This is a genomic window from Mucilaginibacter pankratovii, assembly GCF_014773265.1.
GTDB classification, from domain to species: domain Bacteria; phylum Bacteroidota; class Bacteroidia; order Sphingobacteriales; family Sphingobacteriaceae; genus Mucilaginibacter; species Mucilaginibacter pankratovii.
The window spans coordinates 57672-115342 of the sequence record NZ_JACWMY010000009.1 but is presented as its reverse complement, the minus strand read 5'-3'; the positions used below and the strand labels follow the sequence as shown (position 1 = coordinate 115342).

Genomic DNA, 57671 nt, shown 5'->3' with positions numbered 1-57671 from the left:
TTTTCCTCCATCGCGCCTATCGAGATAATCTTTTCGTAAGTAAAATCATCGTCGAGCTTACCAATAAGGGCGAGATCTGTATTGAGCGACCCCGCAACCTGATCGAGAATGTTTTTCAACAGAGAGGTAAGCTGCAGGCGGTTCAACCCAATTGAAGAGATAGATTCTATCAGTTGCTCCAGGTTGCGCAGCTTATTATAATCGCTTACTGCTTTGGTTGCCAATTGTATAATTTCTTCGGGCGCGTATGGCTTGCAGTGGTATCCTACATTTTGGCCGGCTTCTTCTACAATCTCGTTAATAGACCGGTCGCTGTAAGCCGTAATAAAAATGATCTCGGCCTTTAAATCATATTTCCTTATTTCTTTCGCGGTTTCCAGCCCGCTCCAGCCGGGCATACGCATATCCAGAAAAATAACTGCATAAGGTTTACCCCGTTCGAGAGCCTTACGCACCATTTTGAGGCCCTCCATCCCGTTTGCCGCTTTTTCAACAGTAAACTCAGGAATCCCCGGAGTGCGAACGGCCAATAGTGGTTTTGGCACATCAAAAAGAACGTTAACGGCCTCATTCATGCTCTCAAACTCGTATTGATCAGTAGGCGGCATTAAAATGTCCTGTATATTGTCCCGCACAAATTCCTCGTCATCTATAACAAGTACGGAGGTGTTGGGTTTAATCATATCTAAACTATTAGGGTTATATTATATCTGTTTACGTTATAATATATTTTTTGTTCCGTTCATTTTATAAGGATTTGTTGATACAAGCAAAACAATTAAGCCTGGTCCATAAATAATTATGGTACAAGAAAGATGTAACCCCGGAAAACCACCTGTTCTTTCATGAAGCAGCCACAATTCGGCCGGTTAAGCGGGGGGGGGGGGTACAGCATCACTTGCCAAACACCCCGGGGACGAGCCGCTAATCAGGATCACCGAACTATCCAAATCGAAACCATAAAGCATGGCCACACCCATGATAGGCGAACTTGTGCGCCTCAGCGATACCTCGCAAACTTTTAAACAGTGGTGGAAAGGCGTTGAATAAACAACCTGCAAAGCTAAGAGGCCCTGCGATACGCAGGGCCTCTTAGCTTTATTCGGGTTATCTTACCCCGAGCGAAATTTTTAACACCACCGGCGTAGCACCAAGCCTTGGCCCGCCCCAGTCGGTTTCGTCGCCGTTAAGTATCCGGAGGGATTTAAACTTTCCTTTTTCGTATTGCCCTTCTTCTACTTTCAGGTACTGCCACACCCTACCCTGGTTATTGCCAAGCGGTTTAAAGGTAATATGGCAAAGAGCACCGATCACAACAAATTCATTTTCGGCGAGCTTTATAACCATAGCCCTGCCGGTTGGCTTTTCATTCTTTGTCACGTCATTGCCCCGCCAGCTGCTGCCGAACGATACCATTGCCTGCCATGCGCCCAGGTCTATCGTTTGCGGGGCATTGTCCTCGCGCTCTACAACTGCTTTTATCTTTCCGTCGAAGCCCCATTGCGCCAGCTCGCGCATCATCGGGCTAAACACTTTATAGTCTTGTGCAAACGAGGCAAGGCGCTCTATCGTTTCCGCCTTCTTTCCGTCGGGCCGGTTGCTGTCTATCCCGAAGGGAGAGAAACCGATACCGCCACGGGCTATCACATCATACATATACCTGGCCATATGCGGTGCCAGGCTTGCCTCAGGTACAAAAAGCGCATTATCGGGCCTGTCGTAAAGCTCAATTACCTTCAATATCCGTTCGCTTCCGTCCAGGTAAATATCGGGGCTCAGCACATCAATGGACGGCGCAGCCGCTTTGTATATGGGTATTACGTTATCGGTAGGCCCGCCGCTTTCGTAGCTGTTGGCCATAGGGTTGGTTAGTGGATCGCGCAGGGCGGCGTTTACGTATAGGGGTAATGCATATTCTGCTTTACCTGCAGCAGCCACTTTCCCGATGAACCGCGCAACCGACCATGCGTGGAAGTATTCGTCCGCCCTTTCGCCAAATACCTTTTGCCAGGTGCCTTCTGCATCTGCGGGGCGGTTTAAAGCTTTAAGCACTTCGGGCTTCAGCAGTTCGGCGGGCACGGGGCCATCAAAAAGTTTCTGAGCAAGGGGCGAATAATCGCGAATGGTATCCCAGGCACCGGGCTCATTTTCTACCTGTACCATTATTACGGTATGCTGCGGGTCGGCTTTCTTCAGGTATCGCATTACTGCTGCAAAGGCTTTAGTATCGGCTTCCAGCGTAGCTTCTACATTCGGTGAGGGCGAATCAATTGGTTTACCGCTCTTGCCCGTTATATTAGGATATTTTGCAGCATTGTTTTTCATCCAGCCGGGCATGTAGTGGTTGCTGCCGTTTTTCCAGGTGGCAAACCAGAGCAGTACAAGCCTTGTTTTGTGCGTACGGGCCTGTGCCAGCAAGGTGTCTACCACCGAGAAATCGAACTTCCCCTGTGTTGCTTCTATCTGTTCCCAATAAATGGGCACCTCCAGCGTATTAGCGTGCATTGTTTCCACAGCATGCCAAACCTGCGGCAGCATACCAGGCCACGCGCTGGAATTATGCGCCTGACCGCCCAGCATTAAAAATGGCTTACCATCAACCAAAAGCGCATGGTGGCCATTTTTCTCGATCACCCGGGGCATCAGATAAGTGATTTGCTGGCCCAGGGCATTGTTGGCTGCCAATAGCAGCAGTACAAACCAAAGCGAAATATTCTTCTTCATATTATAGGTTTCGGTATTTATTAAATCAATTTATAAATGTAGGGGGCAAGGTGGCAGGCAAAGCAACGCTAATGTTTAAGTTGATACAATAAATGTTGCAAAACGGCGGGAATAAAAAATGCGTTCTGTATCTCACGCAGAACGCATCGTTACCGAATAAATCAATAACTCAACTAAATCAATCTCAGGTTTACCAGCCCCGGATGATGAAGCAAAAGACAAAAAAATATTTTAGCAATAAAAACAGGATAGACGGACACCCGCTTTGTATAGACGAGCGGCCATTATTAACAGATGGGAAATTACAATTAAACGCGCCCGGTAAATTAGCTTTGGAAAAGCAACAGCGTTTCTTTAGTGTCTTCAGCAACAAAAGGGCCTTTGTTTTTTAGCCCCAGTTTTGCTAAAAGTTTAATGGAACTGGCATTAACAGGCAGTGTTATGGCACAAACGGAGGGCAGTTTCAGCTCCTGTAGCGCATAGTTTAATACGGCGTTTGCCATTTCATAAGCGTAACCCATGCCTGCAAAGGCGGGTAAAAGGGCATAGCCGATATCAGGGTTATCTAAAGTGGCGCGTTTAAGAATGCCGCACATCCCAATGGGGATATCATCTGCTTTGGTTGCTACCAGGTACAAACCGAAACCATTTTCGGCGTAGCTTTTCAGCGGGCCGTTTGTGAGGTAGCTTATTGCTTCTTCGGTAGTACGTACGTTGCGGTCGCCGATGAATTGTAGCCAGCCGGGGGTATTGAGCAGCTCAATAATAAAAGCAGTATCACCGGTGGTTAATTGGCGAATAGTCAGGCGGTTTGTTTGAAGGATGGGGTTCATTTGCGGATGTAAGATTTAATCCACGCTGACTGTCAGCCCTTCCTGCTGCAGTATTTTGCGGTAGATTTCCATCTCGGTGTAGGAGCCCTCGAGCACAGCGCATTTACCCTCGTTGTGCACTTTCCAGGCTATTTTTTCTGATTGCGGTTCGGAGTAATCCAAATATTTCATCATACAATGAATAACGTGGTCGAACGTATTATGGTCATCGTTCCACAAAATAAGGCGGTGCATCTCTTTCAGCCCGGCCAGTATTTCTTCGAGGGTGAGCGTTTCTTCCTGTACTTCAGTTGGCATATCTACCGGCAAATTTACTCAAAAAAGTTCAAAACTACAGGGTTAGCGGCAATTACTCCCGTGAAATCGCTTTTAAAACAACACCGGTAACCGTACGGATCCTGGCAATAATTTCAATTGCTTTCAGGCTTGTTCGCGTTCGGCATGGAGCGCGAACAGCCCGAACAAGCCCGAACATCGTAATTTTAAACGAATCACTACTGAATAAGCCCGTAAAAATTCTAAAAGCGATTCCACTGCCAATTACTCCACTTTGTAGCGGTACACCTGCCGGCCCAGGTTGCCCTCATCATCTATCCCCTCTATTACCACGCGGTAGGTTCCTTTTGTATCGGCATTAAAATAATCAAACGTTGCTTTACCATCCTTCCCGGTAAGCACATCCGGTTTCCAGTAAATACCCGAGCGCAGATCAAGCACGCCGCCATTTTTATTGGCCGTAGTGTATTTTGGTGTATAGTAAGTACGGGCTTTATAAAAGCCTTTAAACGGATAGGTGATCAACCCTGTTGGCGATTCGCTGGTTACAAACTTGCGTTCGCTGCCTTGTTTCATGGTGATAATTAGCAAACCACCGCCAATATCGCTGCCGTAAATAGATTTTGAAAAAGTGCTACGCAAAACTTCTATGCTGTTAATATCATTAGCGTTAATGTTATTTAGTTCACTGCCGGGCATTCGGTTCCCATCAACTTCAATTAACATATCGCCACCACGAGAGTTTACGGGCGTGCCGTCCTGTTTAAAAGTCACACCAAATATTTTATTCCGCAGGCAATCAGAAACATTAACGCAATTGGCTCCTATCTGATCACCCATCAGCACCTGGTCGGCATTGCCGGCACCATGGAGGTTTGATGAGCGGGTTACCACGTTTTTCTTTGCTTTTTTTGCGGTAATCGTTACCTGCTTTAAAACAGTGGTATCGGTACCTGCCCGGCGTTTGGTGGTTATTACGATATAGGCTTTCTGTATTTGAGCCTCCTGCACATCACCAACATCACCGGTTTTAAAGCTCTCTATTTCCGATGGTAGATAAGCGTACAAATTGTCAACGCTTACAAGACTTCCGTCGAGAAATATATCAGTCGGACCACCTGTTTTACCTGCTTTGATAAGGACATCGCCTACCATTTTATAACCAATGAGGGCATTTAGTATAACTTCGCGCATGGATGGGAAGCCAAGGTATTGCTTCATATTGTAAGTACGCCCGGCTACGTTCCGTTTAGCACCATAAGGGTCGCCTTTATCCAGTTTTTTTTCGGTGATATTTACCTGGCTCAACTGCTTGCCATACTTCAAAGAGTCATTGTGCAATTGGTTCTGATAGGCTGCATAACTGTTCCGCAGCGCCTCTGCCGAAAGGTCGTTATTTGCTGCTTCCTGCGCATTACTTTTAATGATGTTGGGATATTCTGGCTCTTTAACATAAATGGCTACCCGTTTGCCATCGTTCTGCTTGCGGGCTTGCAGCACTATCTTGGCTGTATCCGACAATTGCAGGTTGGTGAATTTGAAATTTCCGGTGGCATCGGTAACGGTATCCAGCACGGTGTTTTCGCGCGTGGCGGTGAGCATTAATTTACCATTGGGCACTATGCCGCCCCCGGTTGTTTTAATAGTGCCCTCCAGCGTAAGGCTTTGCTCGGGCTGGTTAACTATACGGGTATCGGGGGCAGTCAGTATTTGCTTCCACTCAAAACGTCGGTACCCCTGGGTTAGCATCAGGATATCCAATTCGGCCCGTTTGGCATCTGTAGTGTTTGTAAAATAATAGTTTGGCTTTTCGATATAGCCCTTCAGATCGGAGGTGAGCAGCAGATGGCTGAATATGGAGCCCTCTACGTTTTCATCAGCCCCAACCCTGCTCTCGTTAATAACCGCGACCGAAAAACTACCGGCAACCGGCTCATTCGCGTCGTTTTTGGCAACAAAATCGAGCTTTACAGGGCTTCTCGCTGCATAAGTTTTCACGGATGACGACAAGGTCATTTTCAGCGTATCGTCGCTTTGCACAAAAACAATACGCCCATTTACGGGCTGCCCGTCGGCAAACAAGGTAAACTGCACAATACCCGAGGGGAAGCGCCTTTTATCGATTCCTGCGCCGAATACCGGTGTTTTTAAAGTACCCGCAGCTGTATAATACACCTCGCCCCCACTTTGGCCAACCAGGTAAAAAGCAGTATTTTGCTTCGCCTGGAATTGCTGGCCGTTGGTTGCCACCTTTATAAAAAGGCTATCCTTGCGCGTGTTGTTTACCGTTAATACATAACCCGCATCCAATGCCTTTGGTAAGGGCGCGGTAAACGCGCGGCCATCGGCAAGGGTTATTTTTGCCGAATAAGCTTTGCCTGCCTGTGGCAACAATGCAAATATACCCATACCGGCATGTGCGCTTTCAAACTCGGCCACCGCGGTGCCTTCGTTATCAATAATGCTGCCTTTTATATTTTCGCCCGAGCCATTTTGACTTACAGCTTTAAACGCGATCTTGGAACGCACACCGTTAACCATCTCGCCACCCTCGGGAAAGAACTGCACATCGGGGTTTAGTTTGGCGGCCGGCGCCGCGAGTTCGCCCGGGCTTATCCCGCCTATATTTACGCGCTGGTTGTAAAAGTAATCGGGGCCGGCGTTGCGCATCCAGGCGGTATATGCCCTGATGTTGTAGTTGCCCGGCGTTAGCTTGCCCGAAAGGGCAAAATCGCCTAAGGCAATCCCCGAGGTTAATCTAAGTACTATACGTTTTACTATCGAATCGCGGGGGCTTATCAGTTCAACATATAATACACCGCTAAGGGCCGATAGCGCATGTGTTTTGCCTACAACGGTATATGACTTAAACCAAAGGGTATCGCCCGGGATGTAATTGGGTTTATCTAAATGGAGGTATACCTTTTCTACCGGTTTTGCGCCATAGGTGGCTTTTAGGTTGCCGACGGTCTTTGTTAAAAAACTACTATCGGTTTGCGCAAGGGCAGCGGTAGAACATAAAATGCATAATAAAAATAACAGGCGGTGGAATATTTTCATGGGGCTTAAAAATGATGCGGTTTAGATGAGCTAATATATCAAACGTTCGATTAACAGAAAATTAAACTGTTACTTATTTGCAGCGAAAAATTACTCTACTTTGTATTTATAAATCTGCCTGCCCAAATTGCCTTCCTCGTCAATACCCTCCACTACAACGCGGTAGGTGCCTCTGGTATCGTTATTTAAATACTCAATTGTAGCTTTGCCGTCCTTATCAGTAATAATATTGGGGTTCCAGTAAACGGTTCCGCGCAGATCGGGCAATGGCGTGGCTGCCGAGTATTTTGGCATATAGAAGGAGCGCGTTGGTGTAAAGCCTTTGGCGGTAAAACCCATCAAACCGGCAGGTGGGTCGTTAGTTATATATTTATTGCTATCAGGCATTGTTACCTCCTTTTGATGGCTCCGTGAGGCTGGGTTCCGCGTGCCGGCATGCATTTTTGTGGTGATGATGATGAGGTCCCCTCCTATCTCGGGTGTATCCTGCACGCTGTACAAAAGTTTATCAAATTTATTAGCGCTCATCTTTACATTGTCTATATCTGCTATATCGTACATTTTTATCTGATCAGGTTCAACCTCTGTACCATCTATAATAATATGATGCTGCGCAAAGGGTGGCCCTATCTGTCTAAACTTACCATCTTTATAACTAACAAATGGCAAATTTAACTGCAGCCCCATGCTAAGGTTTGAGGTCCCTAATTTTTTCCCGTCGATCTTAAAATCTGCTACAGACGCGCCATAATTATTCTCCCTGCCCGGCGGCTCTGCTTTGCGTGTACTTGCTTTTATATCAACCTGCTTTAACAATATTCCGTGTTTTATTTGTTCCTGTTTTTGTTTAGCTACATATAGCCGGCCGGTTTTTAACAGTGACTGTGCTGCGGGTGGCGATACATTAGCCTGCCCATACGCGCTATCCGCCAGGGCTCTTTTTACAATAGGCGCAACCGTTGGCAACTTTAAAAATACGTTTATATTATAACCTTTATTGCCGTTACGCGCCCTCAGCACAACCTTTGATGTATCAGACAGATTTAAACCGGTAAACTTAAACTCCCCGGCTGAATTTGCTACCGTATCAACTGCCAAATTATCGCGGGTGCTTATAAGGCTCACCCTCCCCTTGGCAATAAGCTTATTGCCGCTGGTTTTTAGCAGCCCCTCAACCTCTAACCCACTCTCCGCGTTGTATGCTATTGCAGTTGCATCCGTAGTTAATATTTTTTTCCACTCAATTTTGCGATAGCCCTGGGTTATCATAAGCAGATCCAGGTCTGCCTTTGTTGTAGGGCTGTTGCCGAAGTAATAACCAGGGCACTCAATATTTCCCTGCAGATCTGAAGAAAGCAGGAGGGTGTTGGCAATGGTACTTTCGGTGTCACCATCCACCCCTACCGTATCCTGGTTAATAACCGCTATCGAAAAGGTGCCATTAGCGGGCTGCGCCTTTGCAAAAGCATTTAGGTTAATCTTCACCGGCTGCCTTAACTTATAAACTTTCGCATCAGCATTTATAGTTAAACTTAGGCTATCGTTGTTCCGAATAAAGGCGATCCGTTCTGCCACAGGCAGGTTATCGTAACCGAACAACGTGAATTGCACTATACCCGATGGGAAACGGGCCTTATCTATCCCTGCCATGTAAACGGGCCCACTAAGATTACTCTTTGCTGAATAATATACTTTGCCGGCAGATTGTGCCACCAGGTGAAAAGCGCTTCCGCGTTTGGCTGTTAAAAACTTATCGTTTACGGCCACTTTTATAAAAATGCTGTCGGCTCGGCTGTTGTTTACTGCAAGCGTGTACCCCTCATCTTTTGCCTGCGGCAGATCTATCGTATAAACTGCTTCTCCCGCCCCGTTAATTTTGGCCTTATACGTTTTGCCGCTTTGCGGGATGATGGCAAAAACGCCCATACCTAAATGCTGCGTGGCAAAATCGGCTACGATGTTACCGTCGTTATCTTCTATAACGCCTTTTACATCCGCTCCAAAGCCTTTCCCGTTGATGGCTTTGATAGCAACCCTGCAACGGATGCCGTTTACCATCTCGCCGCCCTCGGGGAAAAATTGGACATCGGGTTTTTGAACTATTGGTTTAGCGCTTGCATTCAAAGCGAGTCCGCCTATTCTAATTTTCTGATCATAAAAATAACCGGCACCTGCATTACGCATCCATTTGGTATAGGCACGCAGGCGGTAAACGCCTTGTTGTAATGTTGCCGCCAGGGGGATATCGCCCCAGGCAACGCCCGATGTAAGTTTTAAAGTTTGGCGGGTTACCAGGGTATCGTTAGGGCTGATCAGCTCCACATACAAAACGCCGCTTAAAGCCGAGAGCTGGTGGTGCTGCCCAACAACTGTGTAAGCTTTGTACCAGATGGTATCGCTAAAATTGTATGATGGTTTATTTAGGTGAAGGTATACTTTTTCGATGGGGGGCTGTTTAGCAGCAACGGCGTTTGCACGGCTTATAAACGAGGTATCGGTTTGCGCGCCGGCAACCGTAACATACAACACAGGCAGAAAGAAAAACAGTAACCGTATCGCTTTCATGGTAAAGGCTTAAGCAAATGCAATATACTAAAGGCCGTTTAATTAATACTTAATTTGGCTTATTTATTGAACATTGTACCGGTAAACCTGCCTTCCAATGTTCCCATCGGCATCCAAACCTTCTATCAAAACCCTATAGGTGCCTTTACTACCGGCATTAAAGTATTCTATTACGGCTTTACCATCGGTGCCGGTTACTACATCCGGCTTCCAAAAAATGGTGCTGCGCAGATCGGCCAGTTGCTTATTTGTTTTCGGAGAATCGTATTGGGGCGAATAGAAAGTACGCGCCTTAAAGTATCCTTTTGGATAATAGGGTTTTATGCCGCGCCCGGCTGTTGGCCCATTGTAAGTGTTATCATTATCATCGCCACGTTTGGTGGTTATCAATATTACCCCGTTACCGCCACGCCCACCGTAAATGCCGGTATTGGCGCCGTTGCGCAACACTTCTATAGCAGCAACGTCGTTATAATTTATCGAGTTTAAAAAACTGCCCTCTACGTAAACCCCATCAACAATTAGCTGCATTGGCCGATACCCCCGGGTGGTATACGGGATGCCATTGTTAAAAATAACGCCCAGTAACCGCCCCTGCAGGCAATCGGATAAATTCGCACAGCCAAAGTTCCTGAAATCGCGCGCCAGCAGTACCTGATCGGCATTGCCGGGGCCATTTAAATTGGCCGAGTGCTTAAGCGCTACCTTCTTCTCGCGGATGACTACCTCCCGCAAGGTGATAACGTGGTTACCTACACCGTACCGCCGCTGCATATCGTAAAGCTGTTTGCTGCTTTTAGCATAAACCGAAAGGCTATCGCTGATACTTACCTGCATGGCCACGGCATTTTTGTTGCCCCCGGAAATAGGCGGCGCAATAGAATCTAACCGGATAATTACATCTCTTTTATTTTTCACAGTGCGGGCCTGTATAATCAGGCGTATGCTGTCCTCAAAGGCAAGCCCTGTAAAGGCAAAGCGGCCCTTTGCATCTGTAAGCGTATCAATTTGGTAAGCGGCATTATCAATATCTATCAACTGCACCTTTGCGTTTGCTACGGGTTTCCCGCCGGGCGTAGTAATGGTGCCCGATACCTGCAAAGCCTTTTCGGGCTGGAAAACTACCGGGGCAAACTTATCCTGCATAATTTCCTTCCACTCAAAACGGCGGTAGCCCTGGGTAAGCATCAATACATCTAAATCGGCACGGGTTTTATCGCTTGCATTATTAAAATAATAAGCCGGTTTTTCGATGTAGCCGCGCAAATCGGACGTGAGCAGCAGGCTGGCAAAAATATTATTTTCGCTGTCCTCGTCTACCGGTACTTTGCTTTCGTTGATCACGGCAACAGAAAAACTGCCGGCTGCGGGCTTATCGCCATTAAGCGCGCTTATATTTATCTTCATTTTTTGCTGCGGCGAAGAACCTGATTTGTCAGCTGTAAGATTTAATTTTAGCTGATCGGGGTGCCGGATAAAAACGATACGCTCATTTAAAGGCTCGCCCGAATCTGAAAAAAGGGTAAACTGTACTATCCCTTCCGGGAATTTGCTTTTTGGGATAACGGCGGTAAACTCTCTGCTGCCGGGCTTGCTTTTGCCCGCGTAATATATCTTGCCCGCGCTCTGCGCCACCAGGCTTACCAGCCGGTCGGGGTTTTGCTGTAGCATAGCGCTGGCGGTGGTTATTCTTACCCGTAAATTATCTTCATCGGCATCCACTATATTTAGCGCGTAGCCCGTATCTGAAGCTTGCGGAAGGTTAACTACACTTTGGTTGCCGTTGGCATAGGTTACTTTAGCAGTATAGGTGTTGCCGGGCATCGGTACAAAGCTGAATACGCCCATGCCTAAATGCATGCTTTTAAATGTTGCTATTTGCTGCCCGCTGTTATTGGTAACTACTCCGCTAACGTTTAGGCCGAGCCCATTTGCACCAATAGCTTTAAAGGCTATTGCAGACTGAACGCCCGCTATTAACGAGCCGCCCTCCGGGAAAAATTGCAAAGAGGCCTTATTGTTTACCGGGCCCGCCGGCGCGGTGTTTACCGGCACGCTATTATTGGTTGTTTTTGAACCGGCAGTACTTATGCTATTAATAATACTGATAGCCGCGTCGAAAAAATATTCGCTGCCGGCATTGCGCATGTAATTGGTATAAGCGCGCAACCTGTAATTGCCCGCTTGCAGGGTATCGGGCAAGGCAAAATCGCCGGCGGCCGTGCCGTTGTCCAATTGTAATTTAATAGCCTGGTTTACGGCCCCGCGGGCATCTATCAGCTCCACGTTCAATATGCCGCTTAGCATTGATAATTCATGGTAACTGCCGCTGGTAACATAGGCTTTAAACCAAATGTCATCCCCGGCGGCATAATAGGGCTTATCTAAGTGCAGGTACACTTTCTCGGCCGGGTTGTTATCCGCCCACTTAGCCAGTTGCTGCTGTATTTTATCGATAGGCTCGTCAAAAGCCACAAAACCAAAAAAGCCTGTAATGCAGGCTGCTGTTAGTAACGCCCGAAAAAAACGTTTAGATGCCATAACTGATATAGGTAAACCGTATAAGTATTACAACGCCAATTAGCTGCAATACTTATAGATATGACCAATATACGTTAAAACTTATTCTTCCACATCATGCTTTCTACCGGGCGGGTGGTAGGCTTGTTGTATTTGGCGTTGCTTTTGGTATTGTAAAAGGTTTCTATCTCACCCTCCACTACAAAATAGATGAGCTGGCCAATAGGCATACCGGCGTAAATTTTCACCGGTTGCGCGCAGGAGATCTCCAGCGTCCAGGTGTTGCAAAAGCCTACATCGCCCTTGCCCGCAGTGGCATGGATATCTATACCCAAACGCCCCGTGCTCGATTTTCCTTCCAAAAAAGGCACATGCTGGTGTGTTTCGGTATACTCTACCGTAACGCCTAAGTACAGGGTATTGGGTTGCAGTATAAAACCATCTTTGGGAATTTCGAAACCAATAATTTCGTTGTGAAGCTTGGCATCCAGTACACGGTCTTTATAGGTAGCAAGGTGCTTCCCCAGGTGTACGTCGTAAGAATTAGTGCCCAGGCAATCGCGGTCGAAAGGTTCTATGATGATAGAGCCTTTTTCAATTTCTTCGAGGATGCGTTTGTCTGATAATATCATGTACAGGTAATGAGGCAACTAAATTATTGTTTATTGCCTTACCCGGCAAGCCTATATTCTGCACATTTAATTAACAATTGGCAAAGCAATAGCCCGAAAGCCGTAAAATAACTACGCTAAACCCAAAGGCGGGCTTTTTAATAAATAAAGGGGGTGGCGGGAGCCTTATTTTTTAAGGTCCCTTTTGATGTATTTATGGTATAAATAGTCGGCATACCCCACACTGATGTAATCCGGGAATTTCCAGTTGGGATAATACTGCCTTTTTATATACTTAAGGATACTGAAGAATATAATTCCAAATATCAGCAAAGCGGCAAGCGATAGCACTATAATGCCAAATATTACAATCGGGGTCATTAATCTATAATTTATATGCAGTTACTAATACGAAACTAATGGCATACAAGTTACAAATTACTGCATAATTAAATAACTGATTATCAATATTTATCAAATTGTTAATACAGGCAAGTAAATAGCCGCCAATTTTAAATATCAAGCGCACAACTCTAACAAATTCTCAAATGGAGAGCATTCCGGTTAATTCCCAACCTTTTCCTGGCCGGTTCTTGCGGCTTCTATTTGCTGCTTGCGGCAGCTTTCTGTTAAAGCAACGGCTATTAAAATGGCGGCGGCTATATATATTTTTTTCATTGCGATGCTTGCTAAAATATTGTTTAGTACTGGTATGACGTAAGTTACCCCGCAGGTGTTACAACCCACGGCCTTAAAAACGAATTATTATTTATCTTATCGCCTCATCCCAACCCTTCTCCAAAGGAGAAGGGCTTAATTTGAATTATAAAAGTAAGTCCTCTCCTTTGGAGAGGATATAGGTGAGGCTAAAACGAATTATTATCTTTGCCTGATATAAGTTTGTTATCCTTTTTGCAATTTTACCTTTATGGCAATAGCGTACCGACACCAGATAGACGATGATACAGAGTTTGCGCTATGGCGAATAGAGGAAGAAGCAGATGAACTGTACAAGCAACTGCAGCTGGATGAGCACGAAAAAGCTTTTACCAAACAGTTGAGCAAAAGCAAGCGCTACCTGCACTGGCTGGGTACCCGGGTATTGCTCCGCAAAATGCTGCGCACCGAAGAATATATCGATTGCAAGGTAGATAGCCACGGCAAGCCTTATTTGGTTACACTCCCTTATCATATTTCGCTGAGCCATTCGTTTGATTATGCCGCCGTAATGATCAGCAAAACCAGCCCGGTGGGGATTGATATTGAACAGATAAAACAAAAGGTGGAGCGCATTGCCAGTAAATTTATGAGCCAGGACGAACTGGCGTTTATCAGCAAAAAAAACACCATCGACCACCTGTATGTTTGCTGGTGCGCCAAGGAGTCTATTTACAAATGCTACGGGCAAAAAGAGGTGTCGTTTTTAGATAATATTTTGCTGCAGCCCTTCGCGTTTGAGGGGCATGGTATAGTAGACGCCAAACTGCAAAAGGGTGCGGTAGATATTGCCTACGAGGTAAACTACGTGAAGTACGAAGATTATATGATAGGCTACGTGAAGGGATAAGACGATGAAGAATAAAAAGGTGATACTACAGGATTGGGGCCTAACCGATTATAAAGTTGCCTGGGAGCGGCAGGAACAACTCTTTGGCGAAACGGTGAAGCTGAAAACCGAGATCCGCAATCGCCAACAGTTAGCCAATGTTGGGGTTCTGGGTTCGGATCCCAGCGGGACCGCAATTAGCAATGATTCTTTCGAAGAAACGCTCACGCCCAATTACCTGGTTTTTTGCGAACACCCGCACGTTTACACCCTCGGCAAAAGCGGCAAGGCCGAACACCTGCTGCTGGACGAAGCCGGCCTGAAAGAAAAGAACGCCGTTTATTACTCCATTAACCGGGGCGGCGACATCACCTACCACGGCCCCGGGCAACTGGTTAGCTACCCTATTTTAGACCTGGATAACTTTTTTACCGATATACACCTGTACCTGCGCACGCTGGAAGAAGCCGTTATACTTACCCTTGCCCATTATGGGCTTACCGCCGGCCGTTACCCCGGCTATACCGGCGTTTGGTTTGATGGCGATAATGATAAAGCCCGTAAGATCTGCGCTATGGGTGTGCGTTGCAGCCGCTGGGTTACCATGCACGGCCTGGCATTGAATGTAAATGCCGACCTAAACTACTTTAAAAACATAGTGCCCTGCGGCATAGACGATAAGGCGGTGACCAGTATGCAGCAGGAACTGGGGCATGAAGTAAATTTAAATGAGGTTCAAAAAATCCTTACCCAACATATTTCCGTATTGTTTGGTATGGAGATAGCATGAAGAAGATCTTAGCAACAATATTAGTAACCACTGGCCTGTTTGGTTGTAGTAAAGAAATACAATCGCCTGTAATGCCCATTAGTAACCCGATAAAACCAGCGCCTGTGTATACCGATAACATTACCTACCTAGCCCTGGGCGATAGTTATACTATTGGCGAAGCGGTAGAACTGTCGAAGTCGTACCCATACCAACTGGCTGCGCAGCTGAAACAGGCGGGCCATAACACCGCTAACCCGGATATTATTGCCCGTACCGGGTGGACCACCGGCGATCTGATCAGCGCCATTAATGCCAGCGGCACCGCAAGCAAAAAATACGACATCGTAACCCTGCTTATTGGCGTAAACAACCAGTACAGGGGCAACGGCAAAGATGTTTACCGCACCGAATTTATCCAGCTTTTAAATACAGCCATCAACTATGCCAATGGCGATAAAAAGCATGTGTTTGTAATTTCCATACCCGATTGGGGCGCAACACCTTTCGCCAACGGGTACGACCGCAATAAAATTGCAATGGATATAGATGCCTTTAACGCCATTAACAAGGCAGAAACCGATAAACAGGGTGTGGCTTATGTAGATATCACCCCCATATCTAAAAAAGCGGCAACCGATGCCAGCCTGAATGCCAGCGATGGGCTGCACCCTTCCGCGGCAATGTATAGTTTATGGGTGAATGCCATTGCGCCGGTAGTACTGAGCCAGCTGTAAAGGAACTAACGTATCAATCCGAAATCGAAAATCCGAAATGGCATAGCCCTCTTGAGCACCTAATAAAAAGAACAATAGCGAAAAATCCGAAATTTACTTCCCCTTACCCGCTATCTCCGTTAGCGCACGCACAAATTTATCCAGATCGGCGGTGGTGGTATATACATGCGGTGTTACACGCACGCAGCTGAGGTTTTGCCAAACGATGCCCACCACGTGTATTTTATAGTTGTTCCAAAGCGCGGCATCAAGCTCGCCGGGGGTCATACCATCTACACTTACGCCGCAAATGGCGCAGGAATATTGGTCTTTTAACGAGGTGTGGATCTTTACCTTAGGGATAGCCTTCGCTTTTTCGGCCCAGTAGTTTTTGAGGTAACGGATGCGCTCTTCCTTCCGTTTTGGCCCAATACCGTTGTGAAAGTTGATGGCTTCGCCAATGGCCTGCTCTATGGCAAAGCTGCGGGTACCCAGCTGTTCAAACTTGCGGATATCGGGGCTTTGCGGTTTATCGGCACAGGTAAGCGGCCAGGTTTTCTCAATATGATCTTTCCTTATCCACATCATCCCGCTGCCAATGGGCGCCGAAAGGAATTTGTGCAGGCTGGTACCAAAATAATCGCAATGCAGATCGGGGATCTTAAAATCCATCAGTCCAAAGGAATGCGCGCCATCTACCACTACCTCGATGCCTTTAGCATGCGCCATGTCGCAGATCTTGCGCACCGGCATCAGCTGCCCTACCCAGTTTACCATGTGGGTAACGTGGATGAGTTTTGTTTTTGGGGTGATGGCATCGGCGTAGGCCTTTACAATTTCCTCGTCGTTCTCTATCGGGAAGTTAAAACTGAGCTGCTTGTAAACAATGCCGTCGCGCAGGGCACGTTGCTCGTAGGCGTGCATCATGTTGGGGTAGTCGAAAATGGACCCAATAACTTCATCGCCACTTTTTAGGGTGATGCCGTAAATAATGGTATTCAGCGCTTCGGTAGCGTTGCGGTTAATGGCAATTTCTTCGGGCAGGCAACCGGCAAGTGCGGCCAGTTTCTCGCGCAGCGGCTCGCGACCCATATCCAATATGCGCCACATAAAATACGATGGGCCCTCGTTGCAAAGCGCGTTGTACCTGTCCAGCGCTTTCTGCACCACCGCAGGCGCGGGCGAAACACCGCCGTTATTCAGGTTAATAATGCTGGGGTTTACGGTGTAGGCCTGTTGTATAGTTGCCCAATAATCCTCGTCGGCGGCCACCTGCTGCGGCGTTAAATGCGCCACGCGTGCCGATGCTTTTGCAAAATTTTCGGCGTGGGCGTGGTTAAACATACTGGCGGCACCAAAGGCACCCGCCAGGGCAGTGGCTTGCTTTAAAAAAACGCGGCGGTTATTGTGGCTCATGATGAGGTGAATTTAGGGAATTAGGGCTTGAATTGCAAACACTCGCCACTATCTCACCTACAACAATATCCCACCCAAATCCGCCGGCGAGTAATTGATGGATTTCAGGGTTTTATTATCGTTGCTACGGTAAACCAAAAACAGCCCATCTTCTTCTTTGTGGTACGATTCGCTGCCGTCTTTTGCCTGGTAATGTGCAATGGTTTGCTCGGCTTCTTCTATGGTTTTGCAGGCCTTGCTCATGTTGGAGCGGTGCACCTCGTCGAACAGTGTTTTGAATTTTTCGCCCAGGCCAAACTCTAATATGGCACCTGCCAATACGTATTGGATATCGCAAAGGGCATCGGCAATTTCTACTAAATTATTATCGGCAATGGCATCCTGCAGCTCCTGTACCTCTTCGGCCAGCAGCGAAACGCGTAAAGCGCAGCGCTCTTTTGATGGGATGGCCGGGCCGCTTACCACGGGGTGTTTAAAGGTTTTATGAAATTCGGCTACCTGGTTTAAGGCGTTGGGTTCTTGCATGGGCTGGTGTTTTATTTAGGTCGGCAAGATAATAAATAAGGCTAAAATACCGAGTATCGCTCCCTTAACTTCGGCGCTCGATATTCGACATTCGTCATCCGATATTATTCTTATAGGCCTATATCGCCCTGATCACCCTGCATGGGTTACCCGCCGCGAACACACCAGCCGGGATATCTTTGGTTACCACGCTGCCCGCACCAATGGTGGTGTTGCTGCCAATGGTTACACCCGGACAAATAATGGCGCCGCCGCCCAGCCAGACATTATCGCCAATGGTGATGGGCGCGGCCAGTTCCGGTCCTTTAATGCGTTCTTCAGCAACTATGGGATGGTAAGCCGTATAAATTTGCACATAGGGGCCGCACATTACATTATCGCCGATGGTTACCATGGCGCAATCCAGTATCACGCAATTAAAATTCATGAAGAAGTTTTCGCCAACCTGTATGTGGGTGCCGTAATCGCAATAAAAGGGTGGCTGGATATCCAGCGTACTGCATTTGCCCAGCAACTGCTTCAGCACGGCAACACGCGGTTCCAGTGGCTCCGCTATCATTTGGTTGTATTGGCTCATCAGTTTGCGGGCATTATCACGCATCTCAACAAGCTGCTGGTCGCCGGCAACGTAGAGTTCGCCGTCGAGCATTTTTTGGAGTTCGGTTTTCATGGGATGGGTTTATAGTTGGAAGGTAGGAAAAAGTTTGGTTACCAAAGAAAGACAACTCACCGCTCTCCACTCACCACCCTACCCCTTCCCCTCTTTCTTCTTCTTCAAGGCTTCCTTAAACTTTTTGTCCTCTGCCTCTTTCTTCTTTTTGGCGTCCTTCAGCAGGTCTTCCTGTTCTTTTTTGGCATCGTCGGCACTTTGCTTTTTGAATTTTTCTTCCTGGGCTTTGCCTACGCCGGCGCAGGGCTTTATACCGCTGAGGATAGTTTGCCATACCGTTTTAAAGAAGGGGAAATTTGCGGGCCGGATGAACGCCACCTTTGCCGAGCGCGGCGCGTTGCTGCCATCGTCCGGGTTATCGTGCTTAATGATAAAGGCGTTTGCCAGCGTAGTGATGACGGATTTTTTGGTATAATCCTTCCGCAGCACATCTACCTGCAGGTTACTGTATAAAAATGATACCGTGCCCGTAGAGGTTTTTTGCGTGCTGTGGACGTTAAAATCCAGGCTTTTTACCCTGCCGGATGTGATCTTCACCAAGGATAGCGGCATGGTTGCCGGGTTCACTTCCGCAATATCCATAGGCCCCAAGTGGCCTTTGTAGCTGTAACCGTAAGCCGGGTCGGTCAAATTAAAATTGAAGGATAGGTTAAGCTTGCCCTTCCCCATAAAATAGCTGGTAAGACCGGCAGTAGCGATGTTGTTTTTTTGCAGCAGTTCTTTCCCATTGGTAAGGTTTAACAGGCGGGCATTAATGTTATCAAAAAATATCATCCCTGTTTTCATCGACTTTTTATTGAGTTGCCTGTAGGTTACGGCAAAGCGTTTCAGATCGAGCGTATCGATATTAAACTTTGCCTTAACTGCATTGCGGATGGCCCAATTGGGGAAGGTAACCAGTCGGTCGGTGGTTTGCAGCTTACCATTGTAATTGCTGTACACTTCAAAAAAGCCTTTGTACATAGCAAGCCTCGCCACATCCAGGTCCTGGCTTTTTTGGTAGTTCATGTAATCAAATCTGTTGAAAACGACTGAATCAACACGGAATGTAAAGCGGTCGTCTTTAACCTTATTAAAAAATGTTACGTGGTCAACAGGCTGCAGGTTAACACCGGTTACAATCAGGCGGCGCGTTTGAGTAGAAAGCTTTACCGATCTTACTTTAAAGTTATATAAACCATCTGCCGATTTACTGCTGTAGTTGTATAGCTCTGTCCTTACGTCCTTACAAAACAAAAAGCGCGAGGTATCCTTTTGCGTAGCCGAATCTATCAGCAGATTAGTGGCTTTCAGGTTTAATTCTTTTAATTGCGACACAGCAACCTTTGGCCCGGTGTAGTTTTTATATTTCAGTTTCACATCATTCAGATAGATCTCGTCTACCTTGATCAGCTCCAGCGAATTAGAGATCTTTTGCCAAAGGGTGCGCTTATCTTTTTTCGAAGTATCGGGCTTTTGGTTCGGGTGATAGCTAACTTCCACGTCCGGCGCGTTCAGGGTAATACGGCCAACATTCAGCTTCTTTTTAAAGTACAGCGTAAGCAACTGCATATGCGATACCACCAGTCGTTTTACCTGCAGTTCGTACAAGTTATTGGGCGCTGTCCCCTGCTTTTTCTTCAGGTTATACACGGCGGTATCAACGCTGAGCTTAATATCGTACAGCGTGGCTTGTCCCTTTAAAATATGCAGTTCGGTATTGCCGATATCTATGCGGTACAGGCTGTCGCTGCTTTTTAAAACCTGGCTTTTAATCTTATCAGATAATTTTGGCGCGAAGTAACTGTTGGCGAACAAGGCAATTATTAATGTAAGCCCCAGTAATGCAAGCACTACGATGAGGGTTATTTTTTGCCAGCGGTGCTGTAGAAATTTAAACGCCATTTATAGGGTAATTTATTTATGCCGAATGATGAGCCCCTGTAAAGGGCTTTGTTTTAACAACAAAATATTCATTTTGTTAGTCGCTGACAAATTGTCACATCATTATATAAAATTTTGTATTTTTGCGGTTCAATTTTTTATAATGACGATGGATTTGCTTATTCCGGATAAGGCGCATGATGAGAGCAGGCAGGGTGAGGCTTTGTTATTAGAACCTGTTGTGGGTAAAAATAACGGGCGTAAACTTTATATAGAAAGTTATGGCTGCGCCATGAATTTTTCCGACAGCGAGATAGTAGCTTCGATACTGGCCGATAGCGGGTTTGAAACCACCAGCGATTTTAACAACGCCGATGTAGTGTTTATCAATACCTGCTCTATCCGCGAAAACGCGGAAGTGCGCGTGCGTAACCGCCTCAAAGAATTTGCGGGTGCCAAATTTAAAAACCCGGGTATGGTGGTTGGTGTGTTGGGCTGCATGGCCGAGCGCTTAAAAGCCAAATTTTTAGAAGAAGAAAAACTGGTAGACGTAGTTGTAGGCCCCGATGCTTACCGCGACCTGCCAAATCTGATAGAACAGGTAGATGGCGGCCAGCGTGCGGTGAACGTATTGCTTAGTCGCGAAGAAACCTATGCCGATATCAGCCCTGTACGTTTAAACAGCAACGGCATCAACGCCTTTGTATCTATTATGCGTGGCTGCGATAATATGTGTTCGTTCTGCGTGGTACCGTTTACCCGCGGCCGCGAGCGCAGCCGCGATGCGGTTTCAATCGTAGCAGAATGTACCGATCTGTTTAACCAGGGTTACCGTGAGGTTACTTTGCTTGGGCAGAATGTTGATTCGTATAAGTGGAGTGGTCAGTTGGCAGATGGCGGTGAGCAGTTGGCAGTTGGCGATGAAGTGAAAATAGTAAACTTCGCCAACCTCTTAGAAATGGTTGCCTTAGTTAGCCCCGAATTGCGGGTTCGCTTCTCCACCTCGCATCCAAAGGATATTACCGACGAGGTGCTATACACCATTGCCAAATACGATAACATTTGCAACTACATCCATCTGCCGGTACAAAGCGGTAACAGCCGCATATTAGAGCTGATGAACCGCACGTACGACCGCGACTGGTATATCAACCGTATTGACGCCATCCGCCGCATTATCCCCGAGTGTGCCATCTCTACCGATATGATCACCGGCTTTTGCACCGAAACAGATGAGGAGCATAACGACAGCGTAAGCATGATGGATTATGTGAAATACGATTTCGCCTACATGTTTAAATACAGCGAGCGCCCGGGCACTTTAGCCGCCAAGCGCTATGCTGACGATATACCCGAGGTTGTTAAACAAGCGCGCCTGGCCGAGATCGTAGCCAAGCAGCAGCAATATTCATTCTACCGCATGCAGGCACGTTTGGGCAGGGTAGAGAAGGTGCTGATTGAAGGCTTCTCCAAAAAATCGAACAATGATTATTGCGGCCGCAGCGACCAGAACGCCATGGTGATATTCCCGGTAACAGAAGGCTACAAACCAGGCCAGTACGCAAATGTATTGGTGGAGAGAACTACATCGGCAACGTTGATAGGAAGAATAATTGATTAATTTGAGGATTTGAAAATTTGAAAATGAGCGCATCTTCAAATTTTCAAATTGCCAAATTTTCAAATGGAACAAATGGAAATACAAGAAATCAAACAACGCTTCGGTATCATTGGCAATTCGCCATTGCTTACCCGGGCAATCAATATAGCTAACCAGGTATCTCCTACGGATATTTCGGTACTCATTACCGGCGAAAGCGGGAGTGGTAAGGAGGTGTTCTCACATATCATCCACCAGATGAGTCCGCGTAAGCATGGGCCGTTCATCGCGGTTAATTGCGGGGCCATACCGGAGGGCACTATAGATTCGGAACTCTTCGGGCACGAAAAAGGCGCTTACACCGGCGCCGTTGGCGAACGTAAAGGTTACTTTGAAACCGTTAACGGAGGCACCATCTTTTTGGATGAGATTGCCGAGATGCCCTTGGGCACCCAGGCGCGTTTGTTGCGTGTTTTGGAATCGGGGCAATACATCCGCGTAGGTTCATCTAAGGTAGAGAAAACCAACGTGCGTGTTATAGCCGCTACCAATGTGGATGTATACGATGCCGTTAAGGCCGGTAAGTTCCGCGAGGATCTTTACTACCGCTTAAACACCGTACCGCTGAGGATACCGCCATTGCGCGACAGGAAGGAAGACATTTTCCTGCTGTTCCGCAAATTCACATCAGATTTTACCGATAAATACCGCACGCCGCCTATCCAGCTGGATGAGGATGCGCAGCAGGTTTTGATCAACTATACCTGGCCGGGTAACGTTCGCCAGCTGAAGAATATGGCCGAGCAACTGGCTGTTTTAGAGCGCGACCGGGTGATCACTGCCGCTACCCTGCTTACTTATATCCCGCACGAAACAAGCCGCAGTAATTTACCTATGCGCCTGGATAACCAGCCCAAAGAAGATTTCTCTGAGCGCGATATCCTGTACAAAGTACTGTTTGATATGAAGCGCGATATGGTGGAGCTGAAAAAGCTTGTTGCCGATATCATTGAGCACGGCGGGGTGAGCACCACGTACCAAAACCATTCGCAAACCCTAAATCAGCTTTACCGCGATATCGAATTGCCGTCAAACAACCATAAAGAGGCGCAATTTACCCTGCAGCAGCCGGTGAATACAAACATCGGCAATAACAATGCTGATGCCTACAACATTACGCAGGAGGCCGAGGAGGTAGAGGAATCACTATCGCTGGTAGATAAAGAATCTGACCTGATCCGCAAGGCGTTAAAAAAACACAAAGGCAAGCGCAAGCTGGCCGCAAACGAGCTGGGCATCTCAGAAAGAACCTTGTACCGTAAAATAAAAGAGCTAGATTTATAGTTATCAAAGGTATATGACCAAAAAGCTATTTTTAAGTACGGTTATGCTGGGTGCCGTAATCTGTTTATTCAATTCATGTTCGGTATCGTTAATCAGTGCCACCATCCCGCCGGAGTTAAAAACCATCAACATTCAGTATTTTGAAAACACTGCTCCGCTGGTGATAAACACGCTCAGTCAGGATTTTACCGAGGCATTGAAGAACCGTATCCGCACACAAACCAACTTGAGCATTGTTAGAGGTGGCGAGGCGGATGCCATGATGTCGGGCGCTATTACAGGTTACAGTTATGCGCCTATATCCGTGCAGGCCACCAACAATAATACCGCCCCCATTGCCGGTGCAAGCCGTTTAACCATTACTGTTAGCGTTAAGTTTACCTATAAAAAGCTTAGTTTTGACGAGTCGTTCACCAAATCGAAAGATTTTACCGGCGATATTTCTTCGCAGGAGCAACAATTGATACAGGATATTAATAAACAGTTAACCGACGATATTTTTAATAAGGCTTTCAATAATTGGTAGGCAATTTGTAGTTTTAACCACGTGGATCAAAACATAGATAACAGGCATAAGGAAATTTTGTGGGATCTGCTGGCTAATCCGGCGGAGAATGGCCAGTTATATAAGCATAATTTAGAGCGGCTGGTACAGGATAATCCGCAGAGCGGGTTACTGCAGGTGATGTATGCGCGCGCGCTGCAAACGCCGGATATCCGCAAAGCCGCGGCCTATTTTAGCCCAAAAGCGCTTCATAAACTCATGCACGATCCGGATGGCTTACTTCCCGTATCGCGCGACAGGGTGAACAAAGCATCCAACGGCGGCCAGGCTTCCGAACCCGAAAACTACTTTAACATTGGCGCTGCTGCCGAGGCTGCCGAAGTGATAAGCGATGCACCGGTTGCCGAAGCCGAAAGCTTGGTAGCGCAAAACATCGCCCCGCCTGTAGATAACTTTGCACCAACCGAGGTATTTGCCCCCGAACAAGACGAGCAGGAATTACAGCCTGTGCAGGAAGAGGAAAAAACTTTTGCCATACCAACCGAAGATTTTACAGCAGAACCCGCTCACCAAACACCGGAGCCCGAAGTACAGGACGAGCCTACTTACGACACGCCCCCGCCGGTACCGGTGCCACAGGCAGAGCAAACATACGATCAGCAAGTTTTGCAACCCGAACCTGTTTATCATTCACCCGCATCTGATGATGACGATGAGGATGCATTCGCTAATCCATGGGACCTATCGAAATTAGATGACGCGGAAGAAATAGCCGTATCAGAGCCCGAAGCTGAAAAAGTAGAGGAGCCCGTTGTTGAAACTTTACCCGAGCCGGAACCCGAGAAGGCTCCTGAACCGGAGGCTGAAAAAGCGCCCGAAGCACAAGCCGAACAGGCAACAGAACCAGTTGTTGCTGTTGCCCCGGAAGAACCCCAGATAGAAACCTACGACCATTCGCTTTCGGCGTTTGAACAGCATGCAGTTAATGAGGCCGAAGCGCCTGGATCAACCGAACCGGCGGAAGTATCTTCATTCGAAAGTTACTATCGCCCGGAAAATGTTTTTCATAGACAGGATGACATTGAGGATGAGGTTTACGACGAGATAGTAAGCATTGATGATATAGGCGTAGAAAGCCTTGGTAACAAGTTTGCCGAGGATACCGAAGCGGCACCTGCAGAAGCCGCCGAACCGGACGAAGAAGCCACTAACGTACAACAAACTTATATAGACGACGAAACCGAGAAACTGATCTACGGCAACATAGCCGCTACCGACTATTTATCCTTCGATAAAAAACTGGATGAGTTACGTGCAGGTGCAACCGGTACCGAACCTGTTGCCGAAACAACTGTACCGCAAGCGCAACCAGCGGCCGAACTTCCGGTTGCGCCCGAACCGCAGTCGCTGCCGCAAATTACCGAGGCTGCCAAAGAACCGGATATCATATCAAAATATAATGATGACACCCTGCCCTACAGCTTTATGTGGTGGCTTGATAAAACCCGGAAGGAACACGCGGGGGTTAATCAACCTTATGCAGAGCCTGTACGCTCGGAACTTCAGCAACCTGCGCTATCCGCTAATGACACTAAAAATAACGCCCCGGATGAGCTGCAGCAGCAGTATTACACCAATATCTTCAATCTTACATCGGTTAGCGGCATAGGCGAAATAGCGCCGCCGCAGATAGAGTTTGACCATAACAAAAAAGAGGATATCATTATCGAGCGCTTTATCCATACCGACCCGCAGATTAAACCATTATCGGCAGATAAGCTGGATAACGAGAACAAAGCCAAGAAAAGTTCGGAAGACCAGGATGCTATGGTGACAGAAACACTTGCCCGCATTTATGGCGACCAGATGCTATACCATAAAGCGATAGCTACTTATAAAAATTTGATGTTGAAAATTCCGGAAAAAAAGCTTTACTTTGCAGCCCAGATTGAACAGTTAGAAAAGAAAATCAATTAAATAAACAAGAAATGTACTTAGTTTTAATCATCATCACCATCATTATATGTGTCCTTTTAGGCCTTATTGTATTAATACAAAACCCTAAAGGCGGTGGTTTATCATCAAATTTTGCAGGCTCATCGCAATTAATGGGCGTACAAAAAACCGGCGATTTCCTTGAAAAAGGCACCTGGGTACTGGCTATCAGCATTATGGTGCTGTCGCTTGTTATTAACGTATCTGTTAAAGGCGGCGCGCAAAAATCAGAAGACCCTGCATTGATGGAGCAAATTAAAAAAGCTTCTAAACCAACCAGCACTACACCGCAGCAAACTGCTCCTTTGAGCGTACCTGCAGCACAACCTGCCCCGAACAAAAAATAATATATAGTAAAAAACGACTATTCATAAGGCCTTGAGAGATCAAGGCCTTTTTTGGCTTTATACCCGCCCTGACACGATGACACCAAACGTAAAACTTGCAGGTGTATGTAGTAACACTTTAACTGCAAGGCTGACAATAAAACAGAAAAGCATGCCAATGCAAGTTTATTTAGCGGCTTGGCATAATTGATGTGAAAACCATTAACGAAAACTTAAAATTATAATTTCAAATAGTATTACTATGTCATTAAACATTAAACCAAGTGCAGACAGGGTGGTTGTACAAGCCGCTGCTGCCGAAACTAAAACTGCTTCGGGCATCTACATCCCCGAGACAGCTCAGGAAAAACCACAAAAAGGTACTATAGTGGCTGTTGGCCCGGGTAAATACGCTGATATTTCGGGTACACTTATCCCGATGACCGTTAAAGTTGGTGACGAAATTCTTTATGGCAAATATGCCGGTACCGAAGTTACCGTTGATGGTAAAGAGTACCTGATCATGCGCGAATCTGATATCTACGCAGTATTTAATTAATTAGTGAATCAGCGAATGACTGAATTTTGAATAATTTAATTCAACTGTTCGGCAAACGCAATACAACATTCACTCAATCACTAATTCAATCATTCAAAATTTAAAAAACAATGGCAAAACAAGTTAAATATAATGTTGAGGCACGTGACGCTTTAAAGCGCGGTGTTGATATTTTGGCTAACGCAGTTAAAGTAACATTAGGCCCAAAGGGTCGTCACGTAATTATCGATAAAAAGTTCGGTTCACCTGCTATCACCAAAGATGGTGTAACTGTAGCTAAAGAGATCGAGCTGAAAGACCCTATCGAAAACATGGGTGCGCAAATGGTTAAAGAAGTTGCCTCTAAAACTGCTGATATTGCAGGTGATGGTACAACTACTGCTACCGTTTTGGCCCAGGCTATCGTTACCGCAGGTATTAAAAACGTTGCAGCCGGTGCAAACCCGATGGATCTGAAACGCGGTATCGATAAAGCAGTTGCTGCTGTAGTTGCCGATCTGAAAGCTCAAAAACAAGATGTTGGCGATGATTTCGGTAAGATCAAACAAGTAGCTTCTATCTCTGCTAACAACGACGAAGTTATTGGCGAGATGATTGCTGATGCGATGAAAAAAGTTGGTACTTCTGGTGTTATCACCGTTGAAGAAGCAAAAGGTACAGAGACTGAAGTTAAAACTGTAGAAGGTATGCAGTTTGATCGTGGGTACCTTTCTCCTTACTTCGTTACCAACTCTGATAAAATGGAAGTTGAGTTAGATAACCCATACATCCTTATCTACGATAAAAAGATCTCTTCGATGAAGGAATTGCTTCCTATCCTGGAGAAACAAGTACAAACAGGCAAACCATTGTTAATTATTGCTGAAGACCTTGATGGCGAAGCATTGGCTACTTTGGTTGTTAACAAGATCCGTGGCTCACTAAAAGTTGCTGCTGTAAAAGCACCAGGCTTTGGCGATCGCCGTAAGGCTATGTTAGAGGATATCGCAGTATTAACTGGCGGTACCGTTATCTCTGAAGAAAGAGGCTACAAATTAGAAAGCGCTGACCTATCAATGTTGGGCCAGGCTGAGAAAATTTCTATCGATAAAGACAACACTACCATCGTAAACGGTGATGGTGATGCCGACCTGATCAAAGGCCGTATCGGCGAGATCCGTGCGCAGATAGAAACTACTACTTCTGATTACGATAAAGAAAAATTACAAGAGCGTTTAGCTAAATTAAGCGGCGGTGTTGCAGTTCTTTACATCGGTGCTGCTTCTGAAGTAGAAATGAAAGAGAAAAAAGACCGTGTTGACGATGCTTTACATGCAACCCGTGCGGCTGTAGAAGAAGGTATCGTAGCTGGTGGTGGCGTTGCCTTCATCCGCGCGGTTGGTGCTTTAGCGGAGCTTAAAGGCGCAAACGAAGATGAGAACACTGGTATCCAGATCATCCGTCGCGCTATCGAAGAGCCACTTCGCCAGATCTGCCAAAACGCAGGTGTGGAAGGCTCTATCGTAGTACAAAAGGTTAAAGAAGGTACTGGTGACTTCGGTTACAATGCACGTACTGATGTTTACGAAAACTTAATTGGTGCCGGTGTTATCGACCCAACTAAAGTAAGCCGTGTAGCATTAGAGAACGCAGCTTCTATCGCTTCGATGCTGTTAACCACCGAGTGTGTGTTGGCCGATGATCCGGAAGACGAAAAAGGCGGCGGTATGCCACCAATGGGCGGCGGCGGCATGGGCGGCATGATGTAATCATCCCCCATAGTATCCGTACTATACATATTGAAACCCCTGTCTAATAAAATAGACAGGGGTTTTATTTTGGACACTATTTTATCCGCATAAAACCGGGTATAATAGGCTGATACTATGCTCTCATCGCTTTTTTACGGGTCGTTGTAACGCATTAGGTGAAATTTTCGTCATCATACTGTTAACGGGGTTATTAGGCACAGCGTTTGAATATCCCACAGTATTATGAAAAACCTTAAAAATAAAAAAACACAAATTCACAGCCGCATCGTTGAGTGGGTGCTGTTTAAAGGCCCGGAGCTATTCGTGGCTATCTATAGCTAATAAGCAAAATTTCCTTAATTTTGGCCCCCATCTATGGAGCTAAAAGAATTCTATCATAAATTTCATGTTTGGGCGGTTGATAATGGGCCGAGGGTTGTTATCGGGCTGCTGCTATTTTTTGTTGGCCTTTGGTTTATACGGCTTTTCAGGTCGCGTATTACGCGGCGCATACATACCACTGGTGTCCATTCCTCTTTACAGCCTTTTTTCCTAAGCTTATCAGTTACGGCGTTGTACGCAGCGCTTATTTTCTCGGTATTAAACCTTATCGGGTTTCAACTAACCTTTATGAGCACCATAATTGGTGCGTTTGGTGTTGCCGCCGGTTTGGCACTATCAGGTACGCTTCAAAATTTTGCGGGCGGAGTATTGATACTGATGCTGAAACCTTTTGAGATAGACGACAGCATAGTTGCACAGGGGCAGGATGGGAGAGTAACCTCTATACAAATATTTTACACCGTATTGCTTACTGCCGATAACAAAACCGTAATTATCCCCAACGGCAAGCTGTTTAACGAGGTAATTGTAAACGTAACCCGCGAAGGTAAACGTCGCCTTGATTTTGAAATAAAGCTGGGGTACGCCGCCCCTGTTCCGCAGGTAAAACAGATCATCAATGAGGCTATAAAGGCCATCCCGGCCATATTGCATGAGCCCGCAACCCGCGTTGGCGTAGTTGCGCTGGAAATTGATGGCGTAAAATTCACTATAAACGTTTGGGTAGAACCCGCCAACTTCCTCTCCACCAAAATAGAACTTCAGGAACGCATTGTTATTGGCCTTGCCGCAGCTGGGGTTAAGTTGCCGGGGATGTAGACCCCTCCTAAACTCCATTATGTCATTTCGATGAGCGGAGGGCGGGCAAGAGGGCCGCGCGAAGAGAAATCTTCGGTACATTGCAAGGCGTATATGCATGGCGGTAGTACATAGCCGTCGAAGATTTCTCCTCGCTATCGCTCGTTCGAAATGACAAAGGGGGTGTATATGTGAAACTACTCAATAACCTCGTCGTTTAAAAATCGCCAAGTTGGATTTACCGACTCAATAAGCGCAATTTTCTTTTCCCTTCGCCATTTCTTCACCTCCTTCTCCCGGGCAATCGCATGCTCAACATGCGTGAAATGCTCGTAATAAACAAGACAATAGCGTTAGTATTTACCTGCAAACGAATTATTTGTTCCCTTATTTTCTTTATGCTGAAGGGTCCTAATGCCTACATCGTTGGTCATTCCAACATATAAAGTGGTTTTCCCGGGGTTAGTGGTTATGTACATGTATTGTAATTCCACATAGCTTAATATGGGTTATTATATGGTTGCTTTCTATCCCCTACGATATATATGGTGGTTATTGCATTACCACTCAGCTTGCCGTCGAAGATTTCTCTTCGCCCTCTCGCTCGTCTCCTCCCCGCTGCTCATCGAAATGACATGATGGAGTATTTTGATTGTTATATCCTCTGCTTAGCCTTCAACTCCAAATACCTGTTAATGGTATTAATGGTTAAATTTTGAGGAGTGCTTAATATGGATTGGATACCGTGAGCGGCCAGTTCTTTTACGATAAGTTTTTTATCATAAGCAAATTTTTCGGCGATGGTTTTGATGTAGATCTGCTCCACATCATTGGCGGGCTGCTCGCTTACCTGCTTTAGTTCTGTGTTCTCAAAGAAAACCACCAGCAGCAGGTGAAACCTTGAGATCCGCTTTAAAAATGGCAGTTGCCTTTGTAAAGCGGGCAAACTCTCATAATTGGTAAAGAAAACAATTAGGCTGCGCTGTTTCACCACGTTACGGATGGTGCTGTAAAGCGCCTCCATATTGGTTTCCAGGTACCGGGTTTTCTCTTTGTATAATATCTCCAGGATCTTGTTTATCTGTGTATGCTTTTTATCCGCGGGTATTACCGAACCCACCTTCTCGGCTATAGTGATCAGCCCGGCCTTATCTTCTTTTAACAAGGCCACGTTGCTGAGTACCAGGCTGGCATTAATGGCATAATCCAGCAGGCTCAGACCCTCAAACGGCATCTTCATGGCGCGCGATTTATCTATCACGCAATACACCTGCTGCGATTTTTCGTCTGTGTAGGAGTTGGTCATTAAGCTGCCCTGGCGTGCCGAGGCCTTCCAGTTAATGTTGCGGTAGTCATCGCCGGGTACATAATTTTTTATCTGTTCAAACTCCAGGCTGTGCCCAAGCCGGCGGATTTTTTTGATGCCGATCTCGGTGAGCCGGTTGGATATGGCCATCAGCTCGTACTTGCGCATCTGCAAAAACGATGGGTACACCGGCAGCGTTTCGGCCTGCCCAAAGTTAAATCGCCTGCTTACCAGGCCAAGCGGCGAACGCACAAACACCCTGATGCTCCCAAACACATATTCGCCGCGTTTAAGCGGCCTTAATAGGTAACTGATGAGTTTGTGCTCACCGGCCTTTAAACTCGTTTTAAACCATACATCGCGCTTCTGAAACTGCACAGGGATCTCATCTATAATACCCACCGATACCGAAAACGAATAACGATTTTCGATATAGATCCCCAACTCGTTATCATCGCTGTTGCTCAGTCGCTCGGGCGCATGTCTTTTGGCAAACATGGCATCCTTTACCCGGTAAAGCATCAGCAGATCGATAAAGGTGAGCAGTACCAGGCCCCAAAAGAAAAATTCGGGCAGGTCGCCAAGCCATGGGAAGAAGAACGAAAACAAAAAGAACACAACGCTGCAGGCCAGCGCCAGGAAAAGCCTGCCTGTTAAAAATAAATTGGTGTAAAACAGCTCTGATAGTTTCTTCACCTGCTTTTATCGTGGGATCTCAATTTTTTGGATTATCTGGGCAATTACATCATCGGGCAGCACGCCTTCCATTTCCTTATCGGGCGTTAGCATAATGCGGTGGCGCAATACCGGGGCGGCAACTAAAATAATGTCATCAGGCGTTACAAAATCGCGCCCGTTGATGGCAGCGATAGCTTTGGCTGCATTTACTATAGCCAGCGATGCGCGCGGAGAGCCCCCTAAATATATCGAGCGATTGTTGCGTGTTTCGTGGATGATCTGCGCGGCAAAGGCCAGTATCTTCGGCTCAACATAAAGCGCCCTCACCTGTTGGCGCAAAGCGATGATGTCCGCCCCGGCTAAAACAGGTTTAATATCGTTTAACTGATCGGCGGTTTTTTGCTGGTGCTGCTGGGTAACAATGGTTATCTCCTCTTCCAGCGAGGGATATTTGATCTCTATTTTAAACAGGAACCTGTCCAGCTGCGCTTCGGGCAGGCGGTAGGTCCCTTCCTGCTCAACCGGGTTTTGGGTAGCCAGTACAATAAAGGGCTCTTCCATTTTATAGGTGTGGCTATCCATGGTTACCTGGCGCTCTTCCATCACCTCAAACAGGGCCGACTGTGTTTTGGCCGGTGCCCGGTTGATCTCGTCTATCAAAATAATATTGCCAAAAATAGGCCCGCGCTTAAACTCAAAGCCAGCGGTTTGGGGATTGAATACCGGCGTACCCAACACATCAGAGGGCATCAGATCGGGCGTGAACTGGATGCGGGAGTATTTCACATCAACGGCTTTGGCGATCAGTTTGGCGGTTAGCGTTTTCGCCACACCCGGCACACCCTCTATCAGGATATGTCCATCGGCCAGGATGCCGGCAATAACCAGGTCTATAACCTGTTGCTGCCCAACAATAATTTTGGAGAGCGTGGCCTTTATTTTTTCAACAGCGCTGCTTAGCTTGCTAAGGTCTGTTCGTTGTTCAAAGTTTTCATTTTCCATGTGAGCCGGATTGAATATAAAATTTTTCTATTAACTGGTTTAGTACAATAAGTTCGTGGTCGGTAATGTGCTTTTGCGGTAGAAGGTAATTAATATGCCTCACCAGTTCGCCTGCGAACAACAGATCGATACCGGTTTTATTGGCGAGCAGGGATATGAACTCGTGGTTATAACCCGCGGACTTAAGATTAAACGCGGTGCGCAGGTGGTCCGAAAAATACAGTATCTTCTTTGCCGCGATGTTGGCATTGTCGCGCTGCTCATAGTATACTCTGCCCACCACGGTTACAAACTCCAGTGTGGAGTTCTTCAGCGGTTCCACTATCGGGATGATGCGCTGCCTGCGCTTAATTTCGTAAACTACAAACAGCAACATACTGGCCAGCGCCAGGTAGTACGCCCATTGCAAGGCCGCATGCTGGAAAAACACCCGCATAGGCGATTCGTCCGTTGGGATATCGTGGTTTTGATACTGGTCCCAATAAACGTTTTCAGCATCTTCGGGCAGATAGGATAGCGCCTTTTCGGCATAATCAGCGCTTTGCGGCTTTAACAGACTGTAATTGGTGAACACTTGCGGGTTGGCAAACAGGAACAGTTTCCCCTTGCCGAATGTATAGCTGATAAAGTTGGCATGCCCCAGCGAGTTTTCACCGATGACGGTTGCCCGCGTGGTATCAAATTTTTTGAAGTATTGGTCGGTGAGGTGTTTATCAAACACATAGTTTTCGGCACGCTTCAGTTTGGGATTGCTAAAATTTACACCGACAGACTTTTTGCCAAATTCGTTGTTCAGATTTAGTTTGAGGGTATCGGTCACCATCCCTCCCCAGTCGAACGCACTGATAAATACCGAATTACCGGCGCTGATGTATTTCACCATCGCCGTATAATCTTCCTTATTCAGCTCCAGATTATTGGCAATAATGAGGTAATTACCCGGCATCATGGTAGTATCGCTAAAAACGCTGTAAGCCGATTGATTGGTGCGGATTACCCCAGCATCGGGGAAAAGATCGTTGAGTTGGTTATACAGCACAAAGGTACCAAAGGGTATCTTGTCGTTATAATATAGGGTATTGGTCCAGTTAACCGGGTTGGGCTTATTGTATTGCGCAATAAGGTAAACCAGCAACAATGCCGAGGCGATACCGATATATATTTTAAAATCTTTCATTCGGCGCTGCTTTTAAAGGTGCTGAAAAGCGCGTTTATCCTTTTAAAGATCTCGCCGTTTATTAAAAAATCCCCATACCAAACATATTCAAACTGCAGGGTAATCCGTTTAAAGGCTTCGCGCTGCTCCGCGTTGGTAAGCTCGTACACGTAATTGGTGTTTGTTTTATTGATCTGCCAGTTAATAAGCCCGTTATCGCTCAGCTGTTTCAGGCTGCGTAAATAAAGCAGGCGCACAGCAAACCGGTAGTTATGTACAGCAATGGCCTTTTCTATCTCGGCCTCAAAATCAATCTCGTGGATATTCTCTACCGATTCGGAGTAGGCCAACGTGGAGTATGGCTTTTTACGGAAAAGGTGCATCATGTTAATGCCCGAGAGTTTCAATATTAAAAACACCAGCGCCGAAAGGCCCGCCGCAATAAAAAAGTATTTTAGGAACAGGAAGAATGACGACATCGCGCCTTCATGTTTTGTTGCTCTGCCAAGCAAGTTGCCAAGCCAATTCCAAAACCATCGCCAAAAGCGCGTCCACCAGGATGGGCCGTCGTACTTTTCCTCATATTTAAACTCGGGCGATCTTTTGTATTTGTTGAGGGCCGCGGTATCCAGGCTCCGTTGCGCGATGGTTGTTGTATCTGTAATAATAACAGCCGGTTTTTTATTTACCGCTACCGTATCTTTCTTAACTATGATCTTTTTGAGCACAGCAGGCGTATCCGGGCCTGCAAAACACAGGTTGGCTATCAGCAAAAAAACAAACAGGGGGGCGGTACGCAGCATTTAATATTCCTCAGATGGTAGATCGGGTTGTGTGTTTTGCCCGCCAAATTTATCAATACGATTCAGCAGGCTGGTGCCGTCTTTACTTTCGGTGAGGTTAAAATAGCAAAGGCATATGCCAATGGTGGGTATCACCAATAATACCTGCATCAGCTGCTGTAATACCGTACTGAATATGATCTGCGCCAGCGACAGGTGAGGCACCGTTTGAGGGCGCAGCAACATGCTGGATACATTTACCAACGATAAAGGCAGGCTGATGAAGAACATCATACAATAAGCTATCAGCCATACTATAAAAACAGCGCCCGCGGTTATCCACCAGTTATTGCTGATAAGCTTAAAGGCGCGGCTAAAAGCATCGCCAAAGCTGGCGTTCTCAACGATCATGATCGGAAATATCAGCCCTAATATCGGGAACAGCCAAATGCCGGGTAAAAGGCACACCATGTAACCAACTGCCAGCAGTACCCAAATAACAATAATGGCCACAAATACCCTTAAAAAATAGTATTTGAAATACGCCCAGATCTCTTCCGTTGTGGGTTCAATATTCCCTTTATTCTTGTACAACGTTACGTAGCAAATGATGGTAACCAGGTTTGCGGTAAAGGCCAGCATGGCAAACACTAAAACCGCTATAATACTTACGATGAGCTCGGGGATCATCCCAAATTCGGCAGCACCGCCCGCAATTTGCCGGTTAACAGTGTAGTTGGTTTTGTATTGCATTATGCACATAGCCAGCCCACCGGCCACCATGAAAAATCCGCAGAAAATAAAAAAGCTTTTTAACAGCCCTTTAAAGTTTTGGCGGATAAACAAAAAGGTATCGCTTACGATTTCGCCAAAATCGCGGGGTTTGGCCAGTTCTATATTAGGTTCCATATGCTGTTTTATAAATTTTGCGGGGGTATAGTATCACGTACCAGATCATGAACAAAAGCGATGAGCCTAATATGCCGACGCTCAGCCAAATGGGCATGTGGGTATGGCGGGTTACAAAGCCTTCAAAAAAAGCGGCGGTTAAAAATATGGGCACCAGCCCTATGGCTATTTTCATGCCATCGGCCGCGCCTTTTTTCAGCGACTCCATCCGGGTGTATGTTTTGGGAAATAAAAAGCTGTTGCCCATTACCAGCCCCGCTCCCCCGGCTATTACAATGGCCGAGATCTCCAGCGTGCCGTGGATCCAGATCACCAGTACCGATTGCAGCCCCAACCCTTTACTAAAAAAGTAATACTGAAACGCGCCCAGCATAATGCCGTTGCGAAACAGGTGATAAAGCGAGCCTACCGAGAAGATGATACCGCTTACAAACGTAACCAGCGATACATATATATTATTAGCGGCTATTCCAACAAACATTAAAAACTCCGATTCGCTGTTATAAACGCCAAACGGCTCGCCGCGGGCAATATTGGCGTTAGTTTCGTCTACATACCGGTCGCCCATTATCAGCCGTACAAAGTTTTCATCGTACATGGCCGATAGCCACCCGATGAGGCAAAAAACCATAAAAAAGCTGAAAGCGTATAGTAAAGGCTTACGGTGTTTGTAAAACAACAGCGGCAACTCGTACTTCCAAAAAGTAATAAAGCGGTTGCCTTTTTCGCTTTTGTTTTTGTAGATGGACTGATGGAACCTGCCGGCCAGTCCATTTAAATAGGCCGTGGTTTTTGATTTTGGATAGAAGGTTTTGGCGTAAGCCAGGTCGTCGGTTATCTGGATAAAGCTATCGGCCAACTCATCGGGGCCCCGGCCCTGCGAGTTCTCAAACCGCTCCCATTTTTGGGCATTCTGTTTTACAAAAATCGGTTCGCGCATTGATCCCGGCCCAGGTTAATTATTATGGCGTTAAAATAATTACAAAAGTTTTATAATTCAACAAAAAACCAGCAAATTGAGCATATATATTTGTTAACATGCAAACCGTACGGATAACCACCTCCCAAAACATCGATATAGACTATGAACTGGCCGGGCTGGGCGAACGTATCGTGGCAAGTATTATAGATTTTGGTATTTTCTTCCTATTGTATATACTGTTTATTATCACCGGTCTCAGCCTCGATGGCATGAGGAGTTCTATAATTGTACTCATTGTCATTTACGGTACCGCCTACGTTTTTTACGATCTCGTTTGCGAGTATTTTATGAACGGGCAGTCGGTAGGCAAAAAGGTGATGAAAATAAAGGTGGTGAGCCTTGATGGCGCACAGCCCCGGTTTAGCCAATACCTGCTCAGGTGGCTCTTCCGCATAGTTGATTTTGGGATCAGCATGGGCGCCGTAGCCCTGGTAGTGGCTGCCATAAGCGAAAAGGTGCAGCGCGTGGGCGACCTGGTAGCAGGCACTATCCTCATCCGCACCAGTCCGCGTACCAAAATAAGCCATGTCGCCTTTATGCCCGCAGCCGAAGGTTACGAGCCTACCTTTTCGTCCGCCGCGCAGCTAAGCGAGCAGGATATTGAACTGATAAGCGAAGTGATAAACACTTATATAAAAACGGGCAACAGCGTGGTGGTTTACAATATGGCCACACGTATAAAGCAGCACCTGGGCATAAGCACCCCGCCGGAGATGAACGACCTTAAATTTCTGCAAACCCTGGGTAAAGATTATAGCTTCTACATTACCCAGGCGGAGGTGTTATAAGCCGTAAAGGTGGGCCATTTTAATAGTATAGCTAATGAGCATAATGCCGGCTACCGTAATGTAGCTGGTTTTTTTTATTACTTTTTGGGGCGTATCCAACTTAAAAAAGTTATCAGCAAAGGTATAAACAATAGCCAGCAACAAGGGTATGGTAGCCGGGTAAAGCGCCAGGCTGGTATTTAACTGGCCCTGCATCAACGCTACTACCGAGCGCTGGAAACCGCAACCGGGGCAATCTATCCCCGTAAAATACTTAAAAGGGCATGGAAGTAAATGCCCCTGCAGCCAGTTGGTAAATGCCAGGCTACAGGGTACAAATAGTGATAATTGCATTATGCCTGCGGCGGATTAATCGGGTCTTTATAATTTGCTGAAGGATCATAAGTATTATGCCCCACAAAGCCCGCACCTGCCGGGCCAACATACTGATAATTGCCAAAGCCAAGCAATGGGAAAAATATAAATGGTAGAAATAAAAGCCCTACGGTAAAGCCTTCGCTCTGTCCAAAGCTTTTACTTAATAAGTTTAACAGCCAAATGCTTATAAAAATTGATGTACAGGGAAATATCAAAAGCAATATCCACCAAAGTGGTTTCCCCACAATTTCCAATAGTACAATTATGTTATAAATAGGTACAATGGCGGCCCAACCAGGTTTGCCGGCTTTCTCGAATATTTTCCAATAGGCTATCAATACGATCACCGAAACGATGAGTACTGGTATCATAATGATACTAAGAAACATGGCCATTTGAATAGCAAAGTTCGAATCGTAATTCTGTTCCATTTGTGTTAAGGTTTTTGAGTTTAAAGTGTGGTTTAAATTATTAAATGAAACTTAATTTTAAAAGCGTTTAACCAAAAAAATATTCTGTTACTATCATTAGTTTTGTGATGATGCAAAGAGAGCAAATTTCGGTATTCGATATGTTTAAGATCGGCATTGGCCCATCCAGTTCGCATACGCTTGGGCCATGGCGCGCGGCCCAACAGTTTGTGGCCCTGCTTGCCGAACAAGGTGCACTGCCCCTGGTAGTAGAGCTTAAAGTTTTGCTTTATGGCTCGCTGGCCAAAACCGGCAAGGGCCACGGCACCGATATCGCTATCCTCCTGGGTTTAAGCGGCGACGACCCGGTTACCTTTGAGGTAGATAAGATCAGCAGTAAAATTGCGGAGATAACCACCGGGCACAAGCTAATGCTTGGCGGCATCAAAGAAGTAAGCTTTCATTTTGATGATGACATGCTTTTTCTCTTTACCGAGAGCCTCCCCTTTCACCCTAACGCGGTTACCTTTCAGGCTTTTTTAAGTAATGGTAAAGCGGTATCGGCAACCTTTTATTCCATCGGCGGTGGTTTTGTAGTGAAAGAGGGCGCGAACGCATCGCACAAAGCAGAGGTAGACCTACCCTTCCCGATAGATACCGCCGGCGACCTGCTGCACTGGTGCCTGAAAACCGGGCTCAAAATATCAGAAGTAGTTGCCGAGAATGAGGCAGCCTGGCGCAGCGAGGCAGATACCCGCGCCGGCACCCTGCAAATATTTAAGGTGATGACGGAATGCATGTACCGCGGCTGCCATACTACCGGCAGCCTGCCCGGCGGCCTCAACGTAGCCCGCCGTGCCTTCGCGCTAAACAAACGACTGATGGCCGGGCGCAGTTACAGTAATTATACCGAATGGGTTGCCGCCATCCGCGAAACCGGCAACAGTTTCCAAAATATTTTAGATTGGGTGAGCTGCTTCGCGCTGGCCGTTAACGAAGAGAACGCCAGCTTTGGCCGTGTGGTTACCGCGCCTACCAATGGCGCTGCGGGGGTTATCCCGGCGGTGCTGCAGTATTTTATTTGCTATTGCGATGGTTTTAGCGAAGAGCGCATCATCCAGTTTATGTTTACGGCATCGGAGGTGGGCAGCATCTTTAAAAAGGGCGCAACCATATCTGCCGCAATGGGCGGCTGCCAGGCCGAGATCGGCGTATCATCGGCGATGGCCGCTGCTGCGCTTACCGAAGTATTGGGCGGCAGCCAACGCCAGGTTTTAATGGCCGCCGAAATTGCCATGGAACACCACCTCGGCCTCACTTGCGACCCTATCGGCGGGCTGGTACAGGTGCCGTGTATCGAGCGCAACACCATGGGCGCCATCAAAGCCATCACCGCCACGCAGCTTGCCCTGCAAAGCAACCCAGATAAAGCCAAAGTAAGCCTGGATGCCGTGGTACGCACCATGTGGCAAACCGCGCTGGATATGAACTCCAAATACAAAGAAACATCGGATGGCGGGCTGGCTATTAATATTCCTATTAGTTTGCCGGAGTGTTAATGGGGAGTGGTGAATAGTGAGTGGTTTTGCTCTTCCTTTTCTAAACCCAATTGAAATCGTTTTCTTCACCCTCTTTGCGAAGCAGAGAGGGTCGACCAGCGTAGCGTCGTCGGGGTGAGTCCCTCGTCGTTAAGAATCTCAACTATCCCCTATTGCAGCAACAACTTCAAATTCAACCCAAAATTTGTGAACGAGGTATTGAACGTTTGCGAAGTATAGGGCTTGGTAATATTGCTATCGTAAAAGATATTCAAATTAAAGCGCTGGTTGATCACGTAATCTATCGATGGGCGCATGGTGATATTTTTTGCGCCGGATGATACCTCCGCGGCTTCTACATCTGCGCGGTATATCAGGGTTTTATTATCGCGGATAGCTACATCCAGCTTAAAGTTGATATCGTTATTGGTTTTTCCGCCAAACCAGCCAAAAGGCATCCGGAAATTTTTTGGGCGGTAACCAAAGCCAAACACCACAATATTCTCGGTTTGCTGGGCCAGCTGGCTGTTCAACAGGCTTAGCGCCAGGGTACGCGTTTTACGGAACTCCATATTGGCGGTCATGCTGTTTTTAAAACGCACATCCACACCCAAAAGCGGCACAAACTGCTCAAAAATGCTCACCTGTGTCATCTGGTAAAAGGGCAGGAAATCGGTATTTACATCGCGCGCGCTTACACCACCATTGGCTTCCTGGTACTGCAACAGGGTGGTATAACCGTTTACGTTATACGAGGAGCGGTAGCCATGCCTCAGGTCGAAAGAATCGAACAGCTCGGTGAAGAACGGCATTTTGCCCAGCCCGCTGTAACTGATCTGCCAGTTGGGGATCGGCGTCTCCGGGAACTGGCTTAAAGACGAACTGCCAGCATCCTTACCTGTATAAGCCGCCAGGAAGGCGGGCACCAGTACGTTCTGCGCATTTGCCCCGTAGCCATCTGCAAAGCCGTTTGTGGTGCCGGTAGAGTTAGGGTTGGTCCCTCCCAATCGCTTAGAAATAACCGCCCGGTTATCCAAAAACTGCTGGAACGTAGTCGATGTATTGTTTATCCCTGTTGATTTGGAGAACGCCGTGGCGAAGCTCAAAATAGAAACGCTATACGTACCCGAAGTTGTAGGGCTCAGGTTCTCGATACTGTTTGTACTGGCGAGGTACTTAAAGTTGGTTTGGTAATTACGATCCTGGGTTTTAAAAGCGATCAGCTCGATCCGCAGGTCTTTGATGGGTTCGATGATACCACGAAGGCGCAGATCGGAATTAAAGGTGGTTACGTAGGGCTGATTTTGCAGCGTATCGGTGGTTATCCATCCCCTTTCTATCGCTTTATTACGCAAATCTGCCTGGCTGCCCAGCAGGAAGCCTATGCCCGGCGAGTCGTAAGAAAAATCTTGCCCAAAGAAATTCGACTGCGGTAAATAGCCCGGCAGAAAAGTACCCTCGGTACGGGTATAGGTACCACTTAAGTTTTTTATACTGGTTAATATACCGAGGAAGAAACTGCCCACACCGCCCTTATCATTATTGCCTTTGCGCAGAGCTTTAAATTTATTGTAAAACGTGGTAAAGTTTAGCGTAGGGTTTAGCTGTATGGTGCGCGAGTTTTGGATACTGTTACCAATGTTATAATCGGGGTTATTTATCGCGAACTCGGGCTGGGTTTGCCAGTTAAAGTGGGTGCTGTAACGAGCTATCAGGGCTGTCCAGTCCAGCCCGGGAATTTTGTTTATCGGCGTGGTATAGTTAAAGTTGATGGTGTGGTTGTAGTTGGTGGTGCGGCCCAGCCTTTTCAGGTTTTCCCAAAGGGTATCGCGTTTTAAACCATTGATACGGCCTGCAGGCTCGTCCACTACCGAAAGGTTGGTAGCATCGATATCCATCTGCAGCGATTTGGATAGATTCCAGCCGATACCATAAACGCGGGTAATATTAAAGTTTTTGTTGAAGCTGGTAGGTATAGGGATATAGTTGTTCGGGTCGTTATTCCGCAGCGTGTTCTCCGAATAAAACCGGTCGAAATTAATGCTGAAGTTCAGCCTTGATGGCAGTATGCTGAAGTTGAAATCCCTCGCCAAAGCCAGCAGGTTACTTTTAATGATTTTGCCGAAAGGCGTATAATATTTCGGCTGGTTGCTGTAATTATAGGCCAGGCTTACACGATAGGTGCGGGCCAGGTCGCTCTCCACTATAAAATCGTGGTGGGTGTATTCAGTGTAAGCGTAGGTGGCGTTAAAGTTCTCAATATCCCATACATGCACCGGGGCGCTGGCATCGGTACGCTCTTTATGCACATTGGTAAAGTTGATGCTCTTGCGCATGGTATAATCTATCGATACGTTACGGATAGAATCCCTGGCCTGAGAAGTTGGGGCGGCAGCCAGCGTTTTCTTCAATTCCACATCCGGCGATTGCGGGTCGTACTGTGGGGTGGCCACCTGGTTGCTTACGTTGATATACGCGGGTATTTTAATACCGCTTTTTGCCGGGAAGAATTTGCCCAGTTCCACACTGCCCGATATATCATAGATCTGGTTATCGCTGCGGCTCCTGTCGCTCACACGCGAATCCAGCGAGCCAAAACCCACCGTACTTTTACTTCCCGATAGGGTAATATTAGCAAAGTCGGCCAGGGCGAAATCGGCCCTTGCAGTGGCTGCCCAGCCGCCGCGCTGATCAAAATCCGTCAGGCGCAATTCGTCAAACCATAGCGTACCGGTTTTATCGAGCCCATCATCCGCGCCAGTATTATTGCCTTTATATGGGTTGCGCACACCAACCATAATGGTACGCAGGCGGCTCAGATCGGGCTGGCCCTTTATGGTTACTTTGTTATGCCCGTCGGTATAAATAAACGGTGTGGTGAACGGCCATGGCAGGCCGTTTAGCTTGGCATTGTTACGGGCAAGTTTGGCGCTGGTAAGCAGGCCCAGCTGCAGGTTTAGTTCGTTACTTGCGGGCCATATGGCGCCGGGGTCGCGGGTGCCGGGCTGGGTAATGGCCAGGGGCACTTCGTATTCGTAATAGTTGTCCTGGTAATCAACCCCCAGGCGGATAAAGGCATTCACGTCGTTATCCTTCAACTGCTCGCCCTCGGCATGGATAAACATCTGGATCTTTTTGTACGACCGCAGATCGTTAAAAAATGTTCGGAAGGCCGCTCTCGAGTAACCATCGCGCAGGTTACTAACCTTTAACGATAACGATTGCTCGTTTAGCTTGGTATCGGTTTGCAGGTTATTGTAGTTACGCTGGCGGTTAATACCCGGCGGCACCACGTAAGGTATTGGTGTACGGTTACCGTTCTCCTCAATATTCACGGCTTGTACATCCAGTTCCGAGTTATCAACCGTTGGGTTTTGGATGGCCGGATCGGCGATGACATTCAGCGGGTTATTTTGAGCGTTAAAGCTACGCCATTCGCCGCGTACCAGCTGCAGGGTGGCAAAGCGCAATACCGATGTATCGGCAAAGTTAGTCATGAACATACGCATAAAGCGGATGGCTTTAAAATCCTGAATATTGCCCACTTTGCTCTGGTAATCGGTCACCGGGATCCTGAACTGGTACCAGGTAACGGCTTCGGTTTGGCCATTGGCCAGCTTTACGTTGGAAGTTACTTTATCGCTGATATAGTTTTGGCCAACCAGCATATCCTGCGGGCGGATGGATACCCGGTATTGGAAGTACTCATCCGTTTGGCTCATGTTGTTATCCCGGTTAATGTCTTCACCGTCGGGCAGCGAAGTTGATGCCGATGTTTGCAAACCAAGCTCCGCCTGTGATTGCTCTGCGGTTTTGGAGTTACCCTCGGTACCATTATAGCGGCTGTAACGCTCTAAGATACCGGCACGTGCCTGATCAAGCTCTGGGCCCTGGTAGTAGCGGTAATCATCTGTTGAAGGGTCGGCGGTGAAGGCTGTGGCGGCTTGCGGACTTAACACGGCCTTCGCCTGGTTTACCACGTTGGCAAATTTCGATTGCTCATCCGTATCGTTCAAACCATCTAAACCAATATCCTGCAAGCGGCGCGAGTCGGGGTTATTATCAAAAGCATTTATAACCGGCTGCAGTTTTGATACCCGGCCCCAAACGGTTTCGTCGGTTTTATCGGTAGCGCCATCTACGGGTATGCTGTTCTCTAAGCTTTTGCGACCGTCTTTCAGGATATCCTCAGAGATGCTCCCAAGGTTAAAATACAGGTCGCCACCCTGCGAGGCGGGTTTGTAAATAAATGGATCGAGCACCCAAAATTCGATGTACCCAATATTGTTAGATTCAAAATCGTTGGTTTCCAGTTTGCGGAAGATACCGCCCCAGCGATTTTTTGGGGTTTGCAAAGAACCATCTGTATTGATACCGGATGTGCTGTAGTTGTATTGCCCGCGCGCTGTTGGATAAAAGGCAAGGTTAAGGGTTGATAAGGTTAACGGCTGCCCGGTTACCGATTGCTTGAACGGGAACACTTCCTGCTCTATCACCTGCCTTACGTAGTGGTTAGATAGGTCGGTACGGTTTACCGGGATATTACCGGCACTGGTGTAAAATATCGGGTCGATATTATAAAAGGCCAGGCGGGCGCGGTTGTAGCCATAGCTCAAATCGTTAAATAGCTGCGATTCGGGGAACATTTGCGGCGTACCGGCAATTTGCCAACTCACCGCGCTTTTAATATCAATGATAGAACGGCTGTTCTCAAAATCGTCCAGGTAAGATGTACCGTTCTTAGAGCCCGCAAAGTTCAGCGCGCCCGGGCTGCCCGGCATCAGCCTGGCAAACTCACCACTCAGGTTAATGGTTGATGGCGCCTTGGTATTTATTAAAGGAATCTTATCTACCAACCGCGTTAAAAGCCTTGAAGTAGTGCTGTAATTGGCATCGAAACCGAAGATGCTGTTGGAGATCGACTCCTCTCCTACTACCTCGTTTTGGGTAATGGGCTGCTCGGTAAGGTGCATAAACGTAGCACCCAGGGCCAGTTTATTGCTTGCCCGGTAATCCAGCCGGGTGCCCCAAAGGGATTTTTGCTGAACGCCAAACAGTTCGTTATTTTCTATTTTGATGTTGATGGGCTGGCCCGATGAAAGCAAGGCCTGGTTAAGGATGCGGATCCGGCCCGAGCTGTAATCAACGGTATAATCCGCACCCTCGTTCAATTTTAAATTGCCCGCGGTAACCACTACCGAGCCCTGCGGAATATTCACCGCGTTCAACTGGTATTCCGATCCCTGGGTGGACGTATAAGTACCTTTAATGAGATACCTGTTTAGCTTGGGGAAGAATTGCTGCGCGATGGTTTTGGTAGAATCGTACAGCGGCTGGTACACGTATCGGGTTGCCAGGTCCGTTTCACCTGCCGTAAATTGCTTCGCGAGGTCGGAGCCGAAGGGTTCCAGCACCGGGAACATGATGCGCCCGTTCTGCGAATCGATGGTGATGCCCTCCAAAAAGTCGAAATAACCATCGGGGCGCTTATCGTTTTGCTGATCGAGGTTATCCACGCCGGTTAGCTGCAGCCAGCGCTTGCTTTTGGTGTTGGTGCCCTCGTCCATTATCGTTTTCTCGATGCCCGATTTATCATCCAAACGGCTAACGTTCAGTTTAAAGTTCGACGGACTGATACCATACGCACCCAGCGAATAGATGTTTTTCATCATCAGGTCCCAGGTTGGCAGGTTGGTTTTCAGCAACTCGTTCTTTAATAATTTTACAAAAAGCGCTTTCGGCGTTGCCGGGTCAACCGCTACATCGCTGCTAAATTCGCCCACCTGGTACACTTGCCCGTTGTAAGAATATTGATAAGCAACCGCCAGCACCTGGTCGTTTTCCAGCGGGTAATTTAAGGATATGTAGCCCAGTTGCGGATGGAGCGTGTATTCGGTAGGAGTAAGCTTGCGGGCGTAGGTTAGCTTGGCATAGTTATCCGTAGCGCCGGTAGCGCGGAAATAAGTAGCAACATCGTTGGAGTTGGTGATACGCGCAGTCGCCGGTAAGTTTTGCAACAGCGTGTTGGACTGCTGCGTAAAGCCCGGCCCCTGGAAACCCGCAGGCAGCCCGCTAAAGCCCGGGCCACCCTGCACCAGGGCGGTATTGTAGGGCCTGTTTTCGCCCAAGTCCAGAAAGGCCAGTATATCGCGGCTATCGGTGGTAACGTTGGTACGGTTGGTTGTCCAAACCTCAATTTTAGTGATGTTGATGTTGGAACTGATGATAGGGATATTGGCCAGCGCCCGGTTATAGTTATTCCTGAAATATTGCGACAGGAAGAAGTGCTTGTTAGATTCGTACTCCGCAGCCGTTAGCGCGATATTCCCCTGCTGCGAACCATTGGTAATGGTGATGCTTTTTGATTGAGAGCGCTGCTGCGACAGGATGGTTGTAATATCCAGCTTACCAAACTTCAGCTTTGTTTTTACACCGAAAAGCGCCTGGCTGCCCGTAATAAGCGAGGTGTTAAGCGGCATACTTACGGTACCGGCCTCTATTTTTTGGATGATCTCGTCGGGGTGGCCGGTGTAATCCAGCTTTATCTGGTTCTCAAACTGAAACTGCGCCTCAGTATTGTAGTTGGTGCTTATCTTCAGCTTATCGCCAATATCGCCGGTAACGTTCAGCTGGATTCGCTGATCGAAATTAAAATTGAACTGGCTGCGCTGCCGGGTGTTAAATAGCGGGTTCTCGTTCTTGTTGATCTGCCCGGCTAATATCACCTCTGCCGAACCTTGTGGGCGAATGTTAATATTAGAGCTGCCGAAGATCTGCTCGAATGTTTTACTGCGAACTTTTATTTGCGGTATAAAGCCCGGCTGTTGCGATTCGTAAGCATAATTATCGGCCAATTGTTTGTAGTACTCGCGCTGCACGCCTTTTTGCTGTAGCTTAAGGTATTCTGCCGGGCTTAAGTACAGCGGCACGCCATAATTTAAATTCCCCAGTTTTTTGTAAATGATGTAGGTATTTGTTGCCAGGTCATACTCCACCGTTCGCGTGGTGCCGGGTGGGTCTACATCAAAAAGGCCTTCCAACGCCCATTGGTTGCGGGTTTTGGTGAGTTTTGGCGCATTACTTAAAGGCGCGGTATTACGGGGCCGCGTGGTATCGGCAGGCGCGTTGCTTTGTGTTGATTGTTGTGTTTGTGGTGTGTTTTGCTGCGTACCGGGGCGTGGTATGGTGGTTTGCCCGGGTATTGGCTGCTGCCCCGCTCCCTGCTGCTGGGCTAATAGTTTCCCTGTTCCGCAAAATGCGGATAAAAAAAGCGTACCTATAAAAAGTTTACAAGTAAAATTTTTAACCAAGGGTTATTTTAATTATAGGTAATTATAAGCTTTTTAATGCAAATTTAATAAGCTGTTCCACAGTTAACGGGCCACTATTTTTGGCAATCTCCTGGTCCAATACCTTTTCGGCAACGTTACGCACAAATCCTAACATAACAAGGGCTGAAAGCGCCTCTTCTTTTACCGTTTTTAACCCTGACACAACTGTCAAAGTGTCGGGGCCTTCCTTGCGAAGTTTGTCCTGAAGTTCTAATATGATGCGCTGTGCCGATTTAGGCCCTATCCCCTTTATCCGTTGGATAAGCGGGACATTACCCTGTACTATGGCGTTGCGAATCTCATCGGGGGTGATGGACGACAACATCATGCGCGCAGTGTTGGGGCCTATGCCTGATATTGATACCAGGTGCAAAAAAAGTTTGCGCTCGCCCTCATCGGCAAAACCGTACAGGGTGTGCGCGTCTTCTTTTACATGTAACCAAACGTATAACTTGCACCTTTCCGTATCGCCAACGCGAGAAAAAGTATTTACCGAAATATTGATGTGGTAGCCAACGCCCCCCGCATCAATTACTACATGCGCCGGGCTTTTAAAGGCCAGCTTACCTTCAATATAATCGTACATACTTTATTTTGCTTTACGTGCTTTTGGTGATGCTGCCGCGCGGCTTTTTTCCTGGGCATCTACCACCGCAATGGTAACCATGTTTACAATTTCGCGCACGCTGCTGCCCAATTGCAATACGTGCACCGGTTTTTTCAATCCTAATAAAATAGGGCCAACAGCTTCTGCGCCGCCAATTTCCTGCAATAGCTTGTAAGCAATGTTGCCCGATGCCAAGCCCGGGAAAATAAGCGTATTGGCCGGTTTGCCGTTCAGCGTAGAAAATTCAAAATTGTCTCTCAGCAACTCAGGGTTCAATGCAAAGTTAGCCTGCATCTCCCCATCAACTATCATATTAGGGTATTTCTCATGCAGTATCCGCACGGCTTCGGCAGTTTTCTCCGGGATCTCGCCTTTGTTGGAACCAAAGTTAGAGTACGATAACAGCGCTACCCTTGGCTTAGGAATAAAGTACGATACCGCTTTTTCTATCAGTACGGTAATATCTACCAGTTCTTCTACGCTGGGGTTAATGTTTACGGTGGTATCGCCAAAAAATACAGGGCCTTTTTGGGTTATCATGAGGTACATACCGGCAACCCGGTTAACACCTTCATCTGTACCGATGATCTGCAGCGCGGGTTTAATGGTATCCGCGTAGTTTTTGGTTAGGCCGGAAATCAGCGCATCCGCTTCGCCAAACTGCACCATACAAGCGCCATAGTAGTTACGGTCGATGATGGTTTTACGTGCTTCCTGCTTGGTGAGGCCGCGGCGCTGGCGTTTTTTGAACAGAAACTCGGTAAATTCCTGCAAACGTGCGCAATCGTCGCGGGTATCTATCATCTGCACATCGCCCAAGTCCAGCTCGTTCTCGCGCATAATGGCCTTTATCTTCTCTATATTACCTAAAAGAATTGGCGTGGCGATGCCTTCATCTTTAACGATCTGGGCTGCGCGTAAGATCTTGTAAGTATCCGCTTCGGCAAATACCACCCGTTTTGGCGCTTGTTTGGCCTTGTTGGTAATATCGCGCATCAGCTTGTTATTGGTGCCTAATCGCGATAGCAGCTCCTCGTTATAAGCATCCCAATCGGTAATGGCTTTACGGGCAACACCGCTTTCCATAGCAGCACGTGCCACAGCGGACGACACCTCCGTAATTAACCTCTGGTCCATCGGTTTAGGGATAATATAATCCCTGCCGAATTTGAGGTTGGTAATATTATATGCTAAGTTAACCGCCTCGGGTACCGGCTTTTTAGCCATTTCGGCTATGGCGTGTACCGCGGCAATTTTCATTTCTTCGTTAATGGCGGTTGCCCTTACATCCAGCGCTCCGCGGAAAATGTAGGGGAAACCCAATACGTTGTTCACCTGGTTAGGGAAATCTGAGCGGCCGGTGGCCATAATGATATCCTTACGAGCGGCAACTGCCAAATCGTAACTGATCTCGGGCTCGGGGTTGGCCATAGCAAATACCACGGGGTTTTTGGCCATGCTCACCAGCATTGCCGGGGTAACCACGTTACCTGCCGAAAGACCCACAAATACATCGGCGTTCTTCATGGCATCGGCAAGGGTTTTAACATCCTTGCGTTCGGTGGCAAACTCCATACGGATGTCGTCCAAGTCGGTCCGGCTGGTATCCAGCACACCGTTGATATCAAACATCACCAGGTTCTCTTTCTTCACTCCCAGCGACAGGTACATTTTTGAGCAGGAAACCGCCGCGGCACCCGCGCCGTTCACAACCATTTTTATCTTATCCAGCTTTTTCCCCTGGATCTCGCAGGCGTTCATTAGCGCCGCGCCAGATATAATGGCTGTACCATGTTGATCATCGTGCATTACGGGGATCTTCATTTCGGCCTTCAATCTCCGCTCTATCTCAAAGCAGGTTGGGGCCGATATATCCTCCAGGTTTATGCCGCCGAAGGTTGGCTCCAGCGCCTTTACTATCGTTACAAATTCATCAACCGTTTTGGCATTTATCTCCAGATCGAACACATCGATATCGGCATAAATTTTAAACAGCAGGCCCTTGCCCTCCATTACCGGCTTACTGGCTTCGGGACCAATATTACCCAGCCCAAGTACAGCGGTACCGTTACTGATCACAGCAACCAGGTTACCTTTGGCAGTGTATTTATATACATCATCCACGTTTTCGGCAATTGCGCGGCAAGGCTCGGCAACACCCGGGGAGTAAGCTAAAGTTAAATCTCGTTGAGAATTGGTAGGCTTGGTTGGCACTACCTGTATTTTACCCGGGCGGCCTTTGGAGTGGTAATTTAAGGCGTCCTGTTTACGATTTGGTTTATTCATCTTCTCTAATTCAAGCCCCCAAAATTACGATTACTTTTTTTGAAAGCTGGTAATAAAAAAGGCCGGGTTTCGAAATACATCGAAACCCGGCCACTATTGGATATTTATTACCCCCTGCTTAGGTTAACGGTAAGCCCGGGAACCAGGGGTATATTTTTATTATCGCCCAATTGTTTGTTCCAACCCATCAGGTCCTCTACCTTAAGCCCGTACTTTGCTGCTATAGTAGCCAAAGTATCGCCTTTTACCGTTTTATAATATTGGGGCATATTAGCCATTGGCACTATTGCAGGCGCAGTTGTCCCCGTTTGAACAGCCGCGTTTTGAGCTACCGGCGTTGCTTGCGCCACAGTTTGTACTGCTACTGGTTTAGGTTTTACCTGCGGGGGTGCTACATAAACGGGCCGGTATGCCGGTATCACATAATTAGGATTATCTACTGCCTGTGCTAAAACTGTAAAACGTTCTTTATGCGAATGCGGCGCCAGGATCCTTCGCGGCGCGGCCGAGGAACCGTTTACGATAAGCATCCGATAGCTGGGGTTAAGGGTTACCAGGTCTTTTAGGTCCATCCCTAATGCGGCAGCTATACGGCTCATGGGCACTATCCGGTTCACACTAACCGTATCGTTCTCCATCGGTATATCGGTAGGTTGCGGGCGAATGCCGTGCCGGTTGTAATAATTCATGGCATAGCTAATGGCAATGTATGCCGGCACATAGCCCCGTGTTTCGGCGGGCAATAACTGGCGGATGGACCAGTAATCGGTAGCGCCGGTTTTGGCGAGGGCATTCTCTACGTTGCTTTTACCGCAGTTGTACGATGCGATGGCCAGCAGCCAATCGCCAAATTGCTGGTAAGCATCGCGCAGGTAAGCGGCGGCAGCCTGGCTGGATTGGATGGGGTCGCGGCGCTCATCCACATAATCGGTCATTTTTAGGCCGTAGATCTTGGCCGTTTCCGACATGAATTGCCAGGGACCGGCGGCTCCCACGCGCGATACCGCGTTCGGGTTCAGCGCCGATTCTACTATCGACAGATATTTGATCTCTTCGGGCACTCCCGCATCGCGGAAAGCTTTTTCATAAATGGGGAAGTAATATTTGGAGAGGCCCAGGAAACGGCCGATCTCGTCGCGGCGGCTCATATACACATCTATATAGCCCTGCACGTAGCCGTTATAATCCAGCGGTACATCCTTTTGAATAGAATCCAGCCGGCGCTTAAAAATAACATCCTGGTATTTGGAAACCGCCACTTCCCTTACAGGCAGCAGCGCCGCAGTATCTGCATTGAACGATTGAGCGTACAAACTATCCGCTTTAATTAGCTGCAGTGCCGCCACGCAGATAATAAACGTAAAGAATTTCTTCATAAATTAGGTTATGCCCGGCAGCAGAGGCCCCCGGGGAAATTATTTACTAATGTATAATTTTTCTATAGCTGCAAGAAATATTCAGAGAAATTCAACAGTTCTTCCTCGGCAAAACCCTTACCCAATAGCTGCAAACCTAACGGCAAACCCTTGCTGTTATTGCCGGTTGGCAACGAGATGGCGGGCAAACCAGCCAGCGACGCCTGTACTGTAAAAATATCATACAGGTAGGTTACCACCGGGTCTTTTTCCTTTTTCCCTATCGGGAAGGCAGGTTCGGGAGCGGTTGGGGTGAGCAGGAAATCGTACTCCTGTAGGATCTTGTTGGTTTGTTCTTTGATCAGCCGACGTACTTTTTGGGCCTTTGCGTAATAAGCATCGTAGTAACCGGCACTTAACACAAATGTGCCCAGCATAATGCGGCGTTTTACCTCTTTACCAAACCCTTCCGAGCGGGAAAGCTTGTAAGTGGAGGTAAGATCGGTTGCGTTGGGGCTGCGATAACCGTAATGTACGCCATCGTACCGGGCCAGGTTGCTGGATGCCTCGGCCATGGCCAAAATATAGTAAGCAGGCACCAGGTATTCTAAATATTCAAAAGAGATGGCTTTTACCGCATGCCCCTCGGCCCTTAGTTTTTCTATGGAATTGATCAGCGTGTTCTTTACATCGGCATCCACCCCAGGGCTGGATAACGCTTCCTGTAAATAGGCGATCTTCTTTTTGCCGCTGTCTTTGGTATGCGCATCGGCCTTGGGAACGGGCCTTTGCGAAAGGGTACCGTCAAACTCATCTGCACCGGCCATTATTTCGAATAGCAAGGCCGCATCGTCAACAGATTTTGTCAGTGTGCCCACCTGGTCGAACGAGGAGGCGTATGAGATGATGCCGTGCCTGGAGATGCGGCCGTAGGTTGGCTTAAAGCCCACCACCCCGCAAAACGACGCGGGCTGCCTCACCGAGCCGCCGGTATCGGTACCTATAGCAGCATGGCACATACCGGCCTGCACCGCAACCGCCGAGCCGCCGGATGATCCGCCCGAAACACGGGTTTCATCAGCAAAATTCTTTACCGCGCCAAAAAAAGAGTTTTCGTTAGCCGCACCCATGGCAAATTCATCGCAATTGCAGCGGCCAATGATGATGGCATCTTCGGCTAATAAACGCTCTACAATGGTGGATGAATAGATGGAGGTAAAATCTTCCAGGATACGGGAAGACGCCGTTACCTTATGATCTTTATAGCAGATGTTATCTTTTATAGCGATAACCATACCGGCCAGCCTGCCGGCAGTACCGCTTTTGATACGCGCATCTACAGCTTTGGCAGAAACAAGCGCTTCCTGCTCAAAAACTTCGTTAAAAACATTTAAACGGGCATTTGCCTTTATCTGCTGCAAGTAACCTTTTACCAGGCTTTCGCCTGTAACCGCTCCGTTTTGTAACCCTCTCTTAATCTCTTTGTAAGAGGAAAAATCTTTAGACATGGGGCCTAAAATAAAAAACTTATCCGTTGAAGCATAACTATTTCAACAGATAAGTTTATAAGTTTAAACAGCTGCAAAGCTGCCCAATAAGAAACCGGCAATTATAACTTCGATTTTTCTTCTGAAGCTGTGGTGTTTTCGCCGTTCTGAGCGTCTTTAAATTCTTTTACGCCTTTACCCAAACCTTTCATCAGTTCAGGAATTTTTTTACCGCCAAACAATATTAGTATTGCGATAATGATCAGAATAATTTCTGGTGCGCCTAATCCCATTTTCTTTAATTTTTATGTATGTTAATATTTTTGTGTTATTTATATTCTTCTTCGATAGTCTTGTTCTCGGGCTCTTCGCTCTTGCTCAGGTTGATGGATGAGCCGTTTGCGCTGCCGGTAACGGGGTGCTTTAATTCCGGTTCGCTTTCGTAAGTTTCGGGCGCTTCCGGGTTGCCCAGTTCGGTATGGTCTTCAATAGCATCGGTAGCGGCCTGGCCTTCAAAAGCCGGCAGGGTGCCTTCTATTGGGGTATACTCAGGGGCAACGTATGCCGGGAGTTCCTCTTTAGGCTTTTCTTCCAGCTCCAAAGATTTTTTTAGATCCGATTTTTTATCCTCGTAATTATTTATCTGGTTGTTTATCTCGCGTTTAACATCGTCCGAAGCATCTTTAAAATCGCGGATCCCCTTCCCAAGGCCGCGCGCTATCTCGGGCAATTTCTCGCCGCCAAACAGCATCAGCGCCGCGAAAATGATCAACACCATTTCGCCGGTACCTATATTCAGGAATAAAAAAACTATGCCCAACATCTTATCTCACAATTAAGGTTACAAATATACAATTACAACGCTATAGTTAACACTTTAGTTTGCAGGTGCCAGCCATACGCGCGGGTCCACAAATGTGGTACCCTTATTCAGGATAAAGTTCACTGACGACTCACCACTGATCTGATCTGTTGCTACAGCGCCAATGGTTTGCTTGGTGCTAACCTTTTGCCCTACCGAAACATTTACCGACCGAAGGTTGGAGTACGATGTAAAATACTCGCCATGATTTATAATAACCAGATAAGTACCGCTGATATCCTTCACCATTTTCACCGTACCATCAAACACTGCCCTTACGGGAGCGCCCGCTGCGGCCCTTATCTCGTAGCCATTGTTATCATTACGGATCCCATCTTCTACATACGTACCAAAACCGTGTATCAGCTGCCCGCTGGCAACCGGCCATGGCAAACGCCCGCGGTTACCCAAAAAGTCGTTTGATAACTTGGCGGCTTCGGGTGTGGCGTTCAGCGCTTCGCTATCGGTTGTACGTTTTACAACTATAGGCTTTTTAGTTACAGTAGGCGCCGGCGCATTATTATTAGCGGCATCGGCCTTGGCTTTAGCTGCTGCAATACGCGCTGCTTCCTCTGCCCTTCTCCTTGCTTCTTCCTCGGCCTTGCGCCTCATTTCCTCTATCTCCCTGCGGATAGCGTTATTTATCTCGCGGTTGGTTTTCGCAATTTTTTGCTGAACATCCTTTTGTTGCTTTTTAAGCTCGCCCTGGTGTTTGCTCAGGTCGGTAATTACTTTTACCTGGTTACTTTTTGCCTTACCTAATTCCGCCTTTTCTTTTTCCTGCTCGGTAAGCAAGTTGCTTTTCTCTTTTTTGTCTCTATCCAGCTCGTTTATTTTTACATGCAGTTCTTTTTGTGTGCCCTGTATGTAACCGGCCTGCCGCTCGCGGTAGGTACCAAATTGCTGTAAATATTTTAAACGCCTGTACGCCTGGTTAAAGTCTTTTGACGCAAAAATAAACATCAGCTTATTATAGGCGCTTTGGTTGCGGTAAGCAAACAACACCATGCCGGCGTACTCTTTTTTTAACTGGTCTAACTGGCTCTGCAGGTTATGTACGGTATTATTGCTCTCGGAGATCTGATTATCTAAATTTCTTACCTCGGCGTTGATATTGGCTATCTTTTCCTGGCGCAGGTTTATTTGTATCTTAAGATTATTCAACTGCCTTAACGAAACCTTTTTATTGCTGGCAGTTTCCTCATACTCGCGGTTTAGCTGCTGCAGCTCCTCGGTAAGTTTATTTTTACGGCGTTTTAATTCGTCGCTGGTTTGCGCAAACACGCTGGTAGCTGTACATACAGCAATTATGATCAGGGCTGCTTTAAAAAATTTCATTCATCAAAAATATGATTTTTAATCTGCAGGTTGATAACTTTTTGGAATACTGAACGGGTACTCTAAAACACGGTCGAATTCTACCGTGGTGTAACGTAAATTAGCCAGTACTTTATTGCCCGGCGCGTTAGAGGTAATATCTATTTGCGATGGTACCACGCGGTTATCGGCCTGTATAAAAACCCGGTTGGCCACCTGCAAGGTTTGCCCGGCGCTTTTGTTGGCCAGGTTAGTTTGGGTTACCTTCAAATCGGGGCCAAGTAATAGCTTATACACCATACCTTGTAAATCGCCGGTTACGCCTGTATTGCTGCCCTCGGGTGTAAATTTGGCGTCCTCGTTCAGCAGTTCGCCTATGGCGTTGCCTACTAATAACGACTGCAGTGTTTTAAAATTGATCTGCCTGCCTGCAAACCTGTGCACATAGCTGAACGGTTTTTTTAAGTACAGGTTTTGGAAACGGTTTATTACCAGGATGCTATCGGGCGTTATCAATGCCCTGGCAACCTCCAGGCCGGCTATGGCGGTAATGGAGATCCAGATCTTCTGATCGCGGTTTACACGGATATTGAGGGTACAATCATTATCGTCGTTATTGATAACCAGTTTGGTTTTGGCCTTGCCGCTAAAGGTATTAAAGGTGACTTGTTTGGCGCGTATGGCTGCCAGCCGCTCGGCTACATCGTTTGTTTTTACAACAGCCGTATCCTTTGTTGGGCGCTGTACCACCACCAGTTTTTTTGATTTACAGCTTGCCGCTATAATCAGTAAAAGGATGATGGCTATTTTATTCAGAATATTTTTTCTCATTTATTTTTTTCTCTAATGCCGGCGACGTGCCACCTTGTTTTTTGGCTTTTTCCCAATTTTGTAGGGCACCGCTGGTGTCTCCTGTAAAAAACAGGATATCGCCATAGTGTTCTGTCTTTACCGCGCTGTCTGTTTTATCATGCGCGAGCGACTTCTCTATCCAAACCTTTGCTTCGGCGTAGTTCTTCTGCCTGAATAAGATCCAAGCGTAAGTATCTTCAAACGAAGCGGTGTTGGGCTGCAGCTCGGTACTGTGTTTAGACATTGCCGCCGCCTTATCCAGGTGCTCGTTCCTTAACGACAAATAGTACGCATAATTGTTCAGCGTGAAAGCATTATCAGGGTTGTAGCTCAGCGCTTTCTCGTAAGCCTCATCCGAACTTTTGTTATCGCTGATGGAATGATAGCAATCGCCCATAGCCGAGTAGCATTGCGAAAGCATGTCCTTATCGGTAGCCTCTAAGCCCGCCGCGTTTTTTAAATAACCAAGGGCTTTGTTGTAGTTTTTGTTTTGCTGCCAGGCTATGCCTACCAAATAATTCATCCACGCCTGGTTGGGGAAATAGCTGAGCGCGTTCTCGCCATCTTTTATAGCGCCTTCAAAATCGCTTTCGGCCATTTCTATGCGTACCAATTGCTCGTGTACCTGATATGATTGCGGATTTAGCCCTACCGATTTTTTATACACCGGTTTTGCTTCGCGATACTGTTCTGTTTGTACCAGCATATCGCCGTAAATGGCAAATGCCTTATCGCTGCCGGGGTGGGCAACCGTAAGCAAGCGGCTAAGTTCCAGCACCTGTACCTTCAGTTTAGGGTCGGTAAGTTGGGGAACATAGTCCTGTATCACGCGCACCTTTTGCTCCACATCAATATCCGGGTTAGCAAAGGCTATCTTCCGCTCATTAAAGCTGGCCACCGGGTCTTTTTTATCCTTATAAACATCGGCCAGGGCCATGTGCAGCAGGCCATAACCAAGCCCATTGTTCTTTTCCTTATCAAGCGCGGCAACACCTTTATTCAATACCTCTATCGCCTTATCGTTTAACCCGTTGGAATTATACAGTTCAGCAAGCATCAGGTAATGGCGGGCCTCATTAGGGTTATCGGCAATCATTTTCTCCAGCCCGTCTGATGCTTTATCAACCTTACCCTGTATCAGGTAAATTTTTTGGCGGTTGCTTTGCAATTCTTCCGTTGGGCCGGTTATGGTTTCTACCTTATCGTATAGTTTTATGGCTTCATCGTACTTGCGCTGCACCGAGTAAACACTTGCCTTGCCAAAATAATAGCCGGGCTTATCGGGGTTAATTCGGATCAGTTGATCAAAGGCGCCCTGTAGTTTCACCAGGTCGTTTGCTTTTTCGTAGCTATCGGCAAGGGCCAGCCAGTACCATTCGTTATCGGGGCTTACAGCGGTTGCTTTTTCTAACAGCGGGGCTGCTGCCTGGTAATTGTTCTGCGCTTTTTGCAGGTTGGCCAGTTCATACATCGAGGCATCGTTGTTTGGGTCGATAGCCAGCACCTGGCCAAACAACTCGGTCGCGAGCCTGGTATTATCAATTGTTTTTTGGCGGATGGCCGAAAAGAACAGCTCCTTTACCCGGCTACTATCTGAGGCGCTCAGCTGCTTTAGGGACGCGCCATCGCCATTGCTCCTTTTTTGAGCAAATGCCGTGGTACACAAACCACCCAACAGTATTATAAATGCCGCTTTCTTCATTATTTAGCTTTTACCAGTATGGCCGTAACCGCCTGCACCCCGGGTGGTGTCGCTCAGCGTGTCAACCTCTTCCCATTTCACCTGCTCGTGTTTGGCCACTACCATCTGGGCAATCCGGTCGCCGGTGTTTATCTCAAAATCAATGTTAGAAAGGTTCACCAGCAGTACCTTTATTTCGCCGCGGTAATCGGCATCAATAGTACCCGGTGAGTTTACAATGCCGATACCATGTTTATAGGCCAAACCGCTGCGGGGACGGATCTGTGCTTCGTAGCCTTCGGGCAGCTCAATATAAAGCCCCGTGGCTATCAGCTGGCGCTCCAGTGGTTTTAAAATAACGGGGGCCTCCAGCTCGGCACGCAGATCCATCCCGGCGGCATGGAGCGTTTCGTAAGCCGGTAAAGTATTTTTAGATCTGTTGATTACCCTGATGTTCATTTGCTAAATATAGCTTTTAGTTCTTTTCGTTCGGTATACAATGCCCCCAGTGCAAATAAAATAAACAAGCCGTTGCTGATAAATATATTGCGCTTAAATATGCTGAATGATAAGTAAACGAGTGCGAGCGATATTATGATATAAGTGAGGTTCTTTTTTAAGAGGTAAGGGATAGGATAATGTTTTTGCCCCCACAGGTACGATAGCACCATCATGGTAGTGTAAGTGCTAAG

The 57671-nt window shown here is 47.1% G+C and carries 46 protein-coding genes (2 of these 46 cut by a window edge); 13 read left to right on the top strand and 33 right to left on the bottom strand.

Going from position 1 to position 57671, the window contains the following annotated elements; all coding sequences use genetic code 11:
* From IDJ77_RS17550 to IDJ77_RS17510, 9 genes are all read right to left on the bottom strand, one after another.
* Positions 1-683: the start of a hybrid sensor histidine kinase/response regulator gene (locus IDJ77_RS17550; RefSeq protein WP_191190285.1), read on the bottom strand. The gene continues 880 nt to the left of window position 1, outside the view; 683 of the gene's 1563 nt are visible here — the first part of the coding sequence; the start codon lies at positions 681-683; its stop codon lies beyond the left edge, outside the window.
* Between the two features lie 424 nt (positions 684-1107).
* The gene (locus tag IDJ77_RS17545) at positions 1108-2724 is read right to left on the bottom strand and encodes a GH35 family beta-galactosidase (RefSeq protein WP_191190284.1); all 1617 of its coding nucleotides are present in this window, start codon (positions 2722-2724) and stop codon (positions 1108-1110) included.
* A gap of 326 nt (positions 2725-3050) precedes the next feature.
* Positions 3051-3557 carry a GNAT family N-acetyltransferase gene (locus IDJ77_RS17540; RefSeq protein WP_224751150.1) on the bottom strand — a complete coding sequence of 169 codons (507 nt, stop codon included), beginning with the start codon at positions 3555-3557 and terminating at the stop codon, positions 3051-3053.
* A 15-nt stretch (positions 3558-3572) separates the two neighbouring features.
* On the bottom strand, positions 3573-3854 hold the full coding sequence (locus tag IDJ77_RS17535) for an ATP-dependent Clp protease adaptor ClpS (RefSeq protein WP_128535253.1): 282 nt from the start codon (positions 3852-3854) through the stop codon (positions 3573-3575).
* Between the two features lie 243 nt (positions 3855-4097).
* On the bottom strand, positions 4098-6893 hold the full coding sequence (locus IDJ77_RS17530) for a TonB-dependent receptor plug domain-containing protein (protein ID WP_191190283.1): 2796 nt from the start codon (positions 6891-6893) through the stop codon (positions 4098-4100).
* A gap of 90 nt (positions 6894-6983) precedes the next feature.
* Positions 6984-9458: a hypothetical protein gene (locus tag IDJ77_RS17525; protein ID WP_191190282.1), complete on the bottom strand. Its 2475-nt coding sequence runs from the start codon at positions 9456-9458 to the stop codon at positions 6984-6986.
* A 63-nt stretch (positions 9459-9521) separates the two neighbouring features.
* A complete protein-coding gene (locus IDJ77_RS17520) occupies positions 9522-11999 on the bottom strand; it encodes a carboxypeptidase-like regulatory domain-containing protein (protein WP_191190281.1) in 2478 nt (825 codons plus the stop codon).
* Between the two features lie 74 nt (positions 12000-12073).
* A complete protein-coding gene (gene dcd, locus IDJ77_RS17515; protein WP_191190280.1) occupies positions 12074-12610 on the bottom strand; it encodes a dCTP deaminase in 537 nt (178 codons plus the stop codon).
* Between the two features lie 165 nt (positions 12611-12775).
* Positions 12776-12970, bottom strand: coding sequence for a hypothetical protein (locus IDJ77_RS17510; protein ID WP_191190279.1), 195 nt, complete (start codon positions 12968-12970; stop codon positions 12776-12778).
* A 547-nt stretch (positions 12971-13517) separates the two neighbouring features.
* Between IDJ77_RS17510 and IDJ77_RS17505 the strand changes: the two genes are divergently transcribed.
* Genes IDJ77_RS17505 through IDJ77_RS17495 form a run of 3 tightly spaced genes read left to right on the top strand, consistent with a single transcriptional unit; the run spans position 13518 to position 15641 of the window.
* On the top strand, positions 13518-14156 hold the full coding sequence (locus IDJ77_RS17505) for a 4'-phosphopantetheinyl transferase family protein (protein ID WP_191190278.1): 639 nt from the start codon (positions 13518-13520) through the stop codon (positions 14154-14156).
* Between the two features lie 4 nt (positions 14157-14160).
* Entirely contained in the window at positions 14161-14925 is a 765-nt protein-coding gene (lipB, locus tag IDJ77_RS17500) for a lipoyl(octanoyl) transferase LipB (protein ID WP_191190277.1), read from the top strand.
* The gene (locus IDJ77_RS17495) at positions 14922-15641 is read left to right on the top strand and encodes an SGNH/GDSL hydrolase family protein (RefSeq protein ID WP_191190276.1); all 720 of its coding nucleotides are present in this window, start codon (positions 14922-14924) and stop codon (positions 15639-15641) included. Before lipB ends, IDJ77_RS17495 begins: the two co-directional genes overlap by 4 nt.
* Before the next feature lie 93 nt (positions 15642-15734).
* Here the strand turns inward: IDJ77_RS17495 and IDJ77_RS17490 are convergent, their stop codons facing one another.
* From IDJ77_RS17490 to IDJ77_RS17475, 4 genes are all read right to left on the bottom strand, one after another.
* Positions 15735-17036, bottom strand: a complete 1302-nt coding sequence (locus IDJ77_RS17490; protein WP_191190275.1) for an aminotransferase class V-fold PLP-dependent enzyme — start codon at positions 17034-17036, stop codon at positions 15735-15737.
* Positions 17037-17093: 57 nt separating this feature from the next.
* Complete coding sequence (locus tag IDJ77_RS17485; RefSeq protein ID WP_191190274.1) at positions 17094-17561, bottom strand: pyrophosphohydrolase domain-containing protein; 468 nt, start codon at positions 17559-17561, stop codon at positions 17094-17096.
* A 118-nt stretch (positions 17562-17679) separates the two neighbouring features.
* Positions 17680-18231 (bottom strand): sugar O-acetyltransferase, encoded by a 552-nt coding sequence (locus IDJ77_RS17480; protein ID WP_191190273.1) that lies wholly within the window; start codon positions 18229-18231, stop codon positions 17680-17682.
* A 78-nt stretch (positions 18232-18309) separates the two neighbouring features.
* The gene (locus IDJ77_RS17475; protein WP_191190272.1) at positions 18310-20115 is read right to left on the bottom strand and encodes a hypothetical protein; all 1806 of its coding nucleotides are present in this window, start codon (positions 20113-20115) and stop codon (positions 18310-18312) included.
* A gap of 148 nt (positions 20116-20263) precedes the next feature.
* Between IDJ77_RS17475 and miaB the strand changes: the two genes are divergently transcribed.
* The 8 genes from miaB (at position 20264) to IDJ77_RS17435 (ending at position 29314) form a co-directional block, all read left to right on the top strand.
* Positions 20264-21715: a tRNA (N6-isopentenyl adenosine(37)-C2)-methylthiotransferase MiaB gene (miaB, locus tag IDJ77_RS17470; protein WP_191190271.1), complete on the top strand. Its 1452-nt coding sequence runs from the start codon at positions 20264-20266 to the stop codon at positions 21713-21715.
* A gap of 72 nt (positions 21716-21787) precedes the next feature.
* A complete protein-coding gene (locus tag IDJ77_RS17465; RefSeq protein WP_191190270.1) occupies positions 21788-23038 on the top strand; it encodes a sigma-54 interaction domain-containing protein in 1251 nt (416 codons plus the stop codon).
* 13 nt (positions 23039-23051) lie between these two features.
* Entirely contained in the window at positions 23052-23564 is a 513-nt protein-coding gene (locus IDJ77_RS17460; RefSeq protein ID WP_191190269.1) for an LptE family protein, read from the top strand.
* Positions 23565-23585: 21 nt separating this feature from the next.
* The gene (locus IDJ77_RS17455) at positions 23586-25520 is read left to right on the top strand and encodes a hypothetical protein (RefSeq protein WP_191190268.1); all 1935 of its coding nucleotides are present in this window, start codon (positions 23586-23588) and stop codon (positions 25518-25520) included.
* Between the two features lie 11 nt (positions 25521-25531).
* The gene (gene secG, locus IDJ77_RS17450) at positions 25532-25885 is read left to right on the top strand and encodes a preprotein translocase subunit SecG (RefSeq protein ID WP_191190267.1); all 354 of its coding nucleotides are present in this window, start codon (positions 25532-25534) and stop codon (positions 25883-25885) included.
* A 241-nt stretch (positions 25886-26126) separates the two neighbouring features.
* Complete coding sequence (locus tag IDJ77_RS17445) at positions 26127-26423, top strand: co-chaperone GroES (RefSeq protein ID WP_191190266.1); 297 nt, start codon at positions 26127-26129, stop codon at positions 26421-26423.
* A 110-nt stretch (positions 26424-26533) separates the two neighbouring features.
* The gene (gene groL, locus IDJ77_RS17440) at positions 26534-28171 is read left to right on the top strand and encodes a chaperonin GroEL (protein WP_191190265.1); all 1638 of its coding nucleotides are present in this window, start codon (positions 26534-26536) and stop codon (positions 28169-28171) included.
* Between the two features lie 612 nt (positions 28172-28783).
* Positions 28784-29314, top strand: a complete 531-nt coding sequence (locus IDJ77_RS17435; protein WP_394368035.1) for a mechanosensitive ion channel family protein — start codon at positions 28784-28786, stop codon at positions 29312-29314.
* Positions 29315-29948: 634 nt separating this feature from the next.
* Here the strand turns inward: IDJ77_RS17435 and IDJ77_RS17430 are convergent.
* From IDJ77_RS17430 to IDJ77_RS17405, 6 genes are read right to left on the bottom strand one after another with little or no spacing between them, the layout of a single operon-like run.
* The gene (locus IDJ77_RS17430; protein ID WP_191190263.1) at positions 29949-31295 is read right to left on the bottom strand and encodes a DUF58 domain-containing protein; all 1347 of its coding nucleotides are present in this window, start codon (positions 31293-31295) and stop codon (positions 29949-29951) included.
* Positions 31296-31301: 6 nt separating this feature from the next.
* Positions 31302-32279 (bottom strand): AAA family ATPase, encoded by a 978-nt coding sequence (locus IDJ77_RS17425; protein WP_191190262.1) that lies wholly within the window; start codon positions 32277-32279, stop codon positions 31302-31304.
* Entirely contained in the window at positions 32269-33456 is a 1188-nt protein-coding gene (locus IDJ77_RS17420; RefSeq protein ID WP_191190261.1) for a DUF4350 domain-containing protein, read from the bottom strand. The genes IDJ77_RS17425 and IDJ77_RS17420 overlap by 11 nt, the downstream gene beginning before the upstream one ends.
* Positions 33453-34238, bottom strand: a complete 786-nt coding sequence (locus IDJ77_RS17415) for a DUF4129 domain-containing protein (RefSeq protein ID WP_191190260.1) — start codon at positions 34236-34238, stop codon at positions 33453-33455. Before IDJ77_RS17415 ends, IDJ77_RS17420 begins: the two co-directional genes overlap by 4 nt.
* On the bottom strand, positions 34239-35126 hold the full coding sequence (locus IDJ77_RS17410) for a hypothetical protein (RefSeq protein ID WP_191190259.1): 888 nt from the start codon (positions 35124-35126) through the stop codon (positions 34239-34241).
* Positions 35116-36066 carry a stage II sporulation protein M gene (locus tag IDJ77_RS17405; protein ID WP_191190258.1) on the bottom strand — a complete coding sequence of 317 codons (951 nt, stop codon included), beginning with the start codon at positions 36064-36066 and terminating at the stop codon, positions 35116-35118. The genes IDJ77_RS17410 and IDJ77_RS17405 overlap by 11 nt, the downstream gene beginning before the upstream one ends.
* A 98-nt stretch (positions 36067-36164) precedes the next feature.
* On the opposite strand from IDJ77_RS17405, the gene IDJ77_RS17400 reads away from it, so the two are divergent.
* Positions 36165-36896: an RDD family protein gene (locus IDJ77_RS17400; protein ID WP_191190257.1), complete on the top strand. Its 732-nt coding sequence runs from the start codon at positions 36165-36167 to the stop codon at positions 36894-36896.
* Here the strand turns inward: IDJ77_RS17400 and IDJ77_RS17395 are convergent.
* Together IDJ77_RS17395 and IDJ77_RS17390 are read right to left on the bottom strand one after the other, a co-directional pair.
* On the bottom strand, positions 36891-37229 hold the full coding sequence (locus IDJ77_RS17395; RefSeq protein WP_191190256.1) for a DUF2752 domain-containing protein: 339 nt from the start codon (positions 37227-37229) through the stop codon (positions 36891-36893). The genes IDJ77_RS17400 and IDJ77_RS17395 overlap by 6 nt on opposite strands.
* Positions 37229-37684, bottom strand: a complete 456-nt coding sequence (locus IDJ77_RS17390; protein ID WP_191190255.1) for a DUF5684 domain-containing protein — start codon at positions 37682-37684, stop codon at positions 37229-37231. The genes IDJ77_RS17395 and IDJ77_RS17390 overlap by 1 nt, the downstream gene beginning before the upstream one ends.
* 110 nt (positions 37685-37794) lie before the next feature.
* On the opposite strand from IDJ77_RS17390, the gene IDJ77_RS17385 reads away from it, so the two are divergent.
* Complete coding sequence (locus tag IDJ77_RS17385) at positions 37795-39222, top strand: L-serine ammonia-lyase (protein WP_191190457.1); 1428 nt, start codon at positions 37795-37797, stop codon at positions 39220-39222.
* A gap of 149 nt (positions 39223-39371) precedes the next feature.
* On the opposite strand, the gene sov is transcribed toward IDJ77_RS17385, so the two are convergent.
* The 12 genes from sov to IDJ77_RS17325 all read right to left on the bottom strand — a co-directional run.
* On the bottom strand, positions 39372-46385 hold the full coding sequence (gene sov / locus IDJ77_RS17380) for a T9SS outer membrane translocon Sov/SprA (protein ID WP_191190456.1): 7014 nt from the start codon (positions 46383-46385) through the stop codon (positions 39372-39374).
* Positions 46386-46533: 148 nt separating this feature from the next.
* A complete protein-coding gene (gene ruvA, locus IDJ77_RS17375; protein WP_191190254.1) occupies positions 46534-47118 on the bottom strand; it encodes a Holliday junction branch migration protein RuvA in 585 nt (194 codons plus the stop codon).
* Between the two features lie 3 nt (positions 47119-47121).
* Entirely contained in the window at positions 47122-49425 is a 2304-nt protein-coding gene (locus IDJ77_RS17370; RefSeq protein ID WP_191190253.1) for an NADP-dependent malic enzyme, read from the bottom strand.
* A 107-nt stretch (positions 49426-49532) separates the two neighbouring features.
* Positions 49533-50801 carry a lytic transglycosylase domain-containing protein gene (locus IDJ77_RS17365; protein WP_191190252.1) on the bottom strand — a complete coding sequence of 423 codons (1269 nt, stop codon included), beginning with the start codon at positions 50799-50801 and terminating at the stop codon, positions 49533-49535.
* 62 nt (positions 50802-50863) lie between these two features.
* Positions 50864-52288, bottom strand: coding sequence for an Asp-tRNA(Asn)/Glu-tRNA(Gln) amidotransferase subunit GatA (gene gatA / locus IDJ77_RS17360; RefSeq protein ID WP_191190251.1), 1425 nt, complete (start codon positions 52286-52288; stop codon positions 50864-50866).
* A 101-nt stretch (positions 52289-52389) separates the two neighbouring features.
* The gene (locus tag IDJ77_RS17355; protein WP_191190250.1) at positions 52390-52560 is read right to left on the bottom strand and encodes a Sec-independent protein translocase subunit TatA/TatB; all 171 of its coding nucleotides are present in this window, start codon (positions 52558-52560) and stop codon (positions 52390-52392) included.
* 35 nt (positions 52561-52595) lie between these two features.
* The gene (locus IDJ77_RS17350; protein WP_191190249.1) at positions 52596-53090 is read right to left on the bottom strand and encodes a Sec-independent protein translocase subunit TatA/TatB; all 495 of its coding nucleotides are present in this window, start codon (positions 53088-53090) and stop codon (positions 52596-52598) included.
* A 54-nt stretch (positions 53091-53144) separates the two neighbouring features.
* The gene (locus IDJ77_RS17345) at positions 53145-54467 is read right to left on the bottom strand and encodes a murein hydrolase activator EnvC family protein (RefSeq protein ID WP_191190248.1); all 1323 of its coding nucleotides are present in this window, start codon (positions 54465-54467) and stop codon (positions 53145-53147) included.
* Between the two features lie 18 nt (positions 54468-54485).
* The gene (locus IDJ77_RS17340) at positions 54486-55277 is read right to left on the bottom strand and encodes a DUF4292 domain-containing protein (protein WP_191190247.1); all 792 of its coding nucleotides are present in this window, start codon (positions 55275-55277) and stop codon (positions 54486-54488) included.
* The gene (locus IDJ77_RS17335) at positions 55255-57000 is read right to left on the bottom strand and encodes a tetratricopeptide repeat protein (RefSeq protein WP_191190246.1); all 1746 of its coding nucleotides are present in this window, start codon (positions 56998-57000) and stop codon (positions 55255-55257) included. The genes IDJ77_RS17340 and IDJ77_RS17335 overlap by 23 nt, the downstream gene beginning before the upstream one ends.
* Positions 57001-57003: 3 nt before the next feature.
* Positions 57004-57438, bottom strand: coding sequence for a dUTP diphosphatase (gene dut / locus IDJ77_RS17330; RefSeq protein WP_191190245.1), 435 nt, complete (start codon positions 57436-57438; stop codon positions 57004-57006).
* Positions 57435-57671, bottom strand: partial view of a lipopolysaccharide biosynthesis protein gene (locus IDJ77_RS17325; RefSeq protein WP_191190244.1) — the final stretch only. The gene runs 1266 nt beyond the window's last position; 237 of the gene's 1503 nt are visible here — the last part of the coding sequence; its start codon lies beyond the right edge, outside the window; the stop codon is at positions 57435-57437. The genes dut and IDJ77_RS17325 overlap by 4 nt, the downstream gene beginning before the upstream one ends.

Bases quoted from the DNA above. Each gene is read 5' to 3' on its own strand.
- lipB (WP_191190277.1), top strand. From the start codon at position 14,161: ATGAAGAATAAAAAGGTGATACTACAGGATTGGGGCCTAACCGATTAT.
- IDJ77_RS17335 (WP_191190246.1), bottom strand. From the start codon at position 57,000: ATGAAGAAAGCGGCATTTATAATACTGTTGGGTGGTTTGTGTACCACG.
- IDJ77_RS17345 (WP_191190248.1), bottom strand. From the start codon at position 54,467: ATGAAATTTTTTAAAGCAGCCCTGATCATAATTGCTGTATGTACAGCT.
- IDJ77_RS17355 (WP_191190250.1), bottom strand. From the start codon at position 52,560: ATGGGATTAGGCGCACCAGAAATTATTCTGATCATTATCGCAATACTA.
- IDJ77_RS17350 (WP_191190249.1), bottom strand. From the start codon at position 53,090: ATGTTGGGCATAGTTTTTTTATTCCTGAATATAGGTACCGGCGAAATG.
- IDJ77_RS17475 (WP_191190272.1), bottom strand. From the start codon at position 20,115: ATGGCGTTTAAATTTCTACAGCACCGCTGGCAAAAAATAACCCTCATC.
- IDJ77_RS17390 (WP_191190255.1), bottom strand. From the start codon at position 37,684: ATGGAACAGAATTACGATTCGAACTTTGCTATTCAAATGGCCATGTTT.
- IDJ77_RS17505 (WP_191190278.1), top strand. From the start codon at position 13,518: ATGGCAATAGCGTACCGACACCAGATAGACGATGATACAGAGTTTGCG.
- IDJ77_RS17480 (WP_191190273.1), bottom strand. From the start codon at position 18,231: ATGAAAACCGAACTCCAAAAAATGCTCGACGGCGAACTCTACGTTGCC.
- IDJ77_RS17510 (WP_191190279.1), bottom strand. From the start codon at position 12,970: ATGACCCCGATTGTAATATTTGGCATTATAGTGCTATCGCTTGCCGCT.
- IDJ77_RS17490 (WP_191190275.1), bottom strand. From the start codon at position 17,036: ATGAGCCACAATAACCGCCGCGTTTTTTTAAAGCAAGCCACTGCCCTG.
- IDJ77_RS17535 (WP_128535253.1), bottom strand. From the start codon at position 3,854: ATGCCAACTGAAGTACAGGAAGAAACGCTCACCCTCGAAGAAATACTG.
- groL (WP_191190265.1), top strand. From the start codon at position 26,534: ATGGCAAAACAAGTTAAATATAATGTTGAGGCACGTGACGCTTTAAAG.
- IDJ77_RS17460 (WP_191190269.1), top strand. From the start codon at position 23,052: ATGACCAAAAAGCTATTTTTAAGTACGGTTATGCTGGGTGCCGTAATC.
- miaB (WP_191190271.1), top strand. From the start codon at position 20,264: ATGGATTTGCTTATTCCGGATAAGGCGCATGATGAGAGCAGGCAGGGT.
- IDJ77_RS17410 (WP_191190259.1), bottom strand. From the start codon at position 35,126: ATGGAACCTAATATAGAACTGGCCAAACCCCGCGATTTTGGCGAAATC.
- IDJ77_RS17425 (WP_191190262.1), bottom strand. From the start codon at position 32,279: ATGGAAAATGAAAACTTTGAACAACGAACAGACCTTAGCAAGCTAAGC.
- IDJ77_RS17385 (WP_191190457.1), top strand. From the start codon at position 37,795: ATGCAAAGAGAGCAAATTTCGGTATTCGATATGTTTAAGATCGGCATT.
- IDJ77_RS17445 (WP_191190266.1), top strand. From the start codon at position 26,127: ATGTCATTAAACATTAAACCAAGTGCAGACAGGGTGGTTGTACAAGCC.
- IDJ77_RS17435 (WP_394368035.1), top strand. From the start codon at position 28,784: ATGAGCACCATAATTGGTGCGTTTGGTGTTGCCGCCGGTTTGGCACTA.
- IDJ77_RS17545 (WP_191190284.1), bottom strand. From the start codon at position 2,724: ATGAAGAAGAATATTTCGCTTTGGTTTGTACTGCTGCTATTGGCAGCC.
- dut (WP_191190245.1), bottom strand. From the start codon at position 57,438: ATGAACATCAGGGTAATCAACAGATCTAAAAATACTTTACCGGCTTAC.
- IDJ77_RS17400 (WP_191190257.1), top strand. From the start codon at position 36,165: ATGCAAACCGTACGGATAACCACCTCCCAAAACATCGATATAGACTAT.
- IDJ77_RS17340 (WP_191190247.1), bottom strand. From the start codon at position 55,277: ATGAGAAAAAATATTCTGAATAAAATAGCCATCATCCTTTTACTGATT.
- IDJ77_RS17465 (WP_191190270.1), top strand. From the start codon at position 21,788: ATGGAAATACAAGAAATCAAACAACGCTTCGGTATCATTGGCAATTCG.
- IDJ77_RS17520 (WP_191190281.1), bottom strand. From the start codon at position 11,999: ATGGCATCTAAACGTTTTTTTCGGGCGTTACTAACAGCAGCCTGCATT.
- IDJ77_RS17415 (WP_191190260.1), bottom strand. From the start codon at position 34,238: ATGCTGCGTACCGCCCCCCTGTTTGTTTTTTTGCTGATAGCCAACCTG.
- IDJ77_RS17530 (WP_191190283.1), bottom strand. From the start codon at position 6,893: ATGAAAATATTCCACCGCCTGTTATTTTTATTATGCATTTTATGTTCT.
- IDJ77_RS17540 (WP_224751150.1), bottom strand. From the start codon at position 3,557: ATGAACCCCATCCTTCAAACAAACCGCCTGACTATTCGCCAATTAACC.
- IDJ77_RS17365 (WP_191190252.1), bottom strand. From the start codon at position 50,801: ATGAAGAAATTCTTTACGTTTATTATCTGCGTGGCGGCACTGCAGCTA.
- ruvA (WP_191190254.1), bottom strand. From the start codon at position 47,118: ATGTACGATTATATTGAAGGTAAGCTGGCCTTTAAAAGCCCGGCGCAT.
- IDJ77_RS17525 (WP_191190282.1), bottom strand. From the start codon at position 9,458: ATGAAAGCGATACGGTTACTGTTTTTCTTTCTGCCTGTGTTGTATGTT.
- IDJ77_RS17370 (WP_191190253.1), bottom strand. From the start codon at position 49,425: ATGAATAAACCAAATCGTAAACAGGACGCCTTAAATTACCACTCCAAA.
- IDJ77_RS17395 (WP_191190256.1), bottom strand. From the start codon at position 37,229: ATGCAATTATCACTATTTGTACCCTGTAGCCTGGCATTTACCAACTGG.
- secG (WP_191190267.1), top strand. From the start codon at position 25,532: ATGTACTTAGTTTTAATCATCATCACCATCATTATATGTGTCCTTTTA.
- dcd (WP_191190280.1), bottom strand. From the start codon at position 12,610: ATGATATTATCAGACAAACGCATCCTCGAAGAAATTGAAAAAGGCTCT.
- gatA (WP_191190251.1), bottom strand. From the start codon at position 52,288: ATGTCTAAAGATTTTTCCTCTTACAAAGAGATTAAGAGAGGGTTACAA.
- IDJ77_RS17405 (WP_191190258.1), bottom strand. From the start codon at position 36,066: ATGCGCGAACCGATTTTTGTAAAACAGAATGCCCAAAAATGGGAGCGG.
- IDJ77_RS17495 (WP_191190276.1), top strand. From the start codon at position 14,922: ATGAAGAAGATCTTAGCAACAATATTAGTAACCACTGGCCTGTTTGGT.
- IDJ77_RS17485 (WP_191190274.1), bottom strand. From the start codon at position 17,561: ATGCAAGAACCCAACGCCTTAAACCAGGTAGCCGAATTTCATAAAACC.
- IDJ77_RS17420 (WP_191190261.1), bottom strand. From the start codon at position 33,456: ATGAAAGATTTTAAAATATATATCGGTATCGCCTCGGCATTGTTGCTG.